Origin of the sequence: Pulveribacter sp. (assembly GCF_032079985.1) — a bacterium.
GTDB lineage: Bacteria > Pseudomonadota > Gammaproteobacteria > Burkholderiales > Burkholderiaceae_C > Melaminivora.
In genome coordinates, this window is sequence record NZ_DAMATK010000012.1 from 1 (window position 1) to 52,972 (window position 52,972).

General features: G+C 68.9%; 54 protein-coding genes. 26 read left to right on the forward strand and 28 right to left on the reverse strand.

Annotated elements, in window-relative coordinates; genetic code table 11:
- Positions 1-202: 202 nt before the first annotated feature.
- Positions 203-2,107 carry an ATP-binding cassette domain-containing protein gene (locus tag RT282_RS16750; RefSeq protein ID WP_313316134.1) on the forward strand — a complete coding sequence of 635 codons (1,905 nt, stop codon included), beginning with the start codon at positions 203-205 and terminating at the stop codon, positions 2,105-2,107.
- 133 nt (positions 2,108-2,240) lie between these two features.
- Here the strand turns inward: RT282_RS16750 and RT282_RS16755 are convergent, their stop codons facing one another.
- The 7 genes from RT282_RS16755 to RT282_RS16785 form a co-directional block, all read right to left on the reverse strand.
- Entirely contained in the window at positions 2,241-3,365 is a 1,125-nt protein-coding gene (locus RT282_RS16755; protein ID WP_313316137.1) for a chemotaxis response regulator protein-glutamate methylesterase, read from the reverse strand.
- A gap of 86 nt (positions 3,366-3,451) precedes the next feature.
- A complete protein-coding gene (cheD, locus tag RT282_RS16760) occupies positions 3,452-4,174 on the reverse strand; it encodes a chemoreceptor glutamine deamidase CheD (protein WP_409519506.1) in 723 nt (240 codons plus the stop codon).
- Between the two features lie 32 nt (positions 4,175-4,206).
- Positions 4,207-5,109, reverse strand: coding sequence for a CheR family methyltransferase (locus RT282_RS16765; RefSeq protein ID WP_313316139.1), 903 nt, complete (start codon positions 5,107-5,109; stop codon positions 4,207-4,209).
- A gap of 31 nt (positions 5,110-5,140) precedes the next feature.
- Positions 5,141-5,629 (reverse strand): chemotaxis protein CheW, encoded by a 489-nt coding sequence (locus RT282_RS16770; RefSeq protein ID WP_312306658.1) that lies wholly within the window; start codon positions 5,627-5,629, stop codon positions 5,141-5,143.
- 34 nt (positions 5,630-5,663) lie between these two features.
- Positions 5,664-7,790, reverse strand: a complete 2,127-nt coding sequence (locus RT282_RS16775) for a chemotaxis protein CheW (RefSeq protein ID WP_313316141.1) — start codon at positions 7,788-7,790, stop codon at positions 5,664-5,666.
- Positions 7,791-7,842: 52 nt separating this feature from the next.
- Positions 7,843-8,205 carry a response regulator gene (locus RT282_RS16780; RefSeq protein WP_106845436.1) on the reverse strand — a complete coding sequence of 121 codons (363 nt, stop codon included), beginning with the start codon at positions 8,203-8,205 and terminating at the stop codon, positions 7,843-7,845.
- 78 nt (positions 8,206-8,283) lie between these two features.
- A complete protein-coding gene (locus RT282_RS16785; protein WP_312306656.1) occupies positions 8,284-8,730 on the reverse strand; it encodes a hypothetical protein in 447 nt (148 codons plus the stop codon).
- 93 nt (positions 8,731-8,823) lie between these two features.
- Here RT282_RS16785 and RT282_RS16790 point away from each other — a divergent pair, with 93 nt between their 5' ends.
- Together RT282_RS16790 and RT282_RS16795 are read left to right on the forward strand one after the other, a co-directional pair.
- Positions 8,824-9,969: an ATP-binding protein gene (locus RT282_RS16790; protein ID WP_313316144.1), complete on the forward strand. Its 1,146-nt coding sequence runs from the start codon at positions 8,824-8,826 to the stop codon at positions 9,967-9,969.
- Positions 9,966-10,595, forward strand: coding sequence for a response regulator transcription factor (locus RT282_RS16795; protein ID WP_312306653.1), 630 nt, complete (start codon positions 9,966-9,968; stop codon positions 10,593-10,595). The genes RT282_RS16790 and RT282_RS16795 overlap by 4 nt, the downstream gene beginning before the upstream one ends.
- A gap of 90 nt (positions 10,596-10,685) precedes the next feature.
- On the opposite strand, the gene fliR is transcribed toward RT282_RS16795, so the two are convergent.
- The 13 genes from fliR to fliF form a co-directional block, all read right to left on the reverse strand.
- Positions 10,686-11,453: a flagellar biosynthetic protein FliR gene (gene fliR / locus RT282_RS16800; RefSeq protein WP_312306652.1), complete on the reverse strand. Its 768-nt coding sequence runs from the start codon at positions 11,451-11,453 to the stop codon at positions 10,686-10,688.
- A complete protein-coding gene (gene fliQ / locus RT282_RS16805) occupies positions 11,450-11,719 on the reverse strand; it encodes a flagellar biosynthesis protein FliQ (protein WP_312306651.1) in 270 nt (89 codons plus the stop codon). Before fliQ ends, fliR begins: the two co-directional genes overlap by 4 nt.
- Positions 11,720-11,733: 14 nt before the next feature.
- Positions 11,734-12,513, reverse strand: a complete 780-nt coding sequence (fliP, locus tag RT282_RS16810) for a flagellar type III secretion system pore protein FliP (RefSeq protein ID WP_313316147.1) — start codon at positions 12,511-12,513, stop codon at positions 11,734-11,736.
- Positions 12,506-12,856: a flagellar biosynthetic protein FliO gene (locus tag RT282_RS16815; RefSeq protein ID WP_313316149.1), complete on the reverse strand. Its 351-nt coding sequence runs from the start codon at positions 12,854-12,856 to the stop codon at positions 12,506-12,508. The genes fliP and RT282_RS16815 overlap by 8 nt, the downstream gene beginning before the upstream one ends.
- A 6-nt stretch (positions 12,857-12,862) precedes the next feature.
- Complete coding sequence (gene fliN, locus RT282_RS16820) at positions 12,863-13,321, reverse strand: flagellar motor switch protein FliN (protein WP_312306649.1); 459 nt, start codon at positions 13,319-13,321, stop codon at positions 12,863-12,865.
- On the reverse strand, positions 13,311-14,315 hold the full coding sequence (gene fliM, locus RT282_RS16825) for a flagellar motor switch protein FliM (RefSeq protein WP_312306648.1): 1,005 nt from the start codon (positions 14,313-14,315) through the stop codon (positions 13,311-13,313). Before fliM ends, fliN begins: the two co-directional genes overlap by 11 nt.
- A gap of 15 nt (positions 14,316-14,330) precedes the next feature.
- A complete protein-coding gene (gene fliL, locus RT282_RS16830) occupies positions 14,331-14,906 on the reverse strand; it encodes a flagellar basal body-associated protein FliL (RefSeq protein ID WP_312306647.1) in 576 nt (191 codons plus the stop codon).
- 162 nt (positions 14,907-15,068) lie between these two features.
- The gene (locus tag RT282_RS16835) at positions 15,069-16,382 is read right to left on the reverse strand and encodes a flagellar hook-length control protein FliK (RefSeq protein ID WP_313316152.1); all 1,314 of its coding nucleotides are present in this window, start codon (positions 16,380-16,382) and stop codon (positions 15,069-15,071) included.
- A gap of 3 nt (positions 16,383-16,385) precedes the next feature.
- Entirely contained in the window at positions 16,386-16,838 is a 453-nt protein-coding gene (gene fliJ / locus RT282_RS16840; protein WP_313316154.1) for a flagellar export protein FliJ, read from the reverse strand.
- 43 nt (positions 16,839-16,881) lie between these two features.
- The gene (gene fliI / locus RT282_RS16845) at positions 16,882-18,288 is read right to left on the reverse strand and encodes a flagellar protein export ATPase FliI (protein ID WP_313316156.1); all 1,407 of its coding nucleotides are present in this window, start codon (positions 18,286-18,288) and stop codon (positions 16,882-16,884) included.
- A complete protein-coding gene (locus RT282_RS16850; RefSeq protein ID WP_313316158.1) occupies positions 18,278-19,024 on the reverse strand; it encodes a flagellar assembly protein FliH in 747 nt (248 codons plus the stop codon). The genes fliI and RT282_RS16850 overlap by 11 nt, the downstream gene beginning before the upstream one ends.
- Positions 19,025-19,028: 4 nt before the next feature.
- Complete coding sequence (gene fliG, locus RT282_RS16855; RefSeq protein WP_312759453.1) at positions 19,029-20,024, reverse strand: flagellar motor switch protein FliG; 996 nt, start codon at positions 20,022-20,024, stop codon at positions 19,029-19,031.
- A gap of 42 nt (positions 20,025-20,066) precedes the next feature.
- Positions 20,067-21,761 (reverse strand): flagellar basal-body MS-ring/collar protein FliF, encoded by a 1,695-nt coding sequence (gene fliF, locus RT282_RS16860; RefSeq protein WP_313316160.1) that lies wholly within the window; start codon positions 21,759-21,761, stop codon positions 20,067-20,069.
- Between the two features lie 201 nt (positions 21,762-21,962).
- Here fliF and fliE point away from each other — a divergent pair, with 201 nt between their 5' ends.
- Positions 21,963-22,280, forward strand: a complete 318-nt coding sequence (gene fliE / locus RT282_RS16865; RefSeq protein WP_313316162.1) for a flagellar hook-basal body complex protein FliE — start codon at positions 21,963-21,965, stop codon at positions 22,278-22,280.
- A 196-nt stretch (positions 22,281-22,476) separates the two neighbouring features.
- Here fliE and RT282_RS16870 read toward each other — a convergent pair whose 3' ends face one another.
- The 4 genes from RT282_RS16870 to RT282_RS16885 all read right to left on the reverse strand — a co-directional run bounded on the left by RT282_RS16870 (position 22,477) and on the right by RT282_RS16885 (position 26,441).
- On the reverse strand, positions 22,477-22,776 hold the full coding sequence (locus RT282_RS16870) for a flagellar protein FliT (RefSeq protein WP_313316164.1): 300 nt from the start codon (positions 22,774-22,776) through the stop codon (positions 22,477-22,479).
- A 3-nt stretch (positions 22,777-22,779) separates the two neighbouring features.
- Positions 22,780-23,220: a flagellar export chaperone FliS gene (gene fliS / locus RT282_RS16875; protein ID WP_313316166.1), complete on the reverse strand. Its 441-nt coding sequence runs from the start codon at positions 23,218-23,220 to the stop codon at positions 22,780-22,782.
- A 71-nt stretch (positions 23,221-23,291) separates the two neighbouring features.
- Positions 23,292-24,737 (reverse strand): flagellar filament capping protein FliD, encoded by a 1,446-nt coding sequence (gene fliD / locus RT282_RS16880; protein ID WP_313316168.1) that lies wholly within the window; start codon positions 24,735-24,737, stop codon positions 23,292-23,294.
- Positions 24,738-24,962: 225 nt separating this feature from the next.
- Entirely contained in the window at positions 24,963-26,441 is a 1,479-nt protein-coding gene (locus tag RT282_RS16885) for a flagellin (protein WP_313316170.1), read from the reverse strand.
- A gap of 343 nt (positions 26,442-26,784) precedes the next feature.
- On the opposite strand from RT282_RS16885, the gene RT282_RS16890 reads away from it, so the two are divergent.
- The 10 genes from RT282_RS16890 (at position 26,785) to RT282_RS16935 (ending at position 38,049) form a co-directional block, all read left to right on the forward strand.
- Complete coding sequence (locus tag RT282_RS16890; protein ID WP_313316172.1) at positions 26,785-28,272, forward strand: flagellin; 1,488 nt, start codon at positions 26,785-26,787, stop codon at positions 28,270-28,272.
- 227 nt (positions 28,273-28,499) lie between these two features.
- Positions 28,500-29,360 (forward strand): flagellar motor stator protein MotA, encoded by an 861-nt coding sequence (gene motA, locus RT282_RS16895; protein WP_313316174.1) that lies wholly within the window; start codon positions 28,500-28,502, stop codon positions 29,358-29,360.
- A 142-nt stretch (positions 29,361-29,502) separates the two neighbouring features.
- Entirely contained in the window at positions 29,503-30,444 is a 942-nt protein-coding gene (gene motB / locus RT282_RS16900) for a flagellar motor protein MotB (protein WP_313316176.1), read from the forward strand.
- A 69-nt stretch (positions 30,445-30,513) separates the two neighbouring features.
- Positions 30,514-30,900 (forward strand): chemotaxis response regulator CheY, encoded by a 387-nt coding sequence (gene cheY / locus RT282_RS16905; RefSeq protein WP_312307132.1) that lies wholly within the window; start codon positions 30,514-30,516, stop codon positions 30,898-30,900.
- A gap of 3 nt (positions 30,901-30,903) precedes the next feature.
- A complete protein-coding gene (locus tag RT282_RS16910) occupies positions 30,904-31,530 on the forward strand; it encodes a protein phosphatase CheZ (protein ID WP_313316179.1) in 627 nt (208 codons plus the stop codon).
- Positions 31,531-31,711: 181 nt separating this feature from the next.
- A complete protein-coding gene (locus tag RT282_RS16915) occupies positions 31,712-32,896 on the forward strand; it encodes an EscU/YscU/HrcU family type III secretion system export apparatus switch protein (protein ID WP_312758125.1) in 1,185 nt (394 codons plus the stop codon).
- Positions 32,897-32,908: 12 nt separating this feature from the next.
- Positions 32,909-34,996, forward strand: a complete 2,088-nt coding sequence (flhA, locus tag RT282_RS16920) for a flagellar biosynthesis protein FlhA (protein ID WP_313316181.1) — start codon at positions 32,909-32,911, stop codon at positions 34,994-34,996.
- Positions 34,993-36,576, forward strand: a complete 1,584-nt coding sequence (flhF, locus tag RT282_RS16925) for a flagellar biosynthesis protein FlhF (RefSeq protein WP_313316183.1) — start codon at positions 34,993-34,995, stop codon at positions 36,574-36,576. Before flhA ends, flhF begins: the two co-directional genes overlap by 4 nt.
- Positions 36,566-37,324: a hypothetical protein gene (locus tag RT282_RS16930; RefSeq protein WP_313316185.1), complete on the forward strand. Its 759-nt coding sequence runs from the start codon at positions 36,566-36,568 to the stop codon at positions 37,322-37,324. Before flhF ends, RT282_RS16930 begins: the two co-directional genes overlap by 11 nt.
- 8 nt (positions 37,325-37,332) lie before the next feature.
- Positions 37,333-38,049 (forward strand): RNA polymerase sigma factor FliA, encoded by a 717-nt coding sequence (locus tag RT282_RS16935; RefSeq protein ID WP_313316187.1) that lies wholly within the window; start codon positions 37,333-37,335, stop codon positions 38,047-38,049.
- A gap of 353 nt (positions 38,050-38,402) precedes the next feature.
- Here RT282_RS16935 and RT282_RS16940 read toward each other — a convergent pair whose 3' ends face one another.
- From RT282_RS16940 to flgA, 3 genes are all read right to left on the reverse strand, one after another.
- Positions 38,403-38,678 (reverse strand): hypothetical protein, encoded by a 276-nt coding sequence (locus RT282_RS16940; protein ID WP_313316189.1) that lies wholly within the window; start codon positions 38,676-38,678, stop codon positions 38,403-38,405.
- 77 nt (positions 38,679-38,755) lie between these two features.
- The gene (flgM, locus tag RT282_RS16945) at positions 38,756-39,094 is read right to left on the reverse strand and encodes a flagellar biosynthesis anti-sigma factor FlgM (protein WP_313316190.1); all 339 of its coding nucleotides are present in this window, start codon (positions 39,092-39,094) and stop codon (positions 38,756-38,758) included.
- 89 nt (positions 39,095-39,183) lie between these two features.
- Positions 39,184-39,924 (reverse strand): flagellar basal body P-ring formation chaperone FlgA, encoded by a 741-nt coding sequence (gene flgA / locus RT282_RS16950; protein WP_313316191.1) that lies wholly within the window; start codon positions 39,922-39,924, stop codon positions 39,184-39,186.
- Positions 39,925-40,159: 235 nt separating this feature from the next.
- Here flgA and flgB point away from each other — a divergent pair, with 235 nt between their 5' ends.
- From flgB to RT282_RS16990, 8 genes are all read left to right on the forward strand, one after another.
- Positions 40,160-40,585, forward strand: coding sequence for a flagellar basal body rod protein FlgB (gene flgB / locus RT282_RS16955; RefSeq protein WP_313316192.1), 426 nt, complete (start codon positions 40,160-40,162; stop codon positions 40,583-40,585).
- A gap of 15 nt (positions 40,586-40,600) precedes the next feature.
- On the forward strand, positions 40,601-41,005 hold the full coding sequence (flgC, locus tag RT282_RS16960; protein ID WP_312758105.1) for a flagellar basal body rod protein FlgC: 405 nt from the start codon (positions 40,601-40,603) through the stop codon (positions 41,003-41,005).
- Between the two features lie 2 nt (positions 41,006-41,007).
- Positions 41,008-41,661, forward strand: coding sequence for a flagellar hook capping FlgD N-terminal domain-containing protein (locus RT282_RS16965; RefSeq protein ID WP_313316193.1), 654 nt, complete (start codon positions 41,008-41,010; stop codon positions 41,659-41,661).
- A gap of 49 nt (positions 41,662-41,710) precedes the next feature.
- Positions 41,711-42,988, forward strand: coding sequence for a flagellar hook protein FlgE (gene flgE, locus RT282_RS16970; protein ID WP_313084827.1), 1,278 nt, complete (start codon positions 41,711-41,713; stop codon positions 42,986-42,988).
- Positions 42,989-43,160: 172 nt separating this feature from the next.
- On the forward strand, positions 43,161-43,901 hold the full coding sequence (gene flgF, locus RT282_RS16975) for a flagellar basal-body rod protein FlgF (protein WP_313316194.1): 741 nt from the start codon (positions 43,161-43,163) through the stop codon (positions 43,899-43,901).
- Between the two features lie 29 nt (positions 43,902-43,930).
- The gene (gene flgG / locus RT282_RS16980; RefSeq protein ID WP_313316195.1) at positions 43,931-44,713 is read left to right on the forward strand and encodes a flagellar basal-body rod protein FlgG; all 783 of its coding nucleotides are present in this window, start codon (positions 43,931-43,933) and stop codon (positions 44,711-44,713) included.
- Between the two features lie 11 nt (positions 44,714-44,724).
- Complete coding sequence (locus RT282_RS16985; protein WP_313084820.1) at positions 44,725-45,438, forward strand: flagellar basal body L-ring protein FlgH; 714 nt, start codon at positions 44,725-44,727, stop codon at positions 45,436-45,438.
- The gene (locus RT282_RS16990) at positions 45,438-46,424 is read left to right on the forward strand and encodes a hypothetical protein (protein WP_313316197.1); all 987 of its coding nucleotides are present in this window, start codon (positions 45,438-45,440) and stop codon (positions 46,422-46,424) included. The genes RT282_RS16985 and RT282_RS16990 overlap by 1 nt, the downstream gene beginning before the upstream one ends.
- A gap of 83 nt (positions 46,425-46,507) precedes the next feature.
- Here RT282_RS16990 and RT282_RS16995 read toward each other — a convergent pair whose 3' ends face one another.
- On the reverse strand, positions 46,508-47,410 hold the full coding sequence (locus RT282_RS16995; protein WP_313316205.1) for an esterase/lipase family protein: 903 nt from the start codon (positions 47,408-47,410) through the stop codon (positions 46,508-46,510).
- 128 nt (positions 47,411-47,538) lie between these two features.
- On the opposite strand from RT282_RS16995, the gene RT282_RS17000 reads away from it, so the two are divergent.
- The 4 genes from RT282_RS17000 to RT282_RS17015 all read left to right on the forward strand — a co-directional run bounded on the left by RT282_RS17000 (position 47,539) and on the right by RT282_RS17015 (position 52,848).
- Positions 47,539-48,465 carry an MBL fold metallo-hydrolase gene (locus tag RT282_RS17000; RefSeq protein WP_313316198.1) on the forward strand — a complete coding sequence of 309 codons (927 nt, stop codon included), beginning with the start codon at positions 47,539-47,541 and terminating at the stop codon, positions 48,463-48,465.
- Positions 48,466-48,657: 192 nt separating this feature from the next.
- Positions 48,658-50,988, forward strand: coding sequence for a TonB-dependent receptor domain-containing protein (locus RT282_RS17005; protein WP_313316200.1), 2,331 nt, complete (start codon positions 48,658-48,660; stop codon positions 50,986-50,988).
- A gap of 61 nt (positions 50,989-51,049) precedes the next feature.
- Positions 51,050-52,171: an alpha-hydroxy acid oxidase gene (locus RT282_RS17010; RefSeq protein ID WP_313316202.1), complete on the forward strand. Its 1,122-nt coding sequence runs from the start codon at positions 51,050-51,052 to the stop codon at positions 52,169-52,171.
- Complete coding sequence (locus RT282_RS17015) at positions 52,165-52,848, forward strand: Fe2+-dependent dioxygenase (RefSeq protein ID WP_313316203.1); 684 nt, start codon at positions 52,165-52,167, stop codon at positions 52,846-52,848. Before RT282_RS17010 ends, RT282_RS17015 begins: the two co-directional genes overlap by 7 nt.
- Positions 52,849-52,972 lie beyond the last annotated feature (124 nt).

Sequence of the window (52,972 nt, forward strand, 5' to 3'; positions counted from 1 at the left end):
AATCTGGACAGTTGCAAGGCAGGAGAAGATTTTTTGAAGAGCCCCTCCGGCTGCTTCCAACTTGTTCTTGTGACAGAAACCGTGTCGGTTGCAGCGTGGACTGAAGTATAGCCCAGGGTTTTCCCGGAAAAAGCCGATTGGTCACTTTTCTGTAAAAAAGCGTCTCTCCTACCTCTGCAGGCGCCCCTTCGATAATGGGCGCATGGCACTTCTTACTTTGACGGATGCGCAGCTGGCCTTCGGCCATGTGGCATTGCTGGACCATGCGGACTTTGCGCTAGAGAGTGGCGAGCGCGTAGGGCTGATCGGGCGCAACGGCGCGGGCAAGTCTTCGCTGCTGAAGATCCTGGGCGGGCTGGCGCAGTCCGATGACGGCGTGCTGCACGTGCAGCAGGGTTTGCGTGTGACCTATGTGGCGCAGGAGCCTGATCTGGCTCCTGATGCCACGGTGTTCGAGGCTGCCTCGCAAGGCCTGGCGGAGGCCGTCGCGCTGCGCGAGCAGTATCTGACGGCCGCTCCGGGGGTAGACCTGGACGCCCTGCAGTCTCGCATCGAAGCATTGGACGCCTGGAACTGGGAGCAGCGCGTGGAAGAAACCCTGCAGCGCCTGCACCTGGACCCGCAGGCGGTGGTCGGCACGCTGTCGGGCGGCACCAAGAAGCGGGTGGCGCTGGCGCAGGCGCTGGTCACGCGCCCTGACGTGCTGCTGCTGGACGAGCCCACTAACCACCTCGACCTGGACTCCATCGAGTGGCTGGAGGAGTTGCTGCTTGCCTTCCCTGGAGCGGTGGTCACCATCACTCACGACCGCGCCTTCCTGGACCGCATCGCCACGCGCATCGTCGAACTGGACCGCGGCCAGCTGCGCTCCTACCCCGGCAATTTCGGGCAGTACCAGCAGCACAAGGAAGAGCAGCTGGCGCAGGAGGCGGTGATCGCCGCCCGCGCCGACAAGCTGCTGGCGCAGGAGGAGGTCTGGATCCGCAAGGGCGTGGAGGCGCGGCGCACCCGCAGCGTCAGCCGCATCAACCGGTTGCAAGCCCTGCGCGAAAGCCGCGCCGCGCGGCGGGAGGCGCTGGGCAGCGTGAAGATGGACGTTGCCTCGGGCAGCGGCCAGGGCGGCTACCAGGGCAAGATCGTGGCCGAGCTGGCGGGCGTGAACAAGACGTTCGGTGATCGCGCCATCGTGCGCGACTTCAGCGCCACCATTCTGCGCGGCGACAAGATCGGGCTGCTCGGCCCCAACGGCGCGGGCAAGACCACGCTGCTCAAACTGATCCTGGGCGAGCTGGAGCCCGACAGCGGCAGCGTGCGCCGCGGCGCCAACCTGCAGGTGGCCTATTTCGACCAGATGCGCCAGGCCATCGACATGGACGCCACGCTGGAGGACTTCATCAGCCCGGGCAGCGAGTGGATCGAGATCGGCAACCAGCGCAAGCATGTCAAGAGCTACCTGGGGGACTTTTTGTTCTCGCCAGCGCGCGCGCACTCGCCCGTGCGTTCACTGTCGGGCGGCGAGCGCAACCGCCTGCTGCTGGCGCGCCTGTTCGCGCGGCCAGCCAACGTGCTGGTGCTGGACGAGCCGACCAACGACCTGGACATCGACACGCTGGAGCTGCTGGAGGAGCTGCTGCAGACCTACGACGGCACGGTGTTCCTGGTCAGCCACGACCGCACCTTTTTGGACAACGTGGTGACCAGCACCATCGTCAGTGAGGGCGAAGGCCGCTGGCGCGAGTACGAGGGTGGCGTGCAGGACTGGCTGACGCAGTCGCGCCGCAGCCGCGCGCTGGCCGCGACCGCCACCCCGGCCGGGCGCAAGGACGACAAGGCGGCCCGCGAGCCGGCCAAGCGTGCAGCAGCGGCGGACGCACCGGCGGCGACTCAAAAGCGCAAGCTCAGCTACAAGGAGCAGCGCGAGCTGGAGCAGCTGCCGGCGCAGATCGAGGCGCTGGAGGCCGAGCAGCTCGCCCTGCGCGAAGAGCTGGCGGACGGCAGCCTCTACGCCCGCGACGGCGCCCGCGCCGCCGCGCTGCATGCGCGCGACGGCGAGATCGAGGAGCTGCTGATGCAGGCGCTGGAGCGCTGGGAGGCGCTGTCGGCCTGAGAAGCGCTATCAATACATGAGCTTCTGGCGCTTACTGCAAGCCGGTTTGCATATGAAAAGAATTGCAAACCCTTGCCAATCAAGCGCTGGCAGCTCATTTTTTTGAAGCGGCCAGCCAGAGACGCCGGCCCCGTCAGATGCGGTGGTGCACCCGGTCGCCCGCGCCACGCAGGCGCGCCACCAGGGCCGGAGCGATTTGCGTGAGGGGCAGGACCTCGTCGGCCGCGCCGTGGGAGATGGCCTCGCGCGGCATGCCGAAGACGATGCAGCTGGCCTCGTCCTGCACGTAGTTGTAGCTGCCGGCGTCCTTCATCTCGCGCATGGCAGCGGCGCCATCGGCGCCCATGCCGGTCAGCATGATGCCCACGGCGTTGCGCCCGACGTGGGCTGCGACCGACTTGAACAGCACCTCCACCGAGGGCTTGTGGCGGTTCACCGGCGGGCCGTCGTCCACCACGGCGACGTAGTTGGCGCCGCTCTTGGCCAGCGCGAACTGGCGCCCGCCCGGCGCGATGTAGGCGTGGCCGGGCAGGATGCGCTCGCCCTGCACCGCCTCCTTCACCGTGATCTGGCACAGGCTGTTCAGGCGCGCGGCAAAACTGGTGGTGAAGCCCGGCGGCATGTGCTGCGTGATGACGATGGCGGGCGAGTCGGCCGGCAGGTGCACCAACACCTCGCGGATGGCCTCGGTGCCGCCGGTGGAGGCGCCGATGGCCACCACTTTCTCGGTGGACAGTCGCCCGAGCAGCGGCGAGGCAGCCACCGGCGCGGCCGCCGCGGGCGCCGCGCCGCCGGCGGGCGGGTGCACGATGGCGCCGGCGCTGGCGGCCGGTGCGCGGCGCACCTGGGCCACGGCGGCCACGCGGATCTTGTCCACGATCTGCGCAGCCAAATCGTTCAGGCCGCTGGCCAGGCCCACGCGCGGCTTGGCGACGAAGTCCACGGCACCCAGTTCCAGCGCGCGCATGGTGACCTCGGCGCCGCGCTCGGTCAGCGTGGAGATCATGACCACCGGCATGGGCCGCAGGCGCATCAGCCGGCCCAGGAAGTCGATGCCGTCCATGCGGGGCATCTCCACGTCCAGGGTGATCACGTCCGGGTTCATCTCGCGGATCATCTCGCGCGCCACCAGCGGGTCGTTGGCCGTGCCGATGCACTGCATGTCCGGCTGGCGGTTGATGATCTCGGCCAGCAGGCTGCGCACCAGTGCCGAATCGTCCACCACGATCACGCGTATCTTGCTGCCCCTGCTACTCATGTTCTTTTTGCCGCCTTCCCTGGCCGGCGGGCCGCCGCTGGGCGCCCGGGCCGGTGGTTCTCACACAACGTCTTCAGTTCAAAAATTCAAAACAGGTCGACCGAGCCGCCGCTGGTGGCACGCGCCACGCTGGCGGCATTGCCGCGCACCACTTCCTCGGCCAGCGCCTCGGGGTGGGCGTGCGCCAGGCGCTTGACCATCACCTTGCCGCTGACGGGGAAGAACACCACCTTGCGCGGGTGGATGTCCAGCACGTCCTCGGAGACGATGGGAATGCGCTCGGTCGCCAGGTAGTTTTGCACAAACCGGGTGTTGCGCTCGCCCACGTTCATGGTGGTGAAGTTGGCCATGACCTGGGCGCCGCCGAAGATCTTGGCCTGCAGCGTCTCGCGCCTCGCGCCCAGCTTCATCATTTCGTTGATGAGCAGTTCCATGGCGTACGAGCCGTAGCGCCCCGAGGTATCGGCGCTGTCGCCGTCGGGCAGCATGAAGTGGTTCATGCCGCCCACGCCGGCGCGGCTGTCCCACAGGCAGGCGGCGATGCACGAGCCCAGCACGGTGACGATGGTCATGTGCTCGCGGGCCACGAAGTATTCGCCCGGCAGCACCTTGACGGCGTTGTGCTGGAAGTGGTGGTCAAAGAAATAGAACGACGCCTCGCCCGGGCGGCGCGGACGCGCCTTCAGCTCGGCCAGCGTCACCTGCGGCGCGGGCGCCGGGCTGGCACGGTCCAGCGGCATGATGCGCGGCACGTGCCGGCGCTCATAGGCCGACGAGGCGGAGCTGGAGTCGGCGCGGGGGGGTTGCATGGTCGCAATGCCTTGTGGTGGATGGCCGGCGATCAGACGCGCTCGTACACCGTCTTGCCGCGCAGCACGAATAGATCGCGCGAGTCGCTGAAGTTCTCCGCATGGCCCACGAACAGCATGCCGCCCGGCTTGAGCACGCGGTGGATGCGCTCGAGCACGCGCCGCTGGGTGGGGGCGTCGAAGTAAATCATCACGTTGCGGCAGAAAACCGCGTCGAACGGCTCGCGGAAAGGCCAGTCGTCGCGGATCAGGTTCACGCTTAAAAATTCGATGGGCCTGCGCAGCTCCGGTTTGACACGAGCCAGCCCGGCGTTGCTGCCTTTGCCGCGCTGAAAGAAGCGCTGCAGCCGCTCCTGCGACAGGCCCTTGAGGCCGTCCACGCGGTAGACGCCGGCCGCGGCGGTGGCCAGCACGCGCGAATCGATGTCGCTGGCGGCCAGCTTGAAGGGCACGCTGGCGCCCAGCGTCTCCTGCACCGTCATGGCGATGGAGTAGGGCTCCTCGCCCGTCGAGGCGGCGCTGCACCAGATGTTCCACGGTCCGGCGGCGCGCGTGCGCAGCAGCGACGCGAGAATCTCGAAATGGTGTTGCTCGCGAAAGAACGCCGTCAGGTTGGTGGTCAGCGCGTTGACGAACTCCTGCCACTCAGGGCCATCGTGGCCCTCCAGCCAGCCCAGGTACTCCTGGAAACTCTTGTGCCCGGTCTCGCGCAGCCGGCGCGACAGGCGGCTGTAGACCATGGCGTGCTTGCCGTCGTGCAGACTGATGCCGGCGCGCTGGTAGATCAGCGCCTGCACACGCACGAAGTCGGCCTGCGTCCAGGCGAACTCCCGGCCCTCGGCAGCCTCTTCCGCCGCGTCATCGGCCACGGGCCGCAGCGCAGCGCGGCGCACGGCGGCGGGGCTGTGGTGCAGGGCGGCGTATTCGGTACTCATGCGGGGTGCGGGGCGTGCCTTCAGGCTTTGGTCAGTCTGCCGTGGCCAGGCCCATGTCCACGCCGGACATGAGCTTTTCGATGTCCAGCAGGATCAGCATGCGGTCGCCCACCGAGCCCAGGCCGCGGATGCAGGCCGCGTCGATGGCGCTGTCCACGTCGGGCGCGGGGCGGATGTTCTCGGCCGCCAGTTCCATCACGTCGCTCACCGAATCCACCACGATGCCGACCACACGCTCGCGCAGGTTCAGGATGATGACCACGGTGAAGGTGTCGTAGTCGGCCCGCGCGCAGGCAAAGCGCAGGCGCATGTCCACGATGGGCACGATGGTGCCGCGCAGGTTGGTCACGCCCTTGATGAAGGCCGGGGCCTGGGCGATGCGCGTGGGCGTCTCGTAGCCGCGGATCTCCTGCACCTTCAAAATGTCGATGCCGTATTCCTCCTGGCCCAGGCGGAAGGTGAGGTATTCGCGCGCCCCGGTGGCCGCGCCAGCGTTCTTGTCGTTCATCACCGCATTCATGCGTTGGTTCCTTGCGTTGCTTCGGGAGCCGCCGTCAGTGGCGCGCGCGGCGCACCAGCCCGGCGGTGTCCAGGATGAGGGCCACCGTGCCGTCGCCCAGGATGGTGGCGCCCGAGACGTTGGGCACCTTGCGGTAGTTGGTCTCCAGGTTCTTCACCACCACCTGGTGCTGGCCCAGCAGTTCGTCCACCAGCACGGCCACGCGGCTGCCGTCGGCCTCCACCACCACCATGATGCTGCTGGTGGCGCCGCCTTCGGGGCGCGGCACCTGGAAGATCTTCTCCAGCGCCATCACCGGCATGTACTCCTCGCGCACCTTGACCAGCTGCGAGCCCTGGGCCACGGTGTTGACCTCCTGGGGATTGACCTGGAAGGACTCGACCACCGAGGACAGGGGCAGGATGTAGACCTCGTCGCCCACGCCCACGGACATGCCGTCCATGATGGCCAGCGTCAGCGGCAGCCGCACGGACACCCGCATGCCGTAGCCCTCGGCCGAGTCGAGCTCCACCGAGCCGTTGAGCGCGGCGATGTTCTTCTTGACCACGTCCATGCCCACGCCGCGGCCGGAGACGTCGGTGACCACCTCGGCGGTGGAGAAGCCCGGCGCCAGGATCAGGTTCCAGACCTCGCTGTCGGGCATGGCGTCGGACACGTCCATGCCGCGCTCGCGCGCCTTCTTCAGGATTTTCTCGCGCGACAGGCCCTTGCCGTCGTCGCGCACCTCGATGACGATGGAGCCGCCCTGGTGCGATGCGGACAGTGTCAGCGTGCCGTGCTCGGGCTTGCCGGCGGCCAGGCGCTCCTCGGGCAGTTCGATGCCGTGGTCGCAGCTATTGCGCACCAGGTGCGTCAGCGGGTCGGTGATCTTCTCCACCAGGCTCTTGTCCAGCTCGGTGGCCTCGCCGTGGGTGACGAACTCCACCTTCTTGCCCAGCTTGGCCGCCAGGTCGCGCAGCATGCGCGGGAAGCGGCTGAACACCGTGGACATCGGAATCATGCGGATGGACATGACCGATTCCTGCAGATCGCGCGTGTTGCGGTCCAGGTCGGCCAGGCCGGCCAACAGCTGCTGGTGCAGGCCGGAATCGAGCCCGCGGCTGTTTTGCGCCAGCATGGCCTGGGTGATGACCAGCTCGCCCACCAAGTTGATGAGCTGGTCTACCTTGGAGACGGCCACGCGGATGGTGGTGGACTCCATGGACGAGGCGCCGGCCCCGCCCTTGCCCTCCGCGCCGGCGCGGCCGGCTGCCGGGCGCGCTGCCGGGGCGGCCGGCGCAGCGGCGGAAGCGGCCACCGCACCCGGCTGGGCCGGAACGCCTGGGGCGCCGGGGAAAAAGCCGTAGGGCTCGGCCAGTGCGTCGCCCGCAGCGCCGCCGCCCTCGCCCGCCGCGGGCAGGATGCACACCTGCTCCTTGGCAACGTGGAAGACGAACAGGTCCAGCAGATCCTCGTCGCTGGAGGTGGTGCGCACGGCAAAGCGGCGCATGTCGGCGCGGCTGTCGGGCAGGTCGGCGATGGTGCCCAGGCCGGGGATGTCGCGAAACAGCTCCTTGATGGCGTCGGCCAGGGCCGGCTGGGGCAGCGGGCCGATGTGGATCTCTAGCGCGCGCTCGGCACCGGCCGGAGCGGCCGCCGGCATGGCGGCAGGGGCCGGCTGCGCAGGGGGCGCCGGCACGGGTGCTGCCGGGGGCGCAACCGGAGCAGGCACCGGCGCGGGTGCCGGCGCCGGTATGGCACCACCGCCGGCGGCCAGCTCGCTGATGCGGCGCACCAGCTCGTGGGTGGAGACGCCCTCGCCCTCGCCGCCGGCCTGGTGGCGCGCCAGCAGGCTGCGCGAGGCGTCGGCGGATTCGAGCAGCACGTCCACCATCTGCGGCACCAGCTGCAGCTCGTGGCGGCGCAGGCGGTCCAGCAGCGACTCCATCTGGTGGGTCAGCTCGGCCACGTCGGAGAAGCCGAAGGTGGCCGATCCGCCCTTGATGGAGTGGGCGCAGCGGAAGATGCCGTTGAGCTCCTCGTCGTTGGCGGCGCTCACGTCCAGGTCCAGCAGCATCTGCTCCATCTGGTCGAGGTTCTCTGCCGCCTCCTCGAAGAAGATCTGATAAAACTGGCTCAGGTCGAAGTCCATGCCTGCGCCGCTTTGGTGGGTGTCCGCCATGATGGGGGTGTTCCTGTGTACTGCTCGGGGGCCGATGCCGGGGCGGTGACGCTCAGCGGATGACCTTCTGGATGACTTCGATGAGGCGCGTGGGATCGAAGGGCTTGACCAGCCAGCCCGTGGCGCCAGCGCTACGCCCGGCCTGCTTCATCTGGTCGCTGGATTCGGTGGTCAGGATCAGGATGGGCGTGGTCTTGAAGCGCGGGTGCTCGCGCAGCTTGCGCGTCAGGCCGATGCCGTCCAGGCGCGGCATGTTCTGGTCGGCCAGCACCAGGTGAATGTCGTGCGTCTCGGCCTTCTCCAGCGCGTCCTGGCCGTCCACGGCCTCCACGACGTGGTAGCCCGCCGAGGTGAGCGTAAAGGACACCATTTTCCGCATGGAAGGGGAATCATCGACGGCGAGAATGGACTGCATGTATTAGCTCCAGCAACTTCAATTTCTTATTGGACCAGTGTGGATGGTGGGCAGGCGGGTGCCGGCGCCTTGGATTCGTCAGAAAAGCTCGACCGAGCCCGCCTCCATCTCGCTTTGCGTGACGGGGTTGGGACGTTCGGGGGCAAGGCCTTCCAGCGGTGCGGCGGCCTCGTCCTCGCTGTCGCCCATGGTTTCGGCGGCCAGGCGGAAAGCGCAGCCCTGCAGCACGCGGCTGGTGTGGGCGATCAGCTGCGTGGCCATGTCGTGGAACTGCAATTCCGTCACCGCGTTGCGCAGCGCGTTGCGCAGCGCCGACAGCTCGCCGGAGCCGGCCACCACGCTGTCGCTGAGCGAGGCATTGGCCTCGCCAAAGCGTGCCAGGAGGTTGTCGGTGGCGTGATTGAGCAGCCCTTCCAGGCGTTGCAGGTCGTGCATGGCCATCAACAGCGAGTCCTGCAACTCGGCCGCGACCAGCACCGGCACCTGCACTGCAGGGCCGGGCGGCGTGTTGAGCGTAGATTGCATCGTTTCTCCATCGCGCCGCAGCGGCGCCGAAGGCAAGACAGCCATGATGGCAGTGCAGACGGCCTGCACCCCAATTGTTCCAATATGTATCCCATGATACCCAACAACACCGAACCCGAGGCTCCGAAAAGACCCGTGCGGGTGCTGCATCTCGAAGACTCGCCCGCCGACCAGGCCCTGGTACGCATGACGCTGCGCCGCGCCCGGGTGCCGCACGAGATCCGCCAGGTGGACAGCCTGCAGGGGCTGGCCCGTTGCCTGGACAGCGAGACTTTCGATGTGATTGTGGCTGACTACCGGCTGACGGGCTTTACCGCCATCGACGCCTGGCAGTTGGTGAGCGCCCGCCCCGGCCACCCGCCTTTGGTGCTGCTGTCGGGTGCCATCGGCGAGGCGGCGGCGGTGGACGCCATGCGCCTGGGCTTTGCCGACTACCTGCTCAAGGACGACATGGCGCGGCTGCCGCACGTCATCGAGCGCGCGCTGGAGGTGGCCGAGGCCCGGCGCGCGCGCGAGCAGGCGGTGGCTGACCTGGCCGAGTCCGAGCAGCGCCTGGCGGCGCTGGCCGAGCACCTGCAGACCTCCATCGAGGAAGAGCGCGCGGCGATCGCCCGCGAGATCCATGACGACATCGGCGGCGCCCTGACGGCGGCGCGCTTCGACCTGGCGTGGATCGGCCGGCACGCACCCGAGGGCCCGCTGGGCGAGCACGCCGCCACGGCCAGCGAGATGCTGGAGCACGCCATCGACGCCAGCCAGCGCATCATGATGAACCTGCGCCCGCCGGTCCTGGACCAGGGCCTGGTGGCCGCCGTGCAGTGGCTGGCCGAGACCTTCGAGCGGCGCACCCGGCTGCCGGTGCGGGTCAGCTGCGACTGCAAGGCCATCGACAGCGCGCAGCCGGCCCTGCAGCTGGTGGCCTACCGCACGGCGCAGGAGGCGCTGACCAACATCCACAAGCACGCCCAGGCCACGCAGGTGCGCATCGACCTGTCCGACCACGAGGGCGTGCTGACGGTGGAGGTCTCCGACGACGGCCGCGGCATCGCACCCGAGATGCTGAAAAAGCCCCGCTCCTTCGGATTGAGGGGCCTGGCCGAGCGGGCGCGCCGCGCCGGGGGCTGGATGGACGTGAGCAGCCAGCTCGGCCGCGGCACGGCCATCGTGCTGTCGCTGCCGCTGCCCGAGCTACCATCGGCGCCCATGCAAGCCAATGAAGAAGGAGCAGTCGGGCCGTGATCCACGTGGTTCTGTGCGACGACCATGCCGTGCTGCGGCGCGGCATCCGCGACACGCTCGTCGAGTCGCCGGACATCACCGTGACGGCCGAGGCCGGCAGCTACCCGGAGCTGCGCGAGGCCCTGCGCACGGCCGCCTGCGACGTGCTGCTGCTGGACCTGAACCTGCCCGGGCGCAGCGGTCTGGAGGTGCTGGCCAGCCTGCGCGACACGCACCCGCAGATCCGCGTGCTGATCGTCTCCATGTACCCCGAGGACCAGTACGCGCTGCGGGCGATTCGCGCCGGGGCGCAGGGTTATGCCAACAAGGCGAGCGACCCGCTGCAGCTGATCACCGCGGTGCACACCGTCATGCAGGGGCGCAAGTACCTCACGCCCGAGGTGGCGCAGCTGCTGGCCGACAGCCTGGCCCAGCCCACGGCCGAACTGCCGCACGAGCAGCTGTCCGAACGCGAGCTGCAGACGCTGGTCAAGATCGCCTCCGGGCGGCGGCTGTCGGACATCGCCGAGGAGCTGATGCTCAGCCCCAAGACGGTGAGCGTGTACCGCGCGCGGGTGCTGGAAAAGCTCAAGCTGAGTAACAACGCCGAGCTGACGGTGTACGCCATCCGCAACCAGCTGGTATGAAAATGATAGCTGCTGGCGCTTGATTTGCCTTGTTTTAAGGCGCTTTCCTATCGCAAAACCGCGCTGGATAAGCGCAAGCAGCTATCAAAATCAAAGCGGCGCGAACAGGTCGATGACCTGCTGCAGCAGCGCCAGCATGGGCTGCTCCAAGAGCGGCAGCGTGGCCGCGATGCCCAGCAGGCCCACGGTGAGGGTGACGGGAAAGCCCACGGCGTAGATGTTCATCTGCGGCGCCACGCGCGAGATGATGCCCAGCGTCAGGTTCACGAACAGCAGCATCACCACCATGGGCAGGGCGATCCACAGCGCGCTGGCGAAGATGGAGCCGCCCAGCTCGTGCAGCCGCATCTGCCCGACCGCCTCCAGCCAGTGGCCCTGCACCGGGAAGCGCTCGAAGCTCTTGACCACCGCCATCAGCACCATCAGGTGCCCGTTGATGACCACGAACAGCAAGAGCGCCATGTTGCCGAAAAAGCGCGCCACGGCGCTGACCTGGGCGTTGCTGGCCGGATCGAAGAACGAGGCGAAGTTCAGCCCCATCTGCAGGCCGATGACCTCGCCGGCCAGCTCCACGGCGGCGAACACCAGCCGCACGGCAAAGCCGATGGCCACGCCCACGCCCACCTGCTGCACCACTGCGCCCAGGGCCTCGGGGCCATTGACGCTGATGACCGGCGCCGGCGGCAGCACGGCCTGGGCACACACGGCGATCAGAAAGGCCAGGGCGATGCGGCTGCGCACCGGAATGACGCGCATGGAGAACACCGGCGCCACCGAAAACAGCGCCAGCACGCGCAAAAACGGCCACAGCACCGGCGACAGCCAGGCCATGATCTGGGCTTCGGAGAAGGTGATCACCCGACCACGGACGGAATGGCCTCGATGGTGCGGCGCAGGAAGTCGACCAGCGTGGAGATCATCCACGGCCCGGCGATGGCGAACACGATGACCGCAGCGATCAGCTTGGGCACGAAGGCCAGCGTGGCCTCGTGGATCTGCGTAACGGCCTGGAAGATGCTCACCGCCAGGCCCACGGCCATGACCACGCCCAGCACCGGCATGGACACCATCAGCAGCATGGTGAGCGCGTCGCGCCCCATGGTCAGGACGAATTGGGAAGTCATGCGAAGCAGCCTTTTCAGGTGGCGAAGCTGGCGGCCAGCGAGCCGATGAGCAGGTTCCAGCCATCGGCCAGCACGAACAGCATCAGCTTGAACGGCAGCGCCACCAGCACCGGCGACAGCATCATCATGCCCAGCGACATGAGCACGCTGGAGACCACCATGTCGATGATCAAAAACGGGATGAAGATCATGAAGCCGATCTGGAAGGCCGACTTCAGCTCGCTGGTGACGAAGGCCGGCACCAGCACGCGCAGCGGCGCCGTCTCGGCCGTGACCGAGGGCTCCAGCTTGGCCAGCCGGGCGAACAGGGCGAAGTCCGACTGCCGCGTCTGCTTGAGCATGAAGCCGCGCATGGGCACTTCGGCCCGCTGCACCGCCTGCTCGAAGCTGATCTCGTTGGAGGTGTAGGGCACGTAGGCGTCCTGGTACACCCGGTCCAGCGTGGGGCCCATGACAAACAGGGTCAAAAACAGCGACAGGCCGATGATCACCTGGTTGGGCGGCGCCTGCTGCGTGCCGATGGCCTGGCGCAGCAGCGACAGCACGATCACGATACGGGTGAAGCCCGTCATCATGAGCAGCACCGCCGGCAAAAACGACAGCGCCGTGAAGAACAGCAGCGTCTGGATGGGCACCGAATAGCTGGTGCCGCCAGGGCCGGATCCGATCACCAGCGGCAGCGCGCCCGCCGCCGGCGCAGCGCCCCCCTGGGCCTGGGCCCAGGCGGCCGGCGCGGCCAGCAGCATCAGCGCAAATGCAAGGGCTAGCCAAGGCCCGCGGCGGCGCTCAGTCATGGGCCGCCACGTCGCCCGGCTGGGCGGCGCGCGCCGCCGCCATCTCGCCGGCGAAGCTGGCCGCGGGCAGCACATGCAGGCAGCTGACCTGCTGCGCCGTCACCCCAAGCACCAGCACGGTGCGCTGGTGGGCGGGGCCCACCTCGACGGTGACCACGCGCTGCTGCGGCCCCACGGCCACGGTGGACAGCACGCGGCTGGCCGCGCCCGCGCCGCCGGGCAGCAGGCCGGCGTGGCGCTGCTGCAGCCGGCGGATCAGCCAGGGCAGCGCCGACAGCGCCGCCACGAACAGCACCACGACCAGCAGCGTCTGCGTCATGCCCATGCCCACTCCTGCGTCCATGCGCGTTCAGCCTCGGCTGACGCGGCGCAGCCGCTCGGAGGGCGTGACCACGTCGGTCAGGCGGATACCGAACTTGTCGTTGACCACCACCACCTCCCCCTGGGCGATGAGGTAGCCGTTGACCAGCACGTCCATGGGCTCGCCGGCCAGCGCGTCCAGCTCGACCACCGAGCCCTGGGCCAGCTGCAGGATGTACTTGATGGGCACCTTGGTGCGGCCCAGCTCCACGGACAGCTGCACCGGGATGTCCAGCACCATGTTGATGTCGTGCACCGCCGGGTCGCTGGCCGCGGCGGAGGGGCGCACGGCGTCACCCGTGAGCGGGCCACCCTGCTCGGCGTCCAGCGTGGTGGTGGTGCCGGCGTCGGCGCTCTTTTGCTCTTCCAGCGCCTCGGCCCAGCCGGCGAACGGGTCGTCCGCGCCGCCATCGCCCGGGGGCAGATCGTTCTGATCGTCAGTTGACATTCTTTTCTCCCATCCAGCTGGCGTCCGCATTGCGCAGGCATTCCTCGATGCGGATCGCGTACTTGGCGTTGTGCGTGCCGTACTGGCACTCGAACAGCGGCACCCCGCCGATGGAGGCCTGGATGCGCGGCTCGCGGTCGAGTTCGATGAAGTCGCCCGGCTTCATGGCCAGCAGCTGCTCCACCGTGGCGTCGGCGCGGGCCAGCTCGGCCACCAGCGTCACCTCGGCCGCCTGGATCTCGCGCGTCAGCACCTTGACCCAGCGCCGGTCCACCTCGATGGCGTCGCCCTGCACGCTGGAGTACAGCACGTCGCGGATCGGCTCCAGCGTGGCGTAGGGCATGCAGATGTGGATGGCGCCGGACAGGTCGCCGATCTCCAGCTGGAAGGCCGTGGACACGACGATCTCGCTGGGCGTGGCGATGTTGGCGAACTGCGGCTGCATCTCCGAGCGCTGATAAGCCAGCTCCAGCGGGTAGATGCCCTGCCAGGCTTTTTTGTATTCAGCGCAGATCACCTCCACCAGGCGGTTGATCACGCGCTGCTCGGTGGCGGAAAAATCGCGCCCCTCGATGCGCGTCTGGAACTTGCCGGCGCCGCCGTACAGCGTGTCGATCACGCCGAACACCAGCGAAGGCTCGCACACGATCAGCCCGCTGCCGCGCAATGGGCGAATCGCCACGATGTTGAAATTGGTGGGCACCGCCAGCTCGCGCAGAAAGGCGTTGTAGCGCTGCACCGAGACCGTGCCCACCGAGATCTCGGGGCTGCGGCGGATGAGGTTGAACAGGCCGATGCGGAAGTTGCGGGCAAAGCGCTCGTTGACGATCTCCATGGTGGGCATGCGCCCACGCACGATGCGCTCCTGGCTGGAGATGTCGTAGTCGCGGACGGCGCCCGCCTCGATCTCTTCCTTGACGGTCTTCTGGCTCTCGCCCGTGACGCCCTCGAGCAGGGCATCGACCTCTTCCTGCGACAGAAAGGAATCACTCATGGCTGGTTTCTCCGGTCACTGGATGATGAAGCTGGAAAACAGCACCTGGCGCACGGGGTTGTCGTCCACCCGGCGGCGCCTGGGCTCATCCTCGTCCTCGTCATCCTCGTCGCGGCTGGCGCGCGCCTTGCGCGGCTTGGGCACCGAATAGCCCAGCGGGCGCGAGACCTCGCCGCGCACGTCCGAGGCCAGCTTTTCCTTGCCCTCGCGCGTCAGCAGGTCGTCGGTGGTGCGCTGCGACACCAGCAGCAGGATGTTGCTCCTGATGCTGGGCATGTAGGACTTGACCTGTTCGGCCGTCTTGGCGTCGGCCAGCTCCAGCGTGATGCCGATCTGCGCGAAGCGGTCGCCGCCGGGGTCGGCCAGGTTGACCACCATGTTGTCCATGGGCAGGTAGGTGGGCGGCGCCTTCGGGTTGCTAGCCTGGGCGGCCCGGGCGGGACGCTCGGCGCCCTCTTCGTCCTCACCACCGCCGCGCTTGGACAGCACCGCCCAGGCAGCGCCGCCGCCTACCACCAGCAGCAGCACCAGGGCCGCGAGGATGATGATCAGTTTCTTGCTCTTGGCGGGGGCAGGGGCGGTCTCGGACACAACAGGGCTTTCTGGCGCTGCGAACGCGCGAAACAGGAGGGTGAGCAGCGCGTCGCCCGGCGGGCGCGGCATCTGCAGATGGAGCGATTATTGGGCCGAGGCCCGGTCCATGATAGCCAGAATAGCGACCGGAAACGGCGCCCTTTCGGGCGCTAGAACGCGCTAGACGAAGATGTCCACCGAGCGCTCGGAGCGCCCTGCCCCCTGGCCGCGTGCCGCGCCGCCAGGCAGTTCCGCGGCCTGCACGCGCGCCGTGCCCTGGCGTACGCCGTCGCGGCCACGCTCCTGTTCACTGCCCGGCTGGCGTCCTGAACTCGAGCCGCCAGCGCCCACCGTCACGCCGGCCAGCTGCAGGCCCTGCTCCTGCAGCAGCGCACGCAGCTCGGCCGTGCCGGCGTCCAGCGCCTGGCGGGCCTGGGCCTCGTCGCTGGTGAAGGCGATGTGCGCCTGGTCGCCGGTGAGCGAGACCTGCACCTGCACGGCCTGGCCGTCGCGGTCCAGCGTCAGCGCGGCGCTCTGGGTCTGCTGGTGCACCCAGTAGGCCACACGCTCGGCCAACTGCTCCTGTGCGTCGCCCGCCCCCGGCTGCTGGGCGCCGTCGGCCGGGGTCGCAGCGGCCAGCTCTGCCGTGTCGCGCGGCGCCTCGGTCCCGGCGCTGCCGTAGCCCTGCGGGCCGTCGCCTGTGCGGCCGGTCGGCCCCGTGCCCGTGCCTGCAGCGGCCGCTGCGGCCTGCAGGCCGGTTGCGCCCGCCAGCGCCGGGCCGTCGCCCAGGGTGCGGCCCAACGCCACCAGGCCCTGCTGCAGCGCCTCGCGCCGCTCGGGAGCACTCAACGGCTGGGCCTGGGTTGCAGGCGCCTGCTGGGTGGCGGGTGTCTGGGCCGCCGAGACGGTGGTGCCGACCTGGATCGCGGCGGCACGCGCCACGGCGCCGGTGCGGCTGCTCTGGCTGCTGGTATCGATGTCGGCCGCCATGCCCGCGCGGGCACCGCGCGCCAGGGCGGCGCGCAAGCCGCCGGCCGGGCCGGACAACGCGGCGGTGTCTGCTGCGCCGTCGAGCAGCGCGGTTTCGCCCACCAGGGTGTCCTGGCCGGGGCGCTGCAGGCCCAGGCCGATCTGCTCGCTCAGGGCGGTGACGGCGGCTGCCTGCTGGGTCGTCAGCGACTGCAGTGGCTGCGTTGCACCGTCCTGCGGCATGGGCGCTGCGCCCGGCTGCATGCCGCCCAGCAGGGCTGCCAGCGTCGCCGCGTCGGGTTGCTGGCCCGGCAGCGCTGCTGGTCCTGCCGCATCGTCCTGCGCCGGGGTGGCCCAGGGGGCCGTGTCCAATGCCAGGCCCTCGCTCTCCTCGCCCAGCGAAGCCAGCAGCAGGGCAAAGCCGTCCGCCCCGGTGGCGCAGTGGTCGGCCGCGCCGGCCTTGCCGCTGCGGGTGGCGCGTGTCTCGTGGGCGGGGGTGCTGCGGTTGATGCCTGTCTGTTCCATGTCTTAGCCCTGTGCGTCATACGTGGCGCGCAGGCGCAGCGCGGCACGCTCGTCGGTCTGTTTCTGTTCGCGGCGCTGCTCGGCCAGCGCCTGATCGGCGCGGCGGCGCTCCAGCACCTTGCGCAGGCTGGCCAGGCGCAGCTCGGCCTGCAGCAGCACCTGGCGGGCACCGGCAACGCGCACGTCCTGACTGCCCACCACGCCGCTTTGCAGGCCGATGGCGTGGTCCAGCCGGCCCATGAAGTGGTAGTGGTGCGCCATGACTTCGGGCTGGAGCGTGCGGCCCTCGCTGGCGCCCCAGCGGTTTTGCGTCTCCTGCGCATAGCCGGACAGCTGCTCCAGCTGCGCCTGCGCCGCCTCGCGCGCCCCTTGCACGTCGCGCAGTGCCTGACGTGCGGCGTCGCGCCGGCGCTCGGCCAGTTCGACGGCGACGGTGAAGGCCTGCAGGGAGGACATGCGCGGGTCAGCCTTTCTTGTGACTCATCTCAAGCAGCGGCGCTCATGCGCCCCGCAGCACCTGGTCCATGGCGGCGACACTGCTCTCCATGGGCGCGGCCTCGAACATGTTCTGCTGCAGAAAGGCCACCATGCCGGGCTGCAGGCGGATGGCCTCGTCCAGCTGCGGGTCGGACCCGGCCATGTAGGCGCCGACCTGGATCAGGTCGCTGCTCTTCTGATAGCGTGAGTACACGGCGCGGAACTGCCGCGCCAGGTCGAAGTGCTCGCGCGGCACGACGTTGTGCATGACGCGCGAGGCCGACTGCTCGATGTCGATGGCCGGGTAGTGCCCGCCCTCGGCCAGCGCGCGCGACAGCACGATGTGCCCATCCAGGATGGCGCGCGCCGCGTCGGCGATCGGGTCCTGCTGGTCGTCGCCCTCGGACAGCACGGTGTAGAACGCGGTGATCGAGCCCACGCCGTTCAGCCCGTTGCCGCTTCTCTCGACCAGCGCCGGCAGCTTGGCGAAGCAGCTGGGCGGATAGCCCTTGGTGGCCGGTGGCTCGCCGATGGCCAGGGCAATCTCGCGCTGGGCCATGGCGTAGCGCGTGAGCGAATCCATGAGCAGCAGCACGTGCAGCCCCTGGTCGCGAAAGTGTTCGGCGATGGCCGTGGCATAGGCGGCGCCCTGCATGCGCAGCAGGGGGGGAGCGTCGGCCGGCGCGGCCACCACCACGGCGCGGTGGCGGTCTGCCTCGCCCAGGATGTCCTCGACGAATTCCTTGACCTCGCGCCCGCGCTCGCCGATCAGGCCGACCACGATCACGTCCGCCTGCGTGTAGCGGGCCATCATGCCCAGCAGCACCGACTTGCCCACGCCGGAGCCGGCGAACAGGCCCAGGCGCTGGCCCCGGCCCACGGTGAGCAGCGCATTGATGGCGCGCACCCCGGTATCCAGCGGCTGGCGCACGGGGTCGCGCTCCATGGCATTGATGGGGCTGCGGTCCATGGCTTCGGCGCGCACGTCCTGCAGCGGGCCGCCGTGGTCCAGCGGCTGGCCCTGCGAATCGACCACGCGGCCCAGTAGGCCGGCGCCCATGGGCAGGCGCAGTACGCCGGCGGCCGCGGCGCCATCACCCTCGGGCGCGCCGCCCAGGCGCAGCGCGGGCACGAAGGCCGGCGCCGGCGCCACGCTGGCGCCGCTGGACAGGCCGTGGATGTCGCCGGCCGGCATCAGATAAGCCTTGTCGCCGGCAAAACCCACGACCTCGGCCAGCACTGGCTCGCCGTCCTGGCCCATGCGCACCTGGCACTGCGAGCCCACGGGTGCGCGGATGCCGGCGGCCTCCAGCACCAGCCCTGTCAGGCGGGTCAGCGTGCCGTGGGAAGCCAGCGGCAGCGGCTCGGCCAGGCGCGCGCGCGCCTGGGCGGCCAGGTCCTGCCAGGCGGGGGCGGGTTCAATCGGCATGGCCAGCCTCCTGCCACACGGCGGTCAGGCCCAGGGCATCGATGGCCCGGCGCCAGCGCTTGTCCAGCGTACCGTCGACCGTCATGCCTTCGGACTCGACCATGCATTCGCCCGGCTGCACATGGGCGTCGGCCAGCCACTGGATGCGGGACGACGGGTGAGCGGCGCGCAGCGGCTGCTCCAGCGCCTGCCAGTCGGCGGGGTTCAGCCGCACGGTGGCCGGGCGGCTTTCGCTGGCCAGCATGGACAGCGCCTCGCGCACCACGGGCAGCAGGGCCTCGCGGTTGGTGGCCAGCTCGCGGCGCACGACTTGGCGGGCGATGTCGCAGGCCAGGGCCAGCACCTCCTGCGCCATGCCCTGCTGCAGGCCGGCGAGGCTGTCCTCCAGCGCACGGGTCAGCTGTGCCAGGCGCTCGGCGGCCTCGCGGCCCTGGCCGGCCACATAGTCGTCCATGCGCTGCTGCCACTCCAGGCTGGCCTGCTCGCGGCCTTCGGCCAGGCCCTGCGCGTGGGCCTGCTCGCGCTCGCTTTGCAGCAGCTGCAGGTGTTCATCTTCGGGCACCACCACGGGCAGCGGAGTGGCGTCCTCCACCACGACGGCCGGCGCACAGGGCGCAGCGAGCGGCTCCAGCACCTGGCCGTGCAGGCCGTCCACGGCGCCGAACTGCCACTGTGTGACCTCGCCCACCTCCTCGCGCGGAATGAAGCGACTGTAGTAGCGGTTGCTGCTGGCCATGGTGTTACACGAAGGCATCGTCGCCGCCGCTGGCCAGGGCGATCTGGCCCTCGTCGGCCAGGCGGCGCACGGTCTTGAGGATCTCGCGCTGCTGCGCCTCCACCTCGGACAAGCGCATGGGGCCGCGCGACTCCAGGTCCTCGCGCATGGCCTCGGCGGCGCGCGTGGACATGTTGGACAGGATCTTCTCGCGCACTTCCGGCTGCGCGCCCTTGAGGGCTACGACCAGCGTCTCGGAGGCCACCTCGCGCAGCACCGTCTGGATGGCGCGGCCGTCCAGCTTGGCGATGTCGTCGAAGATGAACATCTTGTCCATGATCTTCTGGGCCAGGTCGGCGTCGTGGTTGCGGATGGCCTCCAGCACGATGGCGTCGGCGCCGGAGCCCATGAGGTTGATGATCTCCGCGGCGGCCTTGACGCCGCCCAGCGAGCTCTTGCGCACCTTGTCGCCACCCGCCAGCACGCGGAACAGCACCTCGTTCAAATCCTTGAGCGCCGTGGGCTGGATGCCCTCGATGGTGGCGATGCGCAGCATGACCTCGCCGCGCTGGCGTTCGGACAGGTGCATCAGGATGGCCGAGCACTGGTCGGGATCCAGGTGCACCAGGATGGCGGCGACGATCTGCGGGTGCTCGTTGCGCAGCAGCTCGGCCACCGACAGCGGGTCCATCCACTTCAGGCTTTCGATGCCCGAGACGTCGCCGCCCTGCAGGATGCGGTCGATCAGCAGCGCCGCCTTGTCGTCGCCCAGGGCGCGCTTGAGCACGGCGCGCACGTAGTTGCTGGTGTCCGACACCAGCAGGCTCTGCGCCGCCGCGTCGTTGGTGAAACGGCCCAGCACCTCATCGACCTTCTCGCGCGAGACGGTGCGCATGCGGGCGATGGTCTCGCCCAGCTTTTGCACCTCCTTGGGCGACAGGTGCTTGAAGACCTCGGCGGCCTCCTCCTCGCCCAGCGACATCAGCATGATGGCCGCGTCGTTCAACCCTTGCTCATCCATAGATCACCCAGCTGTCGTAAGCGTCGTTGGCGGGCCGGGGCGTCATTCGCCGTTGACCCAGGTCTTCAAAATGCTGGCCACGGCCACGGGATTCTCCCGCGCCAGGGTACGCGCGTTGTCCAGGCGCTGCTGCTCGGGCGTGGGCTGCAGCTCCAGCGCCTGGTCGGGCCCCGGCAGGGCCGGGCGCTGCAGGCTCTCGGCCTCCAGTGCGTCCACCTTGCCGCTGGCCACCCGGGCCAGGGCGAGCTCCTTGCTGCGGGCGCGCGCCTTGAGGGCTGGGCGCAGCACACCGATCAGTACCAGCGCCGCGGCCAGCGAGATTCCCAGGGGCCAGGCCAGGGTGGTAGCCAGCTCGCGCACCTCGGGCTGCTTCCACAGCGGCAGCTCGCCGGGAGGAACCTCCTCCACCAGGAAGGGGGCGTTCATCAGGTTGACCGAGTCGCCGCGCTCCTTGTTGAAGCCGATGGTCTCGCGCACCAGAGCCGTCATCTGCTCGATCTGCTCGGGCGACAGTGCCTTGGCCGTGGCCGGCTTGCCGGCGCCTTCGCTCACGCTGGCGTAGTTGACCACCACGGCCGCGTTCATGCGCTTGATGGCACCGGTGCTGCCGCGCGTGACCTGGGTGGTCTTGTCCACCTCGTAGTTGGTCACCGATTCGCGCTTGGTCGGGTTGGTGCCCTGCCCACCGCCGCCCGCGGCCGCAAGCTGCGGCGCCGGGCCGTTGACGGGAGCGCCGGCCGCCTGCGGCGGCTGGTTGCTCACCGCGCCGGGCACGCCGGCGGGCGGCTGGCTGCCGGGCACGCCGCCGGTTTCCACCACCTGCTGGCTGCGCACGGCGCTGGCGTCGGGCGACAGGTTGGGGCGGTGCTGCTCGACGGTCGATTCGGTCTGGGTGAAGTCCACCTCGGCGGTGACCTGGGCTTTCACGTTGCCCCGGCCCACCACCGGCTCCAGCAGGTCGACGATGCGGCGGGTGTACTGCGCCTCGATCTGCTGCACGTAGGCCAGTTGCTGCGCGTCCACGCTGGCGCCGGAGGCGCCGTCTGGCGACTGCGACAACAGCTTGCCGGTGTCGTCCAGCACGCTGACGGCCGACGGCGCCAGCTCAGGCACGCTGGAGGCCACCAGATGCACGATGCCGGCGAGCTGCGCGCGGTCCAGAAAACGTCCGGGATACAAGCTGACCAGCACCGAGGCCGAGGGTTTCTGCTGTTCGCGGAAAAAGCCGTTCTGGTTGGGCAGCGCCAGATGCACCCGGGCGCTTTGCACCGAAGCCAGCGCCTGGATGGAGCGGGTCAGCTCACCCTCCAGCCCGCGCTGAAAATTCAGCCGCTCCTGAAACTGCGTGACGCCGAAGCGGCTGTTTTCCATCACCTCGAAACCGGTGACCGAACCCTTGGGCAGGCCCTGCGTGGCCAGGCGCAGGCGCACGTCGTGCACGCGCTCGGCCGGCACCAGGATGGCGCCGCCGCCCTCGCTGTACTTGTAGGGCACGTTCATCTGGGCCAGCTGCGCCACGATGGCGCCGCCGTCCTTGTCGTTCACGCCGGCGAACAGCACCCGGTAGTCGGGCTGGCGGCTGTAGAAGAAGGCGCCGATGGCCGCCACCACCAGCAGCGCGGCCAGCGCACCCCAGCGCAAGCGCGCGGCCCGATCCAGGCCACCCAGGCGCTGCAGCAGGCCCGGCGCGGCGGCGGGGGTCGGTACGGCAGGAACTTCGGCAACGGCGGTGGTCATCGTGGGCAGCGGTAGGAACAAGGGGGCCGCCCGTGGCACGGACCATGGGCGGTGCGGCGATTATGGAAGCCGCCCCCGGCCGCCGTTCGCCCGATAAAGCGCGCCTTTGGCCATCATTTCCCACCCATGGGCAGCGCCTTGGCGCCCTACGATGGCGCCAGTTTTTTCGTATTGGCCCCACTTCGACCGGAGCCCGCCACCATGGATCTGCGCATCTCCAGCACCACCGCCCCCTTGACGGGCACCCAGCTTGCCCGCCGCGCCACCGCCCCTCAACCAGGAACGGGTGGGCTGGAGGGCGGTTTTGCCACCGCCTTCAAGGACGCCCTGCAGTCCGTCAGCAGCGCCCAGAACCGCTCCGGCGCCCTGCAGCAGGAGGTGCAGCTGGAGAACCCCAACGTCAGCCTCGAGGAAACCATGGTCGCCATGCAAAAGGCGCAGATCGGCTTTCAGGCCACGCTGCACGTGCGCAACCGCATGGTGCAGGCCTATACCGACATCATGAACATGCAGGTGTAAGGCCTGCCATCACTCATTTTTTCATAGCTGCTCGCGCTTGCTGCATAAGCGCTAGAGCCACTTTTTACTCATAAAACAAAAAGCCGGCCACCTTGCGGTGCCGGCTTTTTTTTGCGCCCTTGAAACCCTTGGAGTGGTGAACCAAGGCACGGCGGCGCCACCACGCCGCATCGTGCCCCGGGGGGCCGCGCGAAAGTCAGTGCATTACCTGCGGCTGGCCCTCGAACAGGTGCTCGAACTGCGCCATCCAGGGCTCGGCCAGGATGCGGATCTGCGCGTCGTTGCGCAGGATGCGCTGCATGATGCGGGTCTTTTCCTTGCGGTGCTCGGGCGCCAGCTCCTGCTGGCCGGCCTGAAAGCGCAGCTGCTCGATCAGCACCGCGCAGGCGCCCTCGCAACGCACCACCTCGTCCCAGTCCTTGAGCTTGGCGGCTTCGAGCATCCGGGCGCTGCTGGCTTCGATGGCCTTGTAGTAGTCGATGAGCATTTCGGGCATGTCTCAGGCCTCCGCCAGTGCAGGGTGCACCGCCTCGTTGGCCGCTTCCTTGTTGTTTTTCATTTCCTTCCAGCCCAGGGCGATGGGCTCGATCAGGCCCATGACTTCCTGCAGCATGGCGTCGTCATTGCGTGCGTTGGCCAGGATCAGGCGGCGCAGCGCGTAGTCGTACACCGCCTCCAGGTTGGCCGCCACCTCGCCGCCGGCCTGCCGGTCCAGCGCCGTCAGCAGGCCTTCTTCGAGGATGCGCACGGCCTTGGCGACGCTGTTGCACTTGGTCAGCACATCGCCGCGCGCCAGCGCCCCGCGGGCCGTGGCGATGGAGGACATCAGCCCTTCATACAGCAGGCTGACCAGTTGGTGCTGGTCGATGGTGTGCATGCTGGTCTCGACATTGATGCGCTGGTAGGCGCTGGCGGATCTGGCGCCGAACGGGGTGAACATGGCGGTGTTCCTCTAGGCTGGACTCTTGCTCTATCTATCGGCAGTTGGCCGGCAAACTGAAGGCCTGCGCGTCAGCTGGAGGACTTGTTCCAGGTCGCCACCTGCTGGGAGATGTAGGCGTTGAGCGCATTCAGCGACGCCATCTTGGTGTCCAGCGCCGTGTAGCGCTGCTGCAGGCTTTTTTCGGTGCGATCGGCACGGTCCAGGATGCGCTCGACCTCCTTGGCGTTGAGCTTGAGCGCGTTCTCATACGTCTTGGTCTTGGTGGCGAAGAAGCCGTCGGCAGCCAGCAGCTTGTCCGTCACGGCCTTGAACTTGCCGGCAAAGCCATCTGCCACATTGCCGCCATCAGGGCCGCGGAAGAAGGTCTTGACCGCATCCGGGTCTTCCATGGCCTTGTTGAACTTGGTGGCGTCCAGCTCCAGCGAACCATCGGGCGAGACATTGCCCGCCCCCAGGCCACCCGCAGAAATCACGCCCACGGCCGACAGGTTGCGCAGCGCGCCCGAGCCCGTCACCGCCTGCAGGGCCGAGCGCAGCGTATTTTGCAGAGCAACCACCGTGGAGTCGCCCTGTAGCAACGCGCTGGTCTGGGTTTCCTTGTCGTACTTGGTGGCGGCATTCAGCGCACTGTTGACGGCGTTATACGCAGCAACGAAGTCCTCGATGTTCTTCTTGACGGCCGAGGTGTCCTTGCTCACGGTGATGGTCACCGGCTCGGTCGTCACCTTCTGGGCTGTGAACGTCACCCCCGCCACCGTGTCGGAGAAGGCATTGGTGGCAGAGCTCACGGCCACCCCGTTGACCGTGGCGCTGGCGTTCTTCGCGTACTCGGTGCTCATGCCCGCCACCAGGCGCGACAGGCCGGCGTTGTCGGTGTTTTCGCCATCGGCGTCCTGCACCGACAGCTGATAGCCGGCCTCTTCGCCTGTGGCAGAGCTGCGCAGCAGCAGCCGCTCGCCTTGCGCATCCGTGAGGATGGTGGCCGTGACGCCCGCCTTGGAACCATTGATCTTGCTGGCCACATCGGCCAGCGTGTCGGTGGCGCTGACCTCGATGTTCACCGCCGCGGCAGTGCCCGCGGTGAATGCCTTGGGCTCGCCCGCCCAGCCGCCCACCTGCAGGCTCAGCGTGCCCGCCCCCACCGTCTGCTTGGCCGCAATGGTTGCAGACATCGACGACTGCGCCGTGGCCAGGCTTTGCACCTGCACGCTGAAAGACGTGGCCGCCGCGCCGCCCGAGGCGCTGACGCTGACCGCCTCGGCGTTGGAGGACGAAGCCTTGGCGCCATTCCAGCCCGTCACGCTGGTCAGCTTGCCGGCGGCGTCGGCCAGGGTGGAGACGAGCGACTTGAACTGCCCGAACGCCGAGACCTTGGAGTTGGTCAGCGCCGCCTGCTGCTGCAGGCCGCCGGTCTTGGTGATGGGTATCTTGACGGCATCGACCGAAGCCTTGATCAGCGCATTGACATCGACGTTGCCCCCCAGGCCAATGCCGATCGATGAAAAGCTTGCCATGACTCCACTCCTTTGCCTGTATGTGTTCCGACGTGGCGCCCATAGCGCGCGACGCCAGACATTATCGAAGCCGTTGCCGCTTCAGGTGCCAGCGATAAGAGGGGCAGAAAGCCCCCAATCCACCACGCCGGCCTGCCAAACGGCAAGGCGCGGCGGTGACTGATGCCACCGCCGCGCCTTATCTAGTGGCCTGGGCCAGCCGGCCCGGCCTTCATGCCTTCTTCATCAGCCGCGCAGCAGGGCCAGCACGCCCTGGGGCAGCTGGTTGGCCTGGGCCACCATGGCGGTGCCGGCCTGCTGCAGGATCTGCGTGCGCGACAGGTTGGCGGTTTCGGCCGCGAAGTCGGCGTCCTGGATGCGGCTGCGCGAGGCGGACATGTTCTCGGCCGAGGTTTGCAGGTTGTTCACTGCGGTCTCGAAACGCGACTGCAGGGCACCGAAGCTGGCGCGCTGGCTGTTCACGGCGGCCAGGGCGGAGTCGATGATCTTCAGCGCCTTGGTGGCGCCATCGACCGTGGAAACGTCGATCTGGTCCACCGAATTGAGCTTCGCTGCAGCCGAGGTCCCGGGAAATACGTCTACTGCACCCCCAGTGGCAGCCGTAGCGACAGCCGTGCTGAAGCCCTTGTCGGAGTTCAACTCCACGGTCCCCGTGGTAGTGGCGCCGAACCCGCCGTTAGCCACCGCCGCGGAAGCCGCGCCGAAGCCGCCGGCGCCATCCGACGCGGCCAGCTTGAAGGTGGCGGCAGCGGCTGCAGAGTTGTTGACCAGGCGGATGTTGTCGCCCGCCTCATTGGTCAGCGTGATCTTGCCCTCAGCCAGCTTGGCAGTGACCCCCGTCTGCGAAGACACATCATTGATGGCCTTCACCGCCTCGCTCAGGTCGCCCCCTGCGGATACGCTGAACGTCACGTTGGCGGCCGTCGTGTTGCTCGACGTGATGGCGAGCGAATAAGACTGGCCTGCCTGAAGGTCCGACAGCTGCGACACATTGCGTGCCGAAGCCGTGACACCGGTCTTCTCCGCCTTCTCGTTCACCTTGGAAGCCACGGTGGCCGCGCTATCGTTAGCGCCAAGAGTGACACTGGCTTTCTCCAGGCCGTTGATGTCCACCGAGGTACCGATGGCTGGCTTCACTTCCGTGCCAGCCGTCGTATCGACGACCGTCTGGCCCTTCGATTGCATCAACTGCGCACCATAGGTGGAGGTGCGGAAGTTGCCCGTAGTGGCCGTGATCGTCTGGTTGGCGTTGGCGCCCACCTGGAAAGTGGCCGAGCCGAACGAGCCATCCAGCAGCTTCTGTCCATTGAACTCGGTGGTTTGCGAGATACGGTCCATTTCGGACAGCAGCTGGCCCACTTCGGCCTGGATGGCCTTGCGGTCGGACGCCGAGTTGGTGGCGTTGGCCGACTGCACCGACAACTCGCGCACGCGCTGCAGGATCTCGCCCGAGGCCTTCAGTGCGCCTTCGGCCGTCTGGGCCAGCGAGATGCCGTCGTTGGCATTGCGCACCGCCTGGTTCAGGCCGCGGATCTGGCTGGTGAAGCGCTCGGAGATGGCCAGGCCGGCGGCATCGTCCTTGGCGCTGTTGATGCGCAGGCCCGACGAGAGGCGCTGGATGGAGGTGTTGAGGGAGTTCTGGCTGATGCCCAGGTTGCGCTGGGCGGTGAGCGAGGCGACGTTGGTGTTGATGGTGGAAGCCATTGCAAATCTCCTGCAAAAGAAGTGGCTGGAATGTGGCGTTGCCGCCGTCTGCGCCTCTCAATCCCTGAGCAGCGCGGGTTCCCAGTGCCTGTGTGGGCCTTGCTGTGGAACGGCGGGGCGTCACTCCTTGTTTCAAACGTCCCGTTGAATGTGTTTTCGGATCGTGCTTGGAAAACTTTAGGGCGCTAACGCACGGATTGGCCGGTTTTTGCGCCGTTTATCGCGCCAACGCCGCGGCGGCGCGTCACCACAATCGCCAGCATCGTCTCCCACCGTCCGCCGCCAGGGCTGCTGCCCTTAGCTGGCAGCACCCACCGAACCGAAGCCCCGCAGGAGTCTTGCCATGGCATCCACGATCAACACCAACGTCGCCTCGCTCACCGCCCAGCGCAACCTGGGCGTGAGCCAGGGTTCGCTCAACACCTCGATTCAGCGCCTGTCGTCGGGCCTGCGCATCAACAGCGCCAAGGACGATGCCGCCGGCCTGGCCATCTCCGAGCGCTTCACGGCGCAAATCCGCGGCCTGAACCAGGCGGCGCGCAACGCCAACGACGGCATCTCGCTGTCGCAGGTGGCTGAAAGCGCGCTGGCTGGCGCCGGCAACATCCTGCAGCGGGTGCGCGAGCTGGCGGTGCAGTCGGCCAACGCCACCAACTCGGCCAGCGACCGCAAGGCCATCCAGGCCGAAGTGGGCCAGCTGCTGTCCGAGCTGGACCGCATGGCGGTGACGACCGAGTTCAACGGCCAGAAGCTGCTCGACGGCTCGTTCGGCTCGGCCACGTTCCAGGTGGGGGCCAACGCCAACCAAACCATCACGGCCACCACAGGCAACTTCCGCACCGGCACATATGGTGCTCAATTGATGAACTCAGCGGGGCAGGCTGTTGCAGACGATAGTGCAGCGCGAGGCACTGCAGTTACTCCCCAAATTGGTACAGCCTTGACTATCAATGGTTTGGAGTCGGCCACGATCCAAGGGCTGGCCGCAACCGACAGTGCAGCAGAGATTGCTGCAGCCATCAATGGTCAGACCGAGAAAACCGGCGTGAGCGCTTCTGCGCGTACATTGGCGCAACTGGGGCTGATAGACGGCGCCTATTCACTGGCAATCGAATCGAGCAATAAGACAGCAGCTAATGTCAGTTTCAGTGTCTCCGGAGGGAACCTGAATGAAGCCGTAAAGGCGATCAATGATGTCTCTTCGCAAACGGGTGTCACCGCCAAGCTCACCGAAGGCAAGATTACCCTGACTAACGAAGCCGGCGACAACATCCGCTTGGTGAACAATTCTGCAGCTGCAGCTTCAAGCGTTGAGCTAGCAGCAGCTAAAAGCGACGGCACTTTTGCTGCTCCTGTTTCGGCAGCAGGTCTTGGCCTTGCAACTGTTGGGCTTGGCGTTACGGCATCGGGCACGGTGCAGCTCTCCTCCGACAAGGGGTTCAGCACGGTCAGCGGCGCGGTAACTGCGCCCGTAGTCAACGCATTCGGGACTGGCACTACAACGGCAACGCTCAATTCCGTAGATCAGATCGATGTATCCACAGTCGACGGTTCCACCAAGGCTCTGAAGATCATCGACTCCGCCCTAGCCGCCGTGAACGGCCAGCGCGCCAGCTTCGGCGCCCTGCAGGCCCGCTTTGAAACGGCCATTGCCAACCTGAACACCTCGTCGGAAAACATGTCCGCCTCGCGCAGCCGCATCCAGGACGCCGACTTCGCGGCCGAAACGGCCAACCTGTCGCGCACCCAGATCCTGCAGCAGGCCGGCACCGCCATGGTGGCCCAGGCCAACCAGATTCCGCAGGGCGTGCTGGCACTGCTCAAGGGTTGAGGGGGCAACGAACTGGTTTCGCTATATTTTCAATAGCTGCTGACACTTGATGGATAAGCGCCGGAGCCGGTTTTTACCCATATACCCAGCCGCACGCGGTGGGCGGAGGCCGCGCCGCGTGCAAATGCAATCCTTTATTTTTGCCTGCCACAATCCGAAACACTGACCTTCCGCGCTGCCCCGGCGCGCCACGCCGCCCTTAGGGATGGCCCTCTTCCAAACGAAGCATGTTCGTCATCCTCGGCTACCTCATCACCTTCGGCGCCGTCTTCGGGGTGTTCATCGCCCACGGCGGCAACATCAAGGTGTTGCTGGAGGCCCTCCCCTTTGAAATGATCACCATCGGCGGCGCCGCCCTGGGCGCCTTCATCGTGAATAACCAGCCCAAGGTGCTGAAGGCCACGTTCGCCTCGCTGCCCAAGGTGCTCAAGGGCAACAAGTACACCAAGGCGCGCTACATGGAGCTGCTGGCCATGCTCTATGAAATCCTGCAAAAGGCGCGCAAGGAAGGCCTGATGGCCATCGAGCAGGACGTGGAAGAGCCGGAAAAGTCCGAGCTGTTCAAGAAATTCCCCACCGTGGGCAGCGACCACCACGTGATCGAGTTCACCACCGACTACCTGCGCATGATGGTCTCGGGCAACCTGAACGCCCACGAGATCGAGTCGCTGATGGACAGCGAGATCGAGACGCACCACCAGGAAACGCACGCCCCCGTGGCCGCGCTCACGCGCCTGGCCGGCGCCCTGCCGGCCTTCGGCATCGTGGCCGCCGTGCTGGGCGTGGTGAACACCATGGGCTCGGTGGGCCAGCCCCCGGCGGTGCTGGGCGGCATGATCGCCTCGGCGCTGGTAGGCACCTTCCTGGGCATCCTGCTGGCCTACGGCGCGGTGGAGCCGCTGGCCGGCCTGCTGGAGCAGCGCGCCGAGGACGCCGCCAAGGAATTTGCCTGCATCAAATCCACGCTGCTGGCCAGCATGCAGGGCTACAACCCAGCCACGGCCATCGAGTTTGGCCGCAAGGTGCTGTTCTCAGGCGACCGCCCGGGCTTTGCCGAGCTCGAAGCCCACGTCAAGGGCAAGAAATGACCCCCCCTGAGTCGTTTCGCGCTTTCCCCCCGAGAGGGACGACGGCCTATGCCGCGGGCCGGCCCTTGCTGGCCGCCCGCTGGCCTGGCCTGCGCCGGTTTGGTGCGTTGCGGGCGACGTGCAGGCTCGGGGAGCGCTGAATATGGCCGAGAAGAAACTCCAGCCCATCATCATCAAGCGCGTCAAGAAAGGCGGCCACGCCCCGCACGGCGGCGCGTGGAAGATCGCCTATGCCGACTTCGTGACGGCCATGATGGCGTTCTTTTTGCTCATGTGGCTGCTGGGCTCCACGGCCAAGGGCGAGCTGCAGGGCATCGCGGAGTATTTTTCGTCGCCGCTGAAGGTGTCGATGCAGGGCGGCGACGGGGCGGGCAACAGCTCCAGCATCATCCCGGGCGGGGGCAACGACCTGTCCAAGGTGCATGGCCAGGTGCGCCGCTCCGACGACGACAGCGCCACCAACCGCCGCACCAGCCTGGAGACGGCGCGTGCCGAGCGTGCCAGGCTCGACGCCCAGCGCATCAAGGCGCTGCAGGCCAAGATCGACGCCCTGATCACCGAGAACCCGCGCCTGAATGAATACCGTTCGCAGATCCGCATCGACGTGACGCCCGACGGCCTGCAGATCCAGATCGTGGACGACCAGGCGCGGCCCATGTTTGACAGCGGCAGCGCCCTGGTGAAACCCTATATGCGCGACATCCTGCGCGAGATCGGCGCCGCCTTGGGCGGGGTCGAAAACCGCATCAGCCTAGCCGGCCACACCGATGCCGCGCCCTACGGCAACGGCGAGCGCGGCTACAGCAACTGGGAGCTGTCGGCCGACCGAGCCAACGCCTCGCGCCGCGAACTGGTGGCCGCCGGCATGCCCGACGGCAAGCTCGGGCGCGTGGTGGGCCTGGCCGCCAGCGACCTGCTGGAGCCCGAGCACCCGCGCGCCGCCGTCAACCGGCGCATCACCATCACCGTGCTGACGCACGAGGCGGAGGAGCGCCTGCTGGGTAAGCCGGCCGGGCTAATCCCTCTGAAACCCGCCGGCGACAAAAACCCGGACAATCCTGCCTCGGCGGCGCCGGATGAGTAACAACTTGTCACGCCGACGCAGCTTCCCCACAATAGCCCGCTACTGCAATTCCGACCGAAAGGGTCCTTCGTGTCTTCTGCCCTTCGTTTTCTGATCGTTGACGACTTTTCCACCATGCGGCGCATCGTGCGCAACCTGCTCAAGGAAAGCGGCTTTGCCGACGCCGACGAGGCCGAGGACGGCGTGGCCGCGCTCAACAAGCTGCGCAACAGCAAGTTCGACTTCGTGGTCACGGACATCAACATGCCCAACATGAACGGCTTTCAGCTGCTCAGCGAGATCAAGCAGGACGACAAGCTCAAGCACCTGCCGGTGCTGATGGTCACTGCCGAGGCGCGCAAGGAAGACATCGTCGCCGCCGCCCAGGGCGGTGCCGCCGGCTACATCGTCAAGCCTTTCACCAAGGCCACCCTGGAGGAAAAGGTCAACCTGATCCTCAAGAAGATGGGGATGTAAGCCATGGAGGAAGCCAGCAGCAGCCCCGCCGAGGGCGAGCAGGACGTCCATCTCAAGATAGGCCAGCTCACGCGCCAGCTGCACACCGCACTCAACGAGCTGGGCTATGCCGACCAGCTGCGCGGCACCATGGGCGAGCTGCCCGACGCGCAAAGCCGCCTGTCCTACATTGCCCGGCTGACGGGCGAGGCGGCCGAGAAGGTGCTGGGCCGCGTGGAGCAGGCCAAGGCGCAGCACGACTACATCGCCAGCGAGACGCGCCGCGTGGTCACCGCCCTGGTGGCCGACCCGGTGGCCGCCGTGGCCAAGGGCGATATCTACAACTTCCTGACCGACGTGGAGCGCGTCACGCAGGAGGCGGATACGCACCTGACCGAGATCATGATGGCCCAGGATTTTCACGACCTCACCGGGCAGGTGATCGCGCGCGTGGTCAACCTGGCCGCCACCATCGAGGAGCAGCTGGTGCAGCTGCTGCTGCAGACCGCCCCGCCCGGCGCCACCCCGCCACCTGCCGCCGAGCCGCGCAACGAGCGCCTGCAGGGCCCGGTGGTCAACCCCGAGGCCGCGGCCGACGTGGTGACCAGCCAGTCGCAGGTGGACGATCTGCTGGCCAGTTTGGGGTTCTGACCACGGAATTTCAAGCCAAATCGGCCTCCAGCGCCCGCCAATCAAGCGCGGGCAGCTATCAATTTTGACGATTCCCCCGATGGCTGGAGTGCCGTGAGATACGCCCCCCCGGCCCCTCTATTCGGGCTTTAGCTTTTCCTGCCGCTTCCGACAATGGCGTGACCCGCAAAGTCACGCCACCATGGACTCCAGCCAGGACAAAAACCTTCCCGCTACCGAGCGCAAGCTGCAAAAGACCCGCCAGGACGGGCAGGCAGCGCGCTCGCGCGATCTCTCGCACCTGGCCATCCTGGGCGTGGGCGGGCTGGCGCTGCTGCTGCTGGCGCCCTGGTTCGTCGAATACCTGGAGCGCACGCTGCGCCAGAGCCTGGTGTTCGACGCAGCCACCGTGCAGGCCCCGGCCCAGATGCTGGCGCGGCTGAAACCCGCGGTGGTGCTGGGCGTGGCCGGCAGCGCGCTGTTCGCCGTGCTGACCAGCGCCGCCGCCCTGCTGGCGGGCGTGGGCGCGGGCGGTCTGGTCTTCAGCTTCAAACCCATCTCGCCGCAGTTCAACCGGCTCAACCCGCTCAAGGGCGCGGCCAACCTGTTTTCCAAGCAGCAACTGGCCAACGTGGCCAAGATGGTGCTGATGACGGCCATCCTGGCCTTCGTGGCCTGGAAGATCATGGGCGACAGCCTGCAGACCATGACCGCGCTGGTGCTGCAGCCCTCGCCGGTGGCGCTGCGCATGGCCGGGCAGTGGCTGGTTTCCGGGGCGGCGCTGCTGCTGCTGGTGGTGTTCCTGTTCGCCGTGGTGGACGTGCCGCTGCAGGCCTACTTCTTCAAGTCGCGCCTGAAGATGAGCCATGAGGAGGTCAAGCAGGAGCACAAGGAAAGCGACGGTAACCCGCAGCTCAAGGGCCGCATGCGCCAGCGCGCGCGGGAGATCGCCGACCGGGCCAGCATCTCCGCCGTGCCCAAGGCCGACTTCGTGGTCATGAACCCGACGCATTACGCCGTGGCGCTCAAGTACGACGAGGCCGCCATGGGCGCGCCGCAGGTGGTCTCCAAGGGCACGGACCTGCTGGCCTTCAAGATCCGCGAGGTGGCGCAGGCACACGGCGTGCCGGTGCTGCAGTCGCCCATGCTGGCGCGCGCGCTGTATGCCCACGCCGAGCTGGAGCAGCCCATCCCCGCCCAGCTGTACACCGCGGTGGCGCAGGTGCTGGCCTATGTCTACCGCCTGAAGGCCGCGCTGCGCGGCGAAGGCCGCATGCCGGGCGAACTGCCCGACCCGCAAGTCCCCCCCGAGCTGGACCCGCACTCGCCCCAGGCGCAGCGCCCGGCCGCGCGCCGCCGCGGCGCGCGTGCCACCCCCGCCGAGTAACGCACGACGACCATGACCGCTTCCCCGATGAACTCCGTCCGCCAGTGGGCTGGCAACAGCCGCCCCATGCTGCAGGGCCTGGCCGCGCCGCTGCTGGTGGTGGCCATCCTGGCGCTGATGGTGCTGCCTATTCCCGCGTGGCTGCTGGACACCTTCTTCACCCTGAACATCGCCGTGGCGCTGATGGTGATGATGGTGGCGGCGTACATGCTGCGGCCGCTGGACTTCGCCGCCTTCCCTTCGGTACTGCTCCTGACCACGCTGATGCGGCTGTCGCTGAACGTGGCCTCCACCCGCGTGGTGCTGCTGGACGGCCACACCGGCCCGGGCGCGGCCGGCAAGGTGATCGAGGCCTTCGGGCACTTCCTGATCGGCGGCAACTTCGCCGTGGGCCTGATCGTGTTCGCCATCCTGGTGGTCATCAACTTTGTGGTGGTGACCAAGGGTGCCGAGCGTATCGCCGAGGTCTCGGCGCGCTTCACGCTGGACGCCATGCCCGGCAAGCAGATGGCCGTGGATGCCGACCTGAACGCCGGCCTGATCGACGAAAAAGAGGCCAAGCGCCGCCGTGCCGAGGTGCAGGAGGAGGCCAACTTCTTCGGCTCCATGGACGGCGCCAGCAAGTTCGTGCGCGGCGACGCCGTGGCCGGCATCCTGATCCTGATCATCAACATCATCGGCGGCTTCGCCATCGGCATGCTGTCGCACGGGCTGTCGGCGGGCGACGCGGCCGACAGCTACATCCTGCTGGCGGTGGGCGACGCGCTGGTGGCGCAGATCCCGGGCCTGCTCATCTCCGTGGCCGCCGCGATGGTGATCTCGCGCGTGGGCAAGGACAACGACATGGGGCAGCAGATCGTGCAGCAGCTGTTCATGTCGCCGCGCGTGCTGGGCGTCACCGGCGGCATTCTGGTGCTGCTGGGACTGATCCCGGGCATGCCGCACGCCGTGTTTCTGATCATGGGCGCGGCCCTGGGCTGGGTGGCCTGGCTGGTGCTGCAGCGCCAGCGCCGGCCCGCGCCAGTCGAAGAGGCCCCGCCCGCACCGGCCAGCGACGGCGAGGCCAGCTGGGACGACCTGCAGCCCGTGGACCTGCTCGGCCTGGAGCTGGGGTACCGCCTGATCGCCCTCGTGGACAAGAACCGCCAGGGCGACCTGCTCACGCGCATCAAGGGCGTGCGGCGCAAGTTCGCCCAGGAGGTGGGCTTTCTGCCGCCGGCCGTGCACGTGCGCGACAACCTGGAACTGAAGCCCAGCGCCTACCGCATCCTGCTGCGCGGCGTGGTGGTGGGCGAGGGCGAGGCCTTCCCCGGCATGTTCCTGGCCATCAACCCGGGGGGCATCACCACCCCGCTGATTGGCACCGCCACCACCGACCCGGCCTTCGGCCTGCCGGCCAAGTGGATCGACGCGGGTCAGCGCGAAGCCGCGCAAATGGCCGGTTTTACCGTCGTTGATCCGGAAACCGTGATGGCCACCCATTTGTCACACTTGATGCAAGTGCAGGCCGCACGCCTGCTGTCGCGTACCGAGACGCAGCAGCTGGTGGAACACGTGACGCGCCTGGCCCCCAAACTGATCGAGGAAGTCGTGCCCAAGCTGGTCTCCATCACAACCTTCCAGAAGGTGCTGCAGCTGCTGCTGGAGGAGTCCGTGCACATCCGCGACATCCGCACCATCATCGAGACGCTGGCCGAGCATGCCGGCAGCACGCAGGACCCGGCCGAGCTGGCGCGCCGCGTGCGCATCGCCCTGGCCCCGGCCATCGTGCAGCAGATCTACGGCCCGGCGCGCGAGTTGAGCGTGATCGCCATCGAACCCGGCCTGGAGCGCCTGCTGATGCAGGCCCTGGGCAATGCCGCCAGCCCGGCGCTGGACCCCGGCGTGGCCGACCTGCTGACGCAAAAGGCCGCCCAGGTCGCCATGAAGCAGGAAGAGCTGGGCCTGCCCGCCTGCCTGCTGGTGCCCGACGCCATCCGCAGCTCCATCGCCCGCCTGGTGCGCCGCGTGGCGCCGCGCCTGCAGGTGCTGGCGCACAGCGAAATCCCTGAAACCCACACCATCCGCATCGGCCCCATCCTCCAAGGCGCAACAGCATGAACATCCGACGCTTTACCGCACCCACCGCCCGCGAGGCCCTGGCCAAGGCGCGCATGGCCTTCGGCGACGGCACGCTGATCCTGTCCAACCGCCAGGTCGCCGGCGGCGTGGAGGTCATGGCCACCGCCGAGGACACCCTGTCCACGCTGCAGGCCGGCGAGGCGCACGTGCCCACCGCCGCTGCCGCCCCGGCCAGCCGCCTGCAGGAGCGCGCCGCCGACCTGGCCGCCAGCCCCGTGCGCCTGCAGCAGCAGCGCCCCGCCGCCGCGCGTCCGCAGCCCACCCCCGCCCGCAGCGCCGTCGCGCAGGACACCGAGCAGCTGGCCATGAGCACCCTGTCCTTCCAGGACTACGTGCGCGAGCGCATGCTGCGCCGCCGCCACGAGGCCATGAACGGCACGGCCCCGGCCGCGCTGCCCGAGCCGCCGCAGCCCACCTTCGCCCGCGCCAGCGCCCCGGCCTTCGAGCCGCCCGCGCCTGTCGCTGCTGCCCCCCAGCTGCCCCGCCACAACCCGCTGCGCCCGGCCATGCATGCCGCGCTGGGAGCCGAGCAGATCAACACGCCTACGGCGCGCCGGCCCCAGCCGGCGCCCGCCGCCGCCGCGCCCACGCTGGCCGCGGCCAACGGCCAGCAGCACCTGATGAAGGAGCTGCAGTCCATGAAGGACCTGATCGAGGAGCGCTTCAACACCCTGGCCTGGCTGGGGCAGGCGCGGCAGAACCCGATCCAGTCCAACCTGATGCTCAAGCTCATCCGGGCGGGCTTCTCGCCCGCGCTGTCGCGCGCCGTGCTGGAGCACCTGCCCGAGCACCTGGGCGCCGCCGACGCCGTGCGCTGGCTGATGGACGTGCTGGAGCGCAACCTGCGCACCGACGCCGCCAGCGTGCCGCTGTACGAGCAAGGTGGCATCTGGGCCATGGTGGGCGCCACCGGGGTGGGCAAGACCACCACCACCGCCAAGCTGGCCGCGCTGTGCGCACGCATCCACGGCCCGGGCAGCGTGGGCCTGATCACGCTGGACACCTACCGCGTCGGCGCGCACGAGCAGCTGCGCTCCTACGGCCGCATGCTGGGCGTGGTGGCCCACCTGGCGCACGACCGCGCCGCGCTGCAGGACCTGCTGGGCCTGCTGGCCAACAAGAAAATGGTGCTGATCGACACCACCGGCGTGGCCCCGCGCGACCCGCGCAAGCGCGACCTGCTGGACGTGCTGGAGCTGCCCGGCGTGAACCGCCTGCTGGTGCTCAACGCCAGCAGCCACGGCGACACGCTGGACGACGTGTTCACCGGCTTCAAGACCGCCGGCACGCAGCAGGCCATCCTGTCCAAGGTGGACGAAGCCGTGAAGCTGGGCCCGGCGCTGGACGCGCTGATCCGCCACCAGATGGTGCTGCGCGGCGTGACCAACGGCCAGCGCGTGCCCGAGGACTGGGAAGCTGCCGACGCGCGCAAGCTGGTCGGCGCCTCCATGCGCACCAGCGTGCGCTCCGCGTTCGACCCCAAGGAGGCCGAACTCAACTTCTTCTTCTCGCCCGCTGCCGCTGCGGCCGGCGAGCAGGGGCTGGTCGATGTGGCTTGATACCCCCGTCCACCAGGCCACCGGCCTGCAGGGCTTTGCGCCCGAGCAGCAGCTGCGCCTGTTGCCCGTGGTCAGCCAGCCCGGCGCCGGCAGCGTCGAGCTGGAGATGCTGTGGCAGCTGTGCTCGGCCCTGCAGCGCCTGTCCTACCCGCCCGTGGTGCTGGACGGCACGGCGCAGGAAAGCGAGCGCGCCCCCGGCCTGCTGCACCTGCTCGACGGCCTGCCCTGGCCCGGCGGCGCGGACGCCGCTCCCGGCGCCGCGCTGGCCGTGGTGCCTGCCGCGCGCGGACTGGCCCGGCTGGCCCATGCGCCGCACGCCGGCCAGGCGGCTTTGCCGCTGATCGCCGGGCTGTTTCGCAGCTACGCCGTGGCCGTGCTGTATGCCGGCGCCGAGCTGCTGGCGCCGCTGTTGCGTGCCAGCCGCAGCGTGCCGCTGGTCATGACCGGGCCGGGCGCCCAGGGCATGGTGGCCAGCTACCGCCAGCTCAAGCACCTGGCGCTGCACGCCGGCCTGCCCCGCTGCACGGTGGCCTCCATCCGCCCGCCGCAGGTGCAGACGCCCGGGCGGCAGACAGCCGAGGCGCTGGACACACTGCAGCGCAGCGCGCTCAGCCACCTGGGCCTGCAGCTGCACACCACGGCGATTGCCGCCGGGCGGGTGCAGGACATTCAGCGCCTGGCCTTGCAGCTGCTGGAGAACGCATGCACCATGGACCCGGCCCCCACCCTTTCGGACCAGAGCCACTGAACGCCACCATGTACACCGCGAAAGGCCAGCTCGACCGCGATGCACTGCTCGCCCAGCACCTGCCGCTGGTGCGCCGCATCGCCCACCACATGATCGCCAAGCTCCCGCCCAACGTGGAGCTGGACGACCTGATCCAGGTCGGCATGATCGGCCTGACCGACGCGCTGTCGCGCTACGAGGTCGCGCAGGGCGTGCAGTTCGAGACCTTTGCCAGCCAGCGCATCCGCGGTGCCATGCTCGACGAGCTGCGCGGCGGCGACTGGATGAGCCGCAGCTCGCGCAAGAGCCAAAAGGAGATCGAGCAGGCCCTGCGCCGCGCCGAGCAGCGCCTGGGCCGCAGCCCGCTGGAATCCGAGATCGCCCAGGAGCTCGGTATGAGCCTGCCCGACTACCAGAGCCTGCTGGGCAAGGTGCGCGGCACGCAGCTGGTCTACCTGGAGGACATGCACCACGGCGACGACGACGAGGAAGGTTTTCTGGACCGCCACGTCGCCGACGAGGACGCCGACCCCATGGCCGTGCTGCGCGACCAGCGCCTGCGCGCCTCGCTGGTGGCCGCCATCAAGGCGCTGCCCGAGCGCGAGCAGTACATCATGGGCATGTACTACGAGCAGGACATGAACCTCAAGGAAATCGCCGCCGTGCTGGGCGTGACCGAATCGCGCGTGTGCCAGCTGCACAGCCAGGCCATCGCGCGCCTGCGCACCAAGATGCGGGGGCACTAGAGGGGCAACCCCCTGCGCCGCTTACGCGGCTTCCCCCTTCTCTCGAATGGCTGCGCCATTCGGGAAGGGGGACGACGCCACTGGACCGGCGAAGCCGGATCCACGGCGTCTGCTGGCTTGGGTGGGCGGGGGCGTTGGTGGATTGCCCTGGTTTGGGCCCAATCGGGCTCTGGCGCTTACTGGGTAAGCGTTGGCAGCTCTTGAATCAATAGCACCATTCACTTGGTGCGGTAGGCGCAGCCGCGGCGCCCGCTGGCTGGGGCGCGTTTGAGGCCCCTCCCTTTTTAAGGCCAAATCGGGCTTCAGCGCTTGCTGGGCAAGCGCTAGCAGCTCTCGATTCAATAGCAAAAAAATCAACCGGGAGCGCGGTAGATGCGCGCGGGCGTGGCCGTGGTGGGGCCGTAAGTGACGGGGTCCACGGGCGGCAGCAGCGAGGCGGCCTGGCGCTCGGACAGGGCCAGCACCCGTGCCAGCTGCTCACGCACCTGGGCCAGCTGGGCAGCGATGGCGCGCAGGCGGGCTTGCGCAGGCTCGTCCAGCGTCTGGCCCTGCTGTGCCTGCACCAGCGAGGCTGCGGCCTCGCGCAGGGCCAGGGCGCCCTGCTCCAGCGTGATGGGGTCGGAAGACAAAAGCGCAGCCTGCAATGCCTGCAGCTGCGCTTCAATAGGGGAGAGGGGGTCTTGCGCGGCCATGCGCAAGTGTAGGGTCAGCCTTGCTGGCTGCGCGACAGGGTCTCGAAGGCGTTGGCCAGCAGCTTGTCGGCCACGGCCTCGGCGTCGACGCGGAAGGTGCCGTTCTCGATGGCGGCCTTCACGGCCTTGACCTTGGCGGCATCGAAGTCGGCCGACTGCCGGCCGGGCTCTACGGCCCGCACATTGCTGGACAGCGTGACCGGCACGCCGGCGCCGGCAGCGGCGCGCTGGGCACCCTGCGCGGCCGCCTCGGCGGCGGGTGCGGGCGCGGCGGCCTTGCCCTGCTGGCGAGCAGCCACGGCCTGCGCCGAGCGGGCGTTGGGTAGTTCCGGGTTGTTGCCAGTAATTTTCATCACACTCTCCACCACCCCTCAGATGGGGCCAGTGGCCTGTTCATCGACCAGCGGAGCGTGAACTTTAGGGCAAACCGGGCAAAAAGTGCCTAGAGCGTGGCTTGCACCGTTCCATCATCGGACACAATTCCACTGATTACCTTGCCATTGGACATGCGTATGCGCACATTCTGCCCTGCAGCGCCCGCTGTCATGGCCTGGCCGGAGGAGGTCACGGCGTAGCCCGGGCCCTGCGCCACCACCCGCACCGGTGTGCCGGCCTTGAACAACTCGGGCGCGCGCACCATGCCCTGGCGCAACGGCTGGCCGGGGCTGAGCGTGCGCGTGGCGGTCTGGCCCACCCAGGCCTCGGGGTTGGCCAGGACGGCGGCCGGCTCGGCCGCCCAGTCCACCTCGGCCTGCACGGCGTCCTGCTCGCTCAACGTCGCGCCGGCGGCCACGCTGCCGGCCAGCACCCATGCCGGGCCATAGGCCTTCACGGTGATGGGCAGGAACACGTTCCAGCGCGTGGCCCCCTGCACGCAGCGCAGGCCCAGCCGGGTGCGGCCCCACAGGCGCGCGCCGGTGGGCAGGTAGGGCTCGACCCGCTCGCAGGGCGCCAGGCGCAGGCGCGAGTCCAGCGCCCCCACCTCGACCTCCATGCGCAGCGGCAACGCGCCGCCGGCCTGCACCTGGTGCAGCGCCTCGTCCACCCAGCGCTGCGACAGCGCGCCCAGGTCTTCGGCCGGGGCCTGCTGCTGTGACCACGCCGCGCCGGCGCAGGCCAGCGCAAGCGCCAGCAGCGCGGGACGAAGGAAAGGCAAAGGGCGGACGAACGAAGGCGAAGGCATGGCAGGGCTCCAAACGCCGGCCGGGACCATCGCTAGGCGGCCTCGGCGGCAAGTCTTTTTCACGCCTGGCACTGTAGGCGCGGCGCGGCGCGCGAAAGCGGCGAACAGCGGGCCAAACGCTGCGTTCTTCGCGCTTTAGGAAACGGGGGCGATTTCCATAATCGGGCCACGCCCCAAGGCGCCCTTTTCCGCCCTCCCCGCCACCCATTTCACCGCACCGACCGAGGCCTTTTCCATGCTCGACAAGCTGACCCGCCAAGTGGACCTGCACGGCAGCGCGCTGCTGCTGCGCTCCGAGCGCCAGCGCACCATCGCGAGCAACATCGCCAACGCCGACACGCCCGGCTACGTGGCGCGGGACTTCAAGTTCTCCGACGCCATGCGCGCCGTGGCCGAGCAGCAGGGCGGCGCCGCCAGCAGCCTGCGCCAGCACAGCACCAGCGATGCGCGCCACATCCCGCTGCCGGCCGTGGGCGAGCTGGGCAGCCAGGCCAGCACGCTGGGCTACGCCATGCAGTCGCAGCCCAGCCTGGACAACAACAGCGTGGACATGGACCGCGAGCGCGCCGCCTTCGTGGACAACGCCGTGCGCTACGAGGCCACGCTGCGCTTCATCAACGGCCATTCCAAGACCATGCTCAGCGCCATCCAGGGGCAGTAAGGAGGCAGTTTCACCATGTCGATGTTCTCCATCTTCAACGTCTCCGGCAGCGCCATCAGTGCGCAGTCCCAGCGCCTGAACGTGGTCGCCAGCAACCTGGCCAACGTGGATGCCGTGGCCGGCCCGGACGGCCAGGCCTACAAGGCGCGCCAGGTGGTCTTCCAGACTGCCCCGATGGGCGCCGACAGCTCGGCCGGCGTGCGCGTGGCCGCCGTCCAGGAAAGCGACGTGCCCGGCCGCCGGGTGCACGACCCGGCCAACCCGATGGCCGATGCCGAGGGCTACGTGACGCATTCCAACGTGAACGCGGTGGAGGAGATGGTCAACATGATCTCCGCCTCGCGCTCCTACCAGAACAACGTCGAGGTCATGAACACGGCCAAGACGCTGCTGCTCAAGACCCTGCAGATGGGACAGTGACCATGATCCTCAATCCAGTCGGCACCACGGCCACCGTCAACACCGAGGCTTCGGCCCAGGCCGCCAACGACCCGGCCGCCATGCAGGACCGGTTCCTGAAGCTGCTGGTCGCCCAGCTGAACAACCAGGACCCGATGAACCCGCTGGACAACGCCCAGATGACCACGCAGATGGCGCAGATCAACACGGTGACGGGCCTGCAGACGCTGAACCTGACCATGCAGACCATGGCCGAGCAGTTCAGCACCATGCAGCAGATCCAGGGCATCAGCATGATCGGCCGCTCGGTGCTGACCGAGGGCGACCGCCTGGCCGTGGACGAGGAAGGCCAGGCCAAGGGCGCCTTCGTCCTGGGCGGCGCCGCCACCGACGTCAAGGTGGAGGTCGTCACGCCCGGCGGCGTGGTGGTCGACACCATCGACATGGGCGCGTTGGACAAAGGCCGAAACGACTTCGAGTGGGACGCCAGCAAATACAGCGGCAACGCGTCCGACCTGCGCTTTCGCATCACCGCTACCAGCAAGGAGGGCGCCGTCGCCAGCATGCCGCTCATGCAGTCGCAGGTGGTGGCGACGGGCTCCAGCTCCGGCGCGCTGACCCTGACGCTGGCCAACGGCGAAGTCGTCAACTACGCCAACGTCCACGGCGTGCTCTGACGCACACCTTTTCCGACAAGACACACCCACCGCACACCAGGAGCACACCATGGGTTTCCAGCAAGGCCTGTCGGGCCTGAACGCCTCGGCCAAGAACCTCGACGTGATCGGCCACAACATCGCCAACTCCAACACCACGGGCTTCAAGTCCTCGCGCACCGAATTCGCCGCCATGGTGGCCTCGGCGGTCGGCACCGCCGGGGGCATCAACTCCGGCATCGGGGTGGAGGTCGGCGCCATCGCCCAGCAGTTCAACCAGGGCAACCTGACGGTGACCGGCAACAGCCTGGACGTGGCCATCAACGGCAATGGCTTCTTCACGCTGCAGATGCCCGACGGTTCGCGCGGCTATACCCGCGACGGCTCGTTCAAGCTGGACACCTTCGGCAACGTGGTGACCAACAGCGGCGCCAAGGTCATGGGCTACCCCACCGACCCGGACACCGGCGTGCGCACGTCCAGCACCGCCAGTCCGCTCACCTTCCCGACCTCGGCGCCCATTCCCGCCAAACAGACCACGAAGATCTCCGCCGCCTTCAACCTGGATGCGCGCGCGCCCGACGCCGCCGGCAACCCCGCGGCCACCCCGCCCGTGCCGGCCACGCCGCGCTCGACCTACGGCACCTCGATCAACGTGTACGACAGCCAGGGCGTGGCCAAGCCGGTCAACCTGTACTTCGAGAAGAACGGCGCCAACACCTGGGACGTGTACACCGAGCTGGACGACCCCAACGCCGTGCCGCCGGTGGTGGCCACGCCCATCGGCCAGATCACCTTCGACAACAGCGGCAACATCATCGGCCCGGCCGCCACGCCGCCGGCCACCGGCTTCACGCTGCCGCTGTCCATTACCCCCACCCCGCCCAACCCCAACGGCCTGCCGCCCTATAACGTGGAAATCAGCCTGGATGGCGTGACCCAGTTCGGCACCAAGTTCGCCGTCTCCGAGCTGACGCAGGACGGCTACACCTCGGGCCAGCTCACGGGCATCAACATCGGCGACGACGGCGTCATCCTGACGCGCTACTCCAACGGCGTGACCCGCGCCGAGGGCCAGGTTGTGCTGGCGAGCTTTCGCAACACCCAGGGCCTGGCGGCCATGGGCGGCAACACCTGGGTGGAGACCTACGAATCGGGCCAGCCCACCTTCGGCGCGCCCACGGACGGCAACTTCGGCTCGCTGCGCGCCGGCGCGCTGGAGGACTCCAACGTCGACCTGACGGCCGAGCTGGTCAACATGATGACCGCCCAGCGCGCCTACCAGGCCAACGCCCAGACCATCAAGACGCAGGACCAGGTCATGTCGACCCTGGTGAATTTGAGATGACCCCCCTGAGCGGCTGCGCCGCTTCCCCCCTTCTCTCGCGCTACGCGCGGGAGGGGGGACGCCGCCAGCGCGGCGGGGCGGCCCTTGCGCGGCGGCCCGCGCTTCGGGCGCGCCAGCTTCAAATGCCGCGGGCAGCCGCAGCACAGTAGGTCACTGAAAGGAAAGCCCCGCCATGGACCGCATCATCTACACCTCCATGACCGGCGCCAGCGCCGCCGCGCAGCGCCAGGCGGTGCTGGCCAACAACCTGGCCAACGCCTCCACCACCGGCTTTCGGGCCGAGATGTCCAACTTCCGCTCGGTGCCGCTGCAGGGCAGCGGCGCCAGTACCCGCGTGTTCGCCCTGGAGGCCACCTCCGGCCACGTGGACACGCCCGGCCCGGCGCAGACCACGGGCCGTCCGCTGGACGCCATGGCGAACGGCAATGCCTGGTTCGCCGTGCAGGGCCTGGACGGCACCGAGAGCTACACCCGCGCCGGTTCCTTTCAGGTGACCAACGCCGGCCAGCTGGTCACCAGCACCGGCCTGGCCGTGCTGTCCGACGGCGGCGCGCCCATCGACATCCCGCAGGGCGCCGAGGTGGTGCTGGGCGCGGACGGCACGGTGAGCGCCCGCGTGGCCGGCCAGCCGGCGCAGGCCGTGGGCCGCCTAAAACTCGCAACGCCGGCCGCCGAAGACCCGCTCCGGCGCGGCGACGACGGCCTGTTTCGCACCGCCAGCGGCGAGCCCATGGCCGCCGACCCCAACGCCCGCCTGAGCGCCGGCGTGCTGGAGGGCTCCAACGTGAACGCAGTGGAGTGCATGGTGGGAATGATCGCCGCCTCCCGCCAGTTCGAGCAGCAGATGCGCCTGCTGTCCACCGCCGAGAGCGATGACAAGAGCGCCGGCCAGCTGCTCAGCCTCAACGGCTGACGCCGGCCCTACCCCGAAGGAATACCGCCATGATGAATTCACTGTGGATCGCCAAGACCGGCATGACCGCCCAGCAGACCCAGCTGGACGTGATCTCGCACAACCTGTCCAACGTTTCGACCACCGGCTACAAGCGCAACAACGCCGTCTTCCAGGACCTGATCTACCAGAACTTGCGCCAGGTCGGCGCCCAGACCACCGAGGAAAACCAGTTGCCCACCGGGCTGCACCTGGGGCTGGGCGTGAACGTGGTGGCCACCAGCCGCAACTTCACCCAGGGCAGCCTGCAGCAGTCGGGCAACAGCCTGGACGTGGCCATCGACGGCAACGGCTTCTTCGAGGTGCAGCTGCCCGACGGCACCACCGGCTACACCCGCGACGGCTCGTTCAAGCTCGACTCGCAGGGCCGGGTGGTCACATCCGCCGGCCTGCCGATCCAGCCCGGCGTGACGGTGCCGGCGGACGCCAAGAGCATCAGCATCAGCGAGTCCGGCCTGGTCAGCGTGACGGTGGCCGGCAACCCCACACCGCAGCAGGTGGGGCAGCTGACCATGTCCAGCTTCGTCAACTCCGCCGGCCTGGAGCCGGTAGGGCAGAACCTGTACCGCGAATCGGCCGCCTCCGGCGCGCCGCAGCAGGCCGAGCCCGGCACCAACGGGCTGGGCATCATCAAGCAGGGCTTCCTGGAGAACTCCAACGTCAACGTGGTCGAGGAGCTGGTCAACATGATCCAGACCCAGCGCGCCTACGAGATGAACTCCAAGGCCATCCAGACCAGCGACCAGATGCTGGCCAAGCTGTCGCAACTGTGAGGACCGCCACCATGAACGCCTTTTTGCGCCTCATCGGCTGCGCCGCGCTGGCCGTGCTGGCCACCGGCTGCGCCAGCGTCAACCCGCCGCCGCCCGTGGACGTGCTGCCCACGCAGCTGCCCCTGGTGCCGCCGCCACCCGTGGCCCGGGGCCCGGCCTCAGGCAGCCTGTTCCACGCCGCCAGCTACCGCCCCGGATTCGAGGACCCGCGTGCCCGCTACGTAGGCGACCTGGTGACCATCGAGATCCTGGAGAAGATCGACGCCAAGCAAAACAGCAAGTCCAACGTGGACCGCAAGTCCGGCGCCGAGGGCGGCATCACCGGCCTGCCGCTGCTGCCCTCCAAGCTGGTCGGCAAGATCGCCGACCACTCGAAAATCGGCGCCGAGTACGGCAGCACTTTCGCAGGCAAGGGCGACACCGCTAGCAACAACGAGTTCAAGAGCGCCATCACCACCGTCGTCACGGAGGTGCTGCCCAACGGCCTGCTGGTGGTCACCGGCGAGAAGCAGGTGGGCGTGAACCGCAGCGTGGATGTGCTGCGCTTTTCCGGCATCGTCGACCCGCGCAACCTGCGCCGCGGCACCGGCGGGCACGCCGGGAGCGTGATCGACTCGCGCTACGTGGCCAACGTGCGCGTGGTCTCGCGCGGCCTGGGCGAGCAGGCCGAGGCCCAGGCCGTGGGCTGGCTGGCGCGCGCCTTCAACAACGTCACGCCCTTCTGATGTCTCCGCCCATGCGCGCGCTGGCCGCACTGCTCCTGGCGCTGGCCTGCGCGCTGCCCTGGCAAGCGCAGGCGCAGGCGCACGACCTGCGCGAGCCGGCCGGTCAGACGCTCACCGTCTGGCCCAACATCCCCGTCATCCGCGCCGCCGACCTGGCCGACTACGAGGCCGACCGCAAGGCTTTCGCCGATCTGCACGCCGACAAGGCCGACCCGGCCAAGATCACCGCCGCGCTGCAGGCCGTGGACAGCCTGCAGGCCCACCACGAGTCGCGCGCCGTCGCCGAGCTGGGCCGCAGCCTGAACGCGCAGCTGATCGGCGAGCTGGACCAGCTGGCGCGCCAGGCCAACCTGCGCACGCCCCGGCTGCGCTTCGACTTCGCCGACATCAGCCCCGAGCAGCTGCAGCGCCCCTCGGCGCAGGACAACCTGAAGGCCCGCGCCGCGCGCCTCGCCCTGGCCGGCTACATCACCTATACCCGGCTGGAGGGCGCGCTGGTGCAGGCCACGGCCACGCTGGTGCGGCTCAAGAGCGGCGCTTCGCAAAGCTTCACCGTCACCGCGCCCGCGCCCATGCTGGCTCAGGCGCTGGCGCGCGCGCTGTTCGACTACTTCGAGGGCACGCGCTTCGCGCCGCCGCGCAACCCGCAGCCGGGCTTGCAGTGGCTGACCGCCGCGCCCGGCCACACGGACCAGCTGGTCTCGCGTGAGACGGCCGTGCGCTGGTGCCAGTCGCAGGGCGCCGATCTGCCCACGGCCGAGGAGCTGCAGATGGCCGAGGCCGCGGGCTTTCACGGCGGCGGCGTGGCCCTGCGCCCGGCCGGCGTCTACCACGTGCAAAGCGGCCTGTACGACACGGCCGCCGCCCTGACCGGCGGCGGCGCGCTGCGCGCCAACTACCTGGCCAGCGTGCCCAACGGCAGCTACTACTGTGTGCGCGCCATGGCGGCCGCGGTGGCGCGCACGCCACGGGCGCCGCGCAACTGAAGGCGGCGGGCGACCGGCGCCCACGGATTTCACGCCTTTTTGGCCTCCAGCGCGCGCCAGTATTGCGCTGGCAGCTCACATTTTCATAGCTCCAGCAGGGCCAGCACCTCGCGCACCAGCTGGGGATGGAAGGCCAGCTCCACGTGCGCCGCGCCGTCGATGCGGCGGTTGTCCGCGCCCTGCAGCTGCGCCGCCTGCGGCGGGTAGACCACGTTGTCGCAGGGCGAGTGCCAGCACACGAACCGGGCGCGCAGCGCCGCATCCTCGCCCGCGTCCAGGGCGCGCACCCACCCGCCGTGCAGGCGCATCTGCCGGCCATTGGCGCTGCGGGCATGGCGCGCGGCCCAGGTGCCATGGTGCGGCGTGCCGATGGTGGCCACGCGGTGCACCCGCTCGGCTGCGCCCGGTGTGGCGCGCAGCCAGGCGCGCACGGCCAGCCCGCCCATGCTGTGCGCCAGCACCAGCGGGGCGCGGCCCGTGGCCTGCTGCACGCGGCGCACCGCCTCGTCGATGGCGTCGGCGTAGTCGTCGATGCCGGCAAAGGGCGGCTCCAGCGTCAGCGCCACGTAGGCATGGCCGCGCGCGCGCAGCAGGCGCAGCCACGGCAGCCAAAAGCCCCGATTGCACAGAAAGCCGTGCACCAGCACCACGCCGCGCGGCGCCGGCCCCGGGCTTTCGGGCAGCCAGTCGGGCAGCGCCCGGTGGCGAAACGGCTGCCACCAGCCGAACACCCGCGCCGCCCAGCCGGCCTCGGCCCACCAGGCGCGCAGCAGCTGGCGCGCCGGCGGCGGCGTGCCCCCGGCGCGGCGCACCACCCAGGCCATCAGCGCGAACTGCGGCGCCATCGCCAAGCGCGCCAGCAGCGGCACGGCCAGGGCGCCGGCCAGCGCCAGGGCGGGCGAATACGACCAGCAGGCCAGCGCCCAGGTGGCCATCAGCAGCAGCTGCGCGGCCACCAGCCAGCGCTGCCAGCGGGCGTTGCTCACCTGCATGGCGGGGGCTCCTTTCTCGCTTGGGACAAGCCCGGTAGAGGGTGCGGGAGCGGTGCCCGCACAATGGACGCGATCTTCGCCCAGTCCGGGGTGGCTGGCCTGTCACCTTTTTTTGATAGCTGATGACGCTTACCCCACCTGCGCTGCCGCCTGAAATCACCGTGTTCGAACGCGGCTGGCTGTCAGCCAACAACATCCTCTTGGACGGGCCGGACGGCGCCGCGCTGGTTGACAGCGGCTACTGCATCCATGCCGCCCAGACTGTGGCGCTGGTGGAGTCCACCCTGCAGGGCCGGCCGCTGGCGCTGCTGGCCAACACCCATCTGCACAGCGACCACTGCGGCGGCAACGCCGCGCTGCAGCAGCGCTGGCCGCAGCTGCGCACGCTGATCCCGCCGGGGCAGCTGCAGCAGGTGCGCCAGTGGGACCCGGTGGCCCTGAGCTACGTGCCCACCGGCCAGGACTGCCCGCCGTTTCGCGCCGACGGCGTGCTGCAGCCGGGCCAGACCGTCGCCCTGGGCGGGCGCGACTGGAGCATCCACGCCGCGCCGGGGCACGACCCGCATGCCGTGCTGCTGTTCGAGCCACAGGCGCGGCTGCTGATCGCCGGCGACGCGCTGTGGGAGAACGGCTTTGGCGTGGTCTTCCCCGAGATCGAGGGCGACGGCGCCTTCGCCGAGGTGGGCGCCACGCTGGACCTGATCGAGCAGCTGGCACCGCTGACCGTCATCCCGGGCCACGGCAGCGTGTTCGGCGACGTGCCGGGGGCGCTGCAGCGGGCGCGCAGCCGGCTGGCCGGCTTCGAGGCCGATCCGCGCAAGCACGGGCGCTATGCCGCCAAAGTGCTGCTCAAGTACAAGCTGCTGGAGTGGCAGAGCCTGCCTTTGGCCCAGGCCCTGGCCTGGCTGCACGCCACGCCCTACTTCGGCGCCCTGCACCAGCGCTACTTCGCCCAGAGTGGCGTGCGCGAATGGGCGGCCGCGCTGGTGGACGAGCTGGTCGCCAGCGGCGCCGCGCGGCTGGAGGACGGGCAGCTCATCAACGCCTGAACAGGGCCTGCCGCACCGCCCAGGCCACCCGGCCCGTTGTTGCCTCAGAGCAACAACGGGCCGCTTTTCATCCCCCCGATACAGCAAAAAGGCGGAGCTCGCTTGAATGTTCACGCAAACGATATTGATTCTCAACAATAATTAGGACGCTTTTTTGTCCTGCCTTTCCTACAAAGAGAACCCTCTCCAACCATGCCCTCTGCCCGTACCAAGAAGCCCAAGAGCCTGCGCCTGTCCACCGGCGGCGTGGCCGCCGCCGCCCTGCTGCCCCTGGCCGCGCTGGCCCAGAGCCAACCCGCCAACAACGCCGCCGCCGCGGCCACCCTGCCGACCGTGACGGTGCAGGAGCAGGCGATCGACCCGAACCCGAACGCCGAAGTGGGCGCGCCCTACAAGGCCAAGACCTCGGCCGACAGCCGTCACACCCGCCCGCTGGCCGAGACGCCGCAGACCATTTCGGTGGTGACGGGCGAGGCCATCCGCGACTCGGGTCAGACGGACCTGAAGCAGATCCTGGCCGTGCAGCCCGGCATCACCCTGGGGACGGGCGAGAACGGCAACGCCTTCGGCGACCGCTACATCATCCGCGGCCAGGAGGCGCGCTCGGACGTCTTCGTGGACGGCCTGCGCGACCCCGGCATGACCACGCGCGAGAGCTTCGCCATCGAGCAGCTGGAGATCACCAAGGGCCCGAACTCCAGCTTTGCCGGCCGCGGCTCGGCCGGCGGCGCCATCAACGCCATCACCAAGCAGGCCACCACCGACTACAGCTTCAACCGCATCAGCGCCGGCATCGGCACGGACAGCCACCGCCGCGTGACGCTGGACGCCAACAAGGTCTTCTCCGAGACCTTCGCCCTGCGCGCCAACGGCCTGCTGTCCAGCGAGGGCGTGCCCGACCGCGACCCGTCCAAGCGCCAGCGCAACGGCCTGGCCCTGTCGGGCCTGTGGCTGCCCAACGAGGACCTGTCGGTGACGCTGGACTACTACGGCCTGCGCGCCAAGGACAAGCATCCCGACCTGGGCTACTACCTGGTCGGCACGCCGCCCAACCGCCGCCCGGCCCGGGGCGTGCCGATGTACGCGCAGGACGCCGACTTCCTGCGCTCGGACGTGGACACGCTGACGGCGCGCGTCAACTACCGCTTCACGCCCGACGTCAAGCTGACCAGCCTGACGCGCTACGGCCAGTCCAAGAACGCCTACGCCACCACCGGCGCCTCCAGCGCCACCGTGCTGGATGCGGCGGGCAACGCCATCGGCACCGCTGCCGCCATCGACGGCGGCCACACCGGCTGGCAGGAGGTGGAGTACTTCGCCCACCAGAGCAACCTGCGCTGGGACAAGCAGATCGGCGGCCTCAAGCACGAATTCATCTTCGGCCTGGAATACACCGACCACAAGGTGCTGTCGGGCAACTACGGCGTGACCAGCACAGGCGCGTCCAACTGCCGCACCTCCGGGCGCAACGGCCCGCAAAACAGCTATTGCATCACTGACCTGAATGGCAACGTAGTGGGCAACCTGGGCAACCTGGCCGGGCGCAGCTACGCCAAGCGCGACTGGACGCGCGACTGGCGCGTCAAGACCTTCGCCCTGTCGGCGATGGACACGGTGGACCTGACCGACCGCTGGACGCTGTTCGGCGGCCTGCGCGCCGACCACTACAAGCTGACCATGCTGACGCAGAACAACCAGAGCGGCGCGCAGACGGGCGACTACTCGTTCACCGACACCCTGCTCAACGGCCACCTGGGCGTGAGCTACAAGTTCAGCCCCACGGCCATGGCCTATGCCAGCTTCGGCACGGCGCAGGACATCAATGGCGGCGAGCCCGACACCGGCACCAGCAGCGGCTACGGCGGCCTGGTGATCTTCGACGGCAAGGCCGCCGGCGCCAAGCCCGAGACCTCGCGCAACTTCGAGCTGGGCACCAAGTTCAATGTGCTGGACGACAAGCTGCTGGCCACCGCCGCTGTCTTCCAGACCACCAAGAGCGACGTGATGGAAGGCGCCGACTACGACGCCGTGGGCACCTTCAACACCGGCAAGAACCGCGTGCGCGGCATCGAGTTCGGCCTGGCCGGCAACCTCACCCCGCTGCTGGAGGTGCAGGGCGGCGTGGCCTTCATGAAGTCCAAGGTGCTGCAGTCCAGCACGCCGGCCAACGTGGGCAACCCGCTGTCCAACTTCGCCGACCGCAGCGCCTCGCTGCAGGGCAAGTACCACCTGACGCGCAACTTCGAGTTCGGCGCCATCGCCCGCTACGAAAGCGGCAAGTGCGGCGGCCAGCCCGACACCGGCGCCGGCTACAACGCCCAGGGCCTGTGCTCGCAGCCGGTGCCCTCGTTCACCACCTACGACCTGTTTGCCACCTACCGCATCAACAAGAGCGCCAACCTGCGCCTGAACGTGCTGAACGTGACCGACAAGGACTACTTCACCGCCGTCTATCGCTCGGGCGCCTTCCTGTACAAGGGCGACGGCCGCGCCGTGCGCCTGACGCTGAACCTGGATCTGTAAGGCATCCAGGCAAAAATAGCTGCCAGCGCCCGCCAGTGTGCGCTGGCAGCTATCAATTTTGATGAGTACCACCGCCCCACCCCGCGTTCCGCCCGGCATCCACAACGCCATCGACTACGAGCGGCAGGCCGCGCAGCACCTGCCGGCGGACCGTCTGGCCTACATCGCCGGCGGCTGCGGCTGGGACCAGACGGTGGCGGCCAACCGCGCGGCCTTCGGGCACTGGGCCGTACTGCCCCGCCTGCTGCGCGACGTGCGCGCCGGCCACACCCGGCTAGCGCTGAACGGGCAGAACCTGCCCCACCCTTTTCTGCTGGCCCCGGTGGCGCACCAGCGCCTGGCGCACGCGGATGCGGAGATCGCCACCGCCCGCGCCGCCGAGGCCACGGCCACCTGCCTGGTGGCCAGCACCCTGTCGTCCGAGCCGCTGGAGGCCATCGCCCGGGCCATGGGTGACGGCCCGCGCTGGTTCCAGCTGTACCTACAGCCGCGCCGCGCCGACACGCTGGACCTGCTGGCGCGCGCCGCCGCCGCGGGATTCTCGGCTATCGTGCTGACGCTGGACGCCAGCATCCAGCTGCCCAGCCGCAGTGCGCTGGCCGCCGGCTTCAGCCTGCCGCCCGAGTGCACGCCTGCCAACCTGGCCGGCTACGCGAGCGCCCCGGCGCCCGCGCTGGAGCCGGGCATGAGCCGCATCTTCCAGGGTGCCATGGCGCATGCCCCGGTCTGGGACGACCTGGCCTGGCTGCTGTCCGCCACGCCCCTGCCGGTGTGGGTCAAGGGCGTGTTGCACGCCGAGGACGCGCGCGCCCTGCAGGCCGCCGGCGCGGCCGGCATCGTGGTGTCCAACCACGGCGGGCGCAGCCTGGACGGTGCCCCCGCCAGCCTGGCCCTGCTGCCCGCCGTGCGCGCCGCCGTCGGACCGCACTACCCCGTACTGCTGGACGGCGGCGTGCGCAGCGGCCAGGACGCATTCAAGGCCCTGGCCCTGGGCGCCAACGCCGTGCTCATCGGCCGCCTGCAGGCCTACGCCCTGGCGGCGGCCGGCGCGCTGGGCGTGGCCCACATGCTGACGCTGCTGGTCGAGGAGCTGCAGGCCTGCATGGCCCAGGCCGGCTGCGCCGTGCTGGCCGACATCGGCCCCGGCGCCCTCCACCCCCACCCTTCTTTGAGCCCATGCTGATCTCCATCGACCAGGTCCTCACCCCGGATGAAGTGCGCGCCTTCCGCGCCGAACTGGACGCCGCCGACTGGCACGACGGCGCCGCCACCGCCGGCACGCTGGCCAAGAGCGTCAAGCGCAACCAGCAGCTGCCCGACGGCAGCGAACTGGCCACACGGCTGGGCCAGCACATCCTGCGCCGGCTGGCCGCCACGCCCCTGTTCATCTCGGCCGCGCTGCCGCGCACCATCTACCCGCCCAAATTCAACCGCTACGCCGGCGGCGGCACCTATGGCGCGCACGTGGACAGCGCCCTGATGTTCCTGCCCGGCAGCGCCCAGCAGATGCGCACCGACCTGTCGGCCACGCTGTTCCTGGCCGAGCCCGAGGAGTACGACGGCGGCGAGCTGGAGGTGGAAGGCCCCTTCGGCGTGCAGACCGTGAAGCTGGCCGCGGGCGACATGGTGCTGTACCCCTCCAGCAGCCTGCACCGCGTGACGCCGGTGACGCGCGGCGCCCGCGTGGCCTCGTTCTTCTGGATCGAGAGCCTGGTGGCGGACGAGGCCGAGCGCACGCTGCTGTTCGACCTGGACCAGTCGGTGCAGCAGATGACCCCGCTGCTGGCACCTGATGACATGCGGCTGGTGCAGCTGACGGGCGTGTATCACAACCTGCTGCGGCGCTGGGCTCGGCCTTGAGTTTGCTCTTTACTTTGTAGCTTGTAGCGCTTGCTGGGTAAGGGCTAGGGGCCGTTTTGGCCTTGAGGCTTTTTTGATGTCGCTGGCCGGGTCTCGCCCCGGCGGGCGACCTCCTTTTCTTGCT

Excerpts from the sequence above, each read along its gene's own strand:
- RT282_RS16750 (WP_313316134.1), top strand. The coding sequence starts at position 203 with ATGGCACTTCTTACTTTGACGGATGCGCAGCTGGCCTTCGGCCATGTG.
- RT282_RS16755 (WP_313316137.1), bottom strand. The coding sequence starts at position 3,365 with ATGAGTAGCAGGGGCAGCAAGATACGCGTGATCGTGGTGGACGATTCG.
- cheD (WP_409519506.1), bottom strand. The coding sequence starts at position 4,174 with ATGCAACCCCCCCGCGCCGACTCCAGCTCCGCCTCGTCGGCCTATGAG.
- RT282_RS16765 (WP_313316139.1), bottom strand. The coding sequence starts at position 5,109 with ATGAGTACCGAATACGCCGCCCTGCACCACAGCCCCGCCGCCGTGCGC.
- RT282_RS16770 (WP_312306658.1), bottom strand. The coding sequence starts at position 5,629 with ATGAATGCGGTGATGAACGACAAGAACGCTGGCGCGGCCACCGGGGCG.
- RT282_RS16775 (WP_313316141.1), bottom strand. The coding sequence starts at position 7,790 with ATGGCGGACACCCACCAAAGCGGCGCAGGCATGGACTTCGACCTGAGC.
- RT282_RS16780 (WP_106845436.1), bottom strand. The coding sequence starts at position 8,205 with ATGCAGTCCATTCTCGCCGTCGATGATTCCCCTTCCATGCGGAAAATG.
- RT282_RS16785 (WP_312306656.1), bottom strand. The coding sequence starts at position 8,730 with ATGCAATCTACGCTCAACACGCCGCCCGGCCCTGCAGTGCAGGTGCCG.
- RT282_RS16790 (WP_313316144.1), top strand. The coding sequence starts at position 8,824 with ATGATACCCAACAACACCGAACCCGAGGCTCCGAAAAGACCCGTGCGG.
- fliQ (WP_312306651.1), bottom strand. The coding sequence starts at position 11,719 with ATGACTTCCCAATTCGTCCTGACCATGGGGCGCGACGCGCTCACCATG.
- fliP (WP_313316147.1), bottom strand. The coding sequence starts at position 12,513 with ATGACTGAGCGCCGCCGCGGGCCTTGGCTAGCCCTTGCATTTGCGCTG.
- RT282_RS16815 (WP_313316149.1), bottom strand. The coding sequence starts at position 12,856 with ATGGACGCAGGAGTGGGCATGGGCATGACGCAGACGCTGCTGGTCGTG.
- fliN (WP_312306649.1), bottom strand. The coding sequence starts at position 13,321 with ATGTCAACTGACGATCAGAACGATCTGCCCCCGGGCGATGGCGGCGCG.
- fliM (WP_312306648.1), bottom strand. The coding sequence starts at position 14,315 with ATGAGTGATTCCTTTCTGTCGCAGGAAGAGGTCGATGCCCTGCTCGAG.
- RT282_RS16835 (WP_313316152.1), bottom strand. The coding sequence starts at position 16,382 with ATGGAACAGACAGGCATCAACCGCAGCACCCCCGCCCACGAGACACGC.
- fliJ (WP_313316154.1), bottom strand. The coding sequence starts at position 16,838 with ATGTCCTCCCTGCAGGCCTTCACCGTCGCCGTCGAACTGGCCGAGCGC.
- fliI (WP_313316156.1), bottom strand. The coding sequence starts at position 18,288 with ATGCCGATTGAACCCGCCCCCGCCTGGCAGGACCTGGCCGCCCAGGCG.
- RT282_RS16850 (WP_313316158.1), bottom strand. The coding sequence starts at position 19,024 with ATGGCCAGCAGCAACCGCTACTACAGTCGCTTCATTCCGCGCGAGGAG.
- fliG (WP_312759453.1), bottom strand. The coding sequence starts at position 20,024 with ATGGATGAGCAAGGGTTGAACGACGCGGCCATCATGCTGATGTCGCTG.
- fliF (WP_313316160.1), bottom strand. The coding sequence starts at position 21,761 with ATGACCACCGCCGTTGCCGAAGTTCCTGCCGTACCGACCCCCGCCGCC.
- fliE (WP_313316162.1), top strand. The coding sequence starts at position 21,963 with ATGGATCTGCGCATCTCCAGCACCACCGCCCCCTTGACGGGCACCCAG.
- RT282_RS16870 (WP_313316164.1), bottom strand. The coding sequence starts at position 22,776 with ATGCCCGAAATGCTCATCGACTACTACAAGGCCATCGAAGCCAGCAGC.
- fliS (WP_313316166.1), bottom strand. The coding sequence starts at position 23,220 with ATGTTCACCCCGTTCGGCGCCAGATCCGCCAGCGCCTACCAGCGCATC.
- fliD (WP_313316168.1), bottom strand. The coding sequence starts at position 24,737 with ATGGCAAGCTTTTCATCGATCGGCATTGGCCTGGGGGGCAACGTCGAT.
- RT282_RS16885 (WP_313316170.1), bottom strand. The coding sequence starts at position 26,441 with ATGGCTTCCACCATCAACACCAACGTCGCCTCGCTCACCGCCCAGCGC.
- RT282_RS16890 (WP_313316172.1), top strand. The coding sequence starts at position 26,785 with ATGGCATCCACGATCAACACCAACGTCGCCTCGCTCACCGCCCAGCGC.
- motA (WP_313316174.1), top strand. The coding sequence starts at position 28,500 with ATGTTCGTCATCCTCGGCTACCTCATCACCTTCGGCGCCGTCTTCGGG.
- motB (WP_313316176.1), top strand. The coding sequence starts at position 29,503 with ATGGCCGAGAAGAAACTCCAGCCCATCATCATCAAGCGCGTCAAGAAA.
- RT282_RS16910 (WP_313316179.1), top strand. The coding sequence starts at position 30,904 with ATGGAGGAAGCCAGCAGCAGCCCCGCCGAGGGCGAGCAGGACGTCCAT.
- RT282_RS16915 (WP_312758125.1), top strand. The coding sequence starts at position 31,712 with ATGGACTCCAGCCAGGACAAAAACCTTCCCGCTACCGAGCGCAAGCTG.
- flhA (WP_313316181.1), top strand. The coding sequence starts at position 32,909 with ATGACCGCTTCCCCGATGAACTCCGTCCGCCAGTGGGCTGGCAACAGC.
- flhF (WP_313316183.1), top strand. The coding sequence starts at position 34,993 with ATGAACATCCGACGCTTTACCGCACCCACCGCCCGCGAGGCCCTGGCC.
- RT282_RS16930 (WP_313316185.1), top strand. The coding sequence starts at position 36,566 with ATGTGGCTTGATACCCCCGTCCACCAGGCCACCGGCCTGCAGGGCTTT.
- RT282_RS16935 (WP_313316187.1), top strand. The coding sequence starts at position 37,333 with ATGTACACCGCGAAAGGCCAGCTCGACCGCGATGCACTGCTCGCCCAG.
- flgM (WP_313316190.1), bottom strand. The coding sequence starts at position 39,094 with ATGAAAATTACTGGCAACAACCCGGAACTACCCAACGCCCGCTCGGCG.
- flgA (WP_313316191.1), bottom strand. The coding sequence starts at position 39,924 with ATGCCTTCGCCTTCGTTCGTCCGCCCTTTGCCTTTCCTTCGTCCCGCG.
- flgB (WP_313316192.1), top strand. The coding sequence starts at position 40,160 with ATGCTCGACAAGCTGACCCGCCAAGTGGACCTGCACGGCAGCGCGCTG.
- flgC (WP_312758105.1), top strand. The coding sequence starts at position 40,601 with ATGTCGATGTTCTCCATCTTCAACGTCTCCGGCAGCGCCATCAGTGCG.
- RT282_RS16965 (WP_313316193.1), top strand. The coding sequence starts at position 41,008 with ATGATCCTCAATCCAGTCGGCACCACGGCCACCGTCAACACCGAGGCT.
- flgE (WP_313084827.1), top strand. The coding sequence starts at position 41,711 with ATGGGTTTCCAGCAAGGCCTGTCGGGCCTGAACGCCTCGGCCAAGAAC.
- flgF (WP_313316194.1), top strand. The coding sequence starts at position 43,161 with ATGGACCGCATCATCTACACCTCCATGACCGGCGCCAGCGCCGCCGCG.
- flgG (WP_313316195.1), top strand. The coding sequence starts at position 43,931 with ATGATGAATTCACTGTGGATCGCCAAGACCGGCATGACCGCCCAGCAG.
- RT282_RS16985 (WP_313084820.1), top strand. The coding sequence starts at position 44,725 with ATGAACGCCTTTTTGCGCCTCATCGGCTGCGCCGCGCTGGCCGTGCTG.
- RT282_RS16990 (WP_313316197.1), top strand. The coding sequence starts at position 45,438 with ATGTCTCCGCCCATGCGCGCGCTGGCCGCACTGCTCCTGGCGCTGGCC.
- RT282_RS17000 (WP_313316198.1), top strand. The coding sequence starts at position 47,539 with ATGACGCTTACCCCACCTGCGCTGCCGCCTGAAATCACCGTGTTCGAA.
- RT282_RS17005 (WP_313316200.1), top strand. The coding sequence starts at position 48,658 with ATGCCCTCTGCCCGTACCAAGAAGCCCAAGAGCCTGCGCCTGTCCACC.
- RT282_RS17010 (WP_313316202.1), top strand. The coding sequence starts at position 51,050 with ATGAGTACCACCGCCCCACCCCGCGTTCCGCCCGGCATCCACAACGCC.
- RT282_RS17015 (WP_313316203.1), top strand. The coding sequence starts at position 52,165 with ATGCTGATCTCCATCGACCAGGTCCTCACCCCGGATGAAGTGCGCGCC.